48 protein-coding genes (1 of these 48 only partly in view) are annotated in these 57,671 nt (G+C 44.8%); 25 read left to right on the forward strand and 23 right to left on the reverse strand.

Features of this window, described 5'->3' with window-relative positions:
- Both L4D74_RS14550 and gltS read right to left on the reverse strand, forming a co-directional pair.
- Positions 1–3,315: the 5' end (the start) of a cadherin-like domain-containing protein gene (locus L4D74_RS14550; protein WP_428752835.1), read on the reverse strand. 7,032 nt of this gene lie to the left of the window's left edge; only the first 3,315 of its 10,347 coding nucleotides appear in the window; its start codon is at positions 3,313–3,315; the stop codon falls past the left edge of the window.
- A 245-nt stretch (positions 3,316–3,560) separates the two neighbouring features.
- On the reverse strand, positions 3,561–4,787 hold the full coding sequence (gene gltS / locus L4D74_RS14555) for a sodium/glutamate symporter (RefSeq protein ID WP_428752836.1): 1,227 nt from the start codon (positions 4,785–4,787) through the stop codon (positions 3,561–3,563).
- Between the two features lie 346 nt (positions 4,788–5,133).
- Between gltS and L4D74_RS14560 the strand changes: the two genes are divergently transcribed.
- Positions 5,134–5,910, forward strand: coding sequence for a DUF4344 domain-containing metallopeptidase (locus tag L4D74_RS14560; protein WP_428752837.1), 777 nt, complete (start codon positions 5,134–5,136; stop codon positions 5,908–5,910).
- 113 nt (positions 5,911–6,023) lie between these two features.
- Here L4D74_RS14560 and L4D74_RS14565 read toward each other — a convergent pair whose 3' ends face one another.
- The 5 genes from L4D74_RS14565 to L4D74_RS14585 all read right to left on the reverse strand — a co-directional run bounded on the left by L4D74_RS14565 (position 6,024) and on the right by L4D74_RS14585 (position 11,088).
- Complete coding sequence (locus tag L4D74_RS14565) at positions 6,024–6,899, reverse strand: NAD(P)-dependent oxidoreductase (RefSeq protein ID WP_428752839.1); 876 nt, start codon at positions 6,897–6,899, stop codon at positions 6,024–6,026.
- Positions 6,900–7,307: 408 nt separating this feature from the next.
- Complete coding sequence (locus L4D74_RS14570; protein WP_428752841.1) at positions 7,308–8,024, reverse strand: YebC/PmpR family DNA-binding transcriptional regulator; 717 nt, start codon at positions 8,022–8,024, stop codon at positions 7,308–7,310.
- Between the two features lie 84 nt (positions 8,025–8,108).
- Positions 8,109–8,318 (reverse strand): DUF3283 family protein, encoded by a 210-nt coding sequence (locus L4D74_RS14575; RefSeq protein WP_250617574.1) that lies wholly within the window; start codon positions 8,316–8,318, stop codon positions 8,109–8,111.
- Between the two features lie 125 nt (positions 8,319–8,443).
- Positions 8,444–8,644 (reverse strand): PA3496 family putative envelope integrity protein, encoded by a 201-nt coding sequence (locus tag L4D74_RS14580; protein ID WP_428752842.1) that lies wholly within the window; start codon positions 8,642–8,644, stop codon positions 8,444–8,446.
- 473 nt (positions 8,645–9,117) lie between these two features.
- Positions 9,118–11,088, reverse strand: coding sequence for a replication initiator protein RctB domain-containing protein (locus L4D74_RS14585; protein ID WP_428752843.1), 1,971 nt, complete (start codon positions 11,086–11,088; stop codon positions 9,118–9,120).
- Positions 11,089–12,330: 1,242 nt separating this feature from the next.
- Here L4D74_RS14585 and L4D74_RS14590 point away from each other — a divergent pair.
- From L4D74_RS14590 to L4D74_RS14605, 4 genes are all read left to right on the forward strand, one after another.
- Positions 12,331–13,548: a ParA family protein gene (locus L4D74_RS14590; RefSeq protein WP_265675684.1), complete on the forward strand. Its 1,218-nt coding sequence runs from the start codon at positions 12,331–12,333 to the stop codon at positions 13,546–13,548.
- Between the two features lie 6 nt (positions 13,549–13,554).
- Positions 13,555–14,526, forward strand: coding sequence for a ParB/RepB/Spo0J family partition protein (locus L4D74_RS14595; protein ID WP_428752844.1), 972 nt, complete (start codon positions 13,555–13,557; stop codon positions 14,524–14,526).
- A gap of 70 nt (positions 14,527–14,596) precedes the next feature.
- Positions 14,597–16,642, forward strand: coding sequence for a tRNA(Met) cytidine acetyltransferase TmcA domain-containing protein (locus L4D74_RS14600; RefSeq protein WP_428752846.1), 2,046 nt, complete (start codon positions 14,597–14,599; stop codon positions 16,640–16,642).
- A 338-nt stretch (positions 16,643–16,980) separates the two neighbouring features.
- Positions 16,981–18,633: a flagellar assembly protein A gene (locus L4D74_RS14605; RefSeq protein ID WP_428752848.1), complete on the forward strand. Its 1,653-nt coding sequence runs from the start codon at positions 16,981–16,983 to the stop codon at positions 18,631–18,633.
- Here the strand turns inward: L4D74_RS14605 and soxR are convergent.
- Positions 18,630–19,073, reverse strand: coding sequence for a redox-sensitive transcriptional activator SoxR (gene soxR / locus L4D74_RS14610; RefSeq protein ID WP_428752849.1), 444 nt, complete (start codon positions 19,071–19,073; stop codon positions 18,630–18,632). The two genes, L4D74_RS14605 and soxR, sit on opposite strands and share 4 nt — an antisense overlap.
- A gap of 153 nt (positions 19,074–19,226) precedes the next feature.
- Entirely contained in the window at positions 19,227–19,607 is a 381-nt protein-coding gene (locus L4D74_RS14615; RefSeq protein ID WP_428752851.1) for a hypothetical protein, read from the reverse strand.
- Positions 19,608–19,799: 192 nt separating this feature from the next.
- Between L4D74_RS14615 and lpdA the strand changes: the two genes are divergently transcribed.
- The 3 genes from lpdA to yegD all read left to right on the forward strand — a co-directional run bounded on the left by lpdA (position 19,800) and on the right by yegD (position 23,877).
- A complete protein-coding gene (gene lpdA / locus L4D74_RS14620) occupies positions 19,800–21,212 on the forward strand; it encodes a dihydrolipoyl dehydrogenase (RefSeq protein WP_428752852.1) in 1,413 nt (470 codons plus the stop codon).
- 237 nt (positions 21,213–21,449) lie between these two features.
- The gene (locus tag L4D74_RS14625) at positions 21,450–22,193 is read left to right on the forward strand and encodes an acyl-CoA thioesterase (protein WP_428752853.1); all 744 of its coding nucleotides are present in this window, start codon (positions 21,450–21,452) and stop codon (positions 22,191–22,193) included.
- Positions 22,194–22,524: 331 nt separating this feature from the next.
- Entirely contained in the window at positions 22,525–23,877 is a 1,353-nt protein-coding gene (gene yegD / locus L4D74_RS14630) for a molecular chaperone (RefSeq protein WP_428752855.1), read from the forward strand.
- Positions 23,878–24,395: 518 nt separating this feature from the next.
- On the opposite strand, the gene L4D74_RS14635 is transcribed toward yegD, so the two are convergent.
- Both L4D74_RS14635 and L4D74_RS14640 read right to left on the reverse strand, forming a co-directional pair.
- Positions 24,396–25,100 (reverse strand): DUF445 domain-containing protein, encoded by a 705-nt coding sequence (locus L4D74_RS14635; protein ID WP_428752856.1) that lies wholly within the window; start codon positions 25,098–25,100, stop codon positions 24,396–24,398.
- Positions 25,101–25,187: 87 nt separating this feature from the next.
- Complete coding sequence (locus tag L4D74_RS14640) at positions 25,188–28,016, reverse strand: hybrid sensor histidine kinase/response regulator (RefSeq protein WP_428752858.1); 2,829 nt, start codon at positions 28,014–28,016, stop codon at positions 25,188–25,190.
- A gap of 118 nt (positions 28,017–28,134) precedes the next feature.
- On the opposite strand from L4D74_RS14640, the gene L4D74_RS14645 reads away from it, so the two are divergent.
- Positions 28,135–28,596, forward strand: a complete 462-nt coding sequence (locus L4D74_RS14645; RefSeq protein ID WP_428752985.1) for a hypothetical protein — start codon at positions 28,135–28,137, stop codon at positions 28,594–28,596.
- A 2-nt stretch (positions 28,597–28,598) separates the two neighbouring features.
- On the forward strand, positions 28,599–29,651 hold the full coding sequence (locus L4D74_RS14650; protein WP_428752859.1) for a sulfate ABC transporter permease: 1,053 nt from the start codon (positions 28,599–28,601) through the stop codon (positions 29,649–29,651).
- Positions 29,652–29,752: 101 nt separating this feature from the next.
- On the opposite strand, the gene L4D74_RS14655 is transcribed toward L4D74_RS14650, so the two are convergent.
- On the reverse strand, positions 29,753–30,673 hold the full coding sequence (locus L4D74_RS14655) for a polyprenyl-phosphate transporter (RefSeq protein ID WP_428752860.1): 921 nt from the start codon (positions 30,671–30,673) through the stop codon (positions 29,753–29,755).
- 383 nt (positions 30,674–31,056) lie between these two features.
- Here L4D74_RS14655 and phnF point away from each other — a divergent pair, with 383 nt between their 5' ends.
- From phnF to L4D74_RS14710, 11 genes are read left to right on the forward strand one after another with little or no spacing between them, the layout of a single operon-like run.
- Positions 31,057–31,752 (forward strand): phosphonate metabolism transcriptional regulator PhnF, encoded by a 696-nt coding sequence (gene phnF / locus L4D74_RS14660; protein ID WP_428752986.1) that lies wholly within the window; start codon positions 31,057–31,059, stop codon positions 31,750–31,752.
- Positions 31,753–32,199, forward strand: coding sequence for a phosphonate C-P lyase system protein PhnG (gene phnG, locus L4D74_RS14665; RefSeq protein WP_428752861.1), 447 nt, complete (start codon positions 31,753–31,755; stop codon positions 32,197–32,199). It abuts the gene before it with no gap.
- A 59-nt stretch (positions 32,200–32,258) separates the two neighbouring features.
- On the forward strand, positions 32,259–32,873 hold the full coding sequence (gene phnH / locus L4D74_RS14670) for a phosphonate C-P lyase system protein PhnH (RefSeq protein ID WP_428752863.1): 615 nt from the start codon (positions 32,259–32,261) through the stop codon (positions 32,871–32,873).
- Positions 32,864–33,949, forward strand: coding sequence for a carbon-phosphorus lyase complex subunit (locus tag L4D74_RS14675; protein ID WP_428752865.1), 1,086 nt, complete (start codon positions 32,864–32,866; stop codon positions 33,947–33,949). Before phnH ends, L4D74_RS14675 begins: the two co-directional genes overlap by 10 nt.
- A complete protein-coding gene (locus L4D74_RS14680) occupies positions 33,946–34,857 on the forward strand; it encodes an alpha-D-ribose 1-methylphosphonate 5-phosphate C-P-lyase PhnJ (RefSeq protein WP_265675701.1) in 912 nt (303 codons plus the stop codon). Before L4D74_RS14675 ends, L4D74_RS14680 begins: the two co-directional genes overlap by 4 nt.
- The gene (gene phnK / locus L4D74_RS14685; RefSeq protein ID WP_428752866.1) at positions 34,854–35,702 is read left to right on the forward strand and encodes a phosphonate C-P lyase system protein PhnK; all 849 of its coding nucleotides are present in this window, start codon (positions 34,854–34,856) and stop codon (positions 35,700–35,702) included. The genes L4D74_RS14680 and phnK overlap by 4 nt, the downstream gene beginning before the upstream one ends.
- An 11-nt stretch (positions 35,703–35,713) precedes the next feature.
- A complete protein-coding gene (gene phnL, locus L4D74_RS14690) occupies positions 35,714–36,484 on the forward strand; it encodes a phosphonate C-P lyase system protein PhnL (RefSeq protein WP_428752868.1) in 771 nt (256 codons plus the stop codon).
- Positions 36,485–36,497: 13 nt separating this feature from the next.
- Positions 36,498–37,631 (forward strand): alpha-D-ribose 1-methylphosphonate 5-triphosphate diphosphatase, encoded by a 1,134-nt coding sequence (gene phnM, locus L4D74_RS14695; RefSeq protein WP_428752870.1) that lies wholly within the window; start codon positions 36,498–36,500, stop codon positions 37,629–37,631.
- A gap of 3 nt (positions 37,632–37,634) precedes the next feature.
- Positions 37,635–38,309: a ribose 1,5-bisphosphokinase gene (gene phnN / locus L4D74_RS14700; protein WP_428752872.1), complete on the forward strand. Its 675-nt coding sequence runs from the start codon at positions 37,635–37,637 to the stop codon at positions 38,307–38,309.
- Complete coding sequence (gene phnP / locus L4D74_RS14705) at positions 38,306–39,073, forward strand: phosphonate metabolism protein PhnP (RefSeq protein ID WP_428752874.1); 768 nt, start codon at positions 38,306–38,308, stop codon at positions 39,071–39,073. The genes phnN and phnP overlap by 4 nt, the downstream gene beginning before the upstream one ends.
- Entirely contained in the window at positions 39,070–39,714 is a 645-nt protein-coding gene (locus L4D74_RS14710) for a DapH/DapD/GlmU-related protein (protein WP_428752876.1), read from the forward strand. Before phnP ends, L4D74_RS14710 begins: the two co-directional genes overlap by 4 nt.
- A 75-nt stretch (positions 39,715–39,789) precedes the next feature.
- Here L4D74_RS14710 and L4D74_RS14715 read toward each other — a convergent pair whose 3' ends face one another.
- The 4 genes from L4D74_RS14715 to L4D74_RS14730 form a co-directional block, all read right to left on the reverse strand.
- Positions 39,790–40,083: a YMGG-like glycine zipper-containing protein gene (locus L4D74_RS14715; protein WP_428752878.1), complete on the reverse strand. Its 294-nt coding sequence runs from the start codon at positions 40,081–40,083 to the stop codon at positions 39,790–39,792.
- A gap of 236 nt (positions 40,084–40,319) precedes the next feature.
- Complete coding sequence (locus L4D74_RS14720; protein ID WP_428752879.1) at positions 40,320–43,475, reverse strand: efflux RND transporter permease subunit; 3,156 nt, start codon at positions 43,473–43,475, stop codon at positions 40,320–40,322.
- Positions 43,476–43,479: 4 nt separating this feature from the next.
- Positions 43,480–44,586, reverse strand: a complete 1,107-nt coding sequence (locus L4D74_RS14725; protein ID WP_428752881.1) for an efflux RND transporter periplasmic adaptor subunit — start codon at positions 44,584–44,586, stop codon at positions 43,480–43,482.
- Between the two features lie 152 nt (positions 44,587–44,738).
- Positions 44,739–45,626 carry a LysR family transcriptional regulator gene (locus tag L4D74_RS14730; protein ID WP_428752882.1) on the reverse strand — a complete coding sequence of 296 codons (888 nt, stop codon included), beginning with the start codon at positions 45,624–45,626 and terminating at the stop codon, positions 44,739–44,741.
- Positions 45,627–45,747: 121 nt separating this feature from the next.
- On the opposite strand from L4D74_RS14730, the gene L4D74_RS14735 reads away from it, so the two are divergent.
- Positions 45,748–46,977: a serine hydrolase domain-containing protein gene (locus L4D74_RS14735; protein ID WP_428752883.1), complete on the forward strand. Its 1,230-nt coding sequence runs from the start codon at positions 45,748–45,750 to the stop codon at positions 46,975–46,977.
- A gap of 140 nt (positions 46,978–47,117) precedes the next feature.
- On the opposite strand, the gene L4D74_RS14740 is transcribed toward L4D74_RS14735, so the two are convergent.
- Positions 47,118–47,747 (reverse strand): hypothetical protein, encoded by a 630-nt coding sequence (locus tag L4D74_RS14740; protein WP_265675712.1) that lies wholly within the window; start codon positions 47,745–47,747, stop codon positions 47,118–47,120.
- A 455-nt stretch (positions 47,748–48,202) separates the two neighbouring features.
- On the opposite strand from L4D74_RS14740, the gene L4D74_RS14745 reads away from it, so the two are divergent.
- Positions 48,203–51,052 carry a hypothetical protein gene (locus tag L4D74_RS14745; protein ID WP_428752885.1) on the forward strand — a complete coding sequence of 950 codons (2,850 nt, stop codon included), beginning with the start codon at positions 48,203–48,205 and terminating at the stop codon, positions 51,050–51,052.
- 62 nt (positions 51,053–51,114) lie between these two features.
- Here the strand turns inward: L4D74_RS14745 and L4D74_RS14750 are convergent, their stop codons facing one another.
- Positions 51,115–52,026, reverse strand: a complete 912-nt coding sequence (locus tag L4D74_RS14750; protein ID WP_428752887.1) for a LysR family transcriptional regulator — start codon at positions 52,024–52,026, stop codon at positions 51,115–51,117.
- A 189-nt stretch (positions 52,027–52,215) separates the two neighbouring features.
- Here L4D74_RS14750 and L4D74_RS14755 point away from each other — a divergent pair, with 189 nt between their 5' ends.
- Complete coding sequence (locus tag L4D74_RS14755; protein WP_428752889.1) at positions 52,216–52,878, forward strand: NAD(P)H-binding protein; 663 nt, start codon at positions 52,216–52,218, stop codon at positions 52,876–52,878.
- A gap of 71 nt (positions 52,879–52,949) precedes the next feature.
- On the opposite strand, the gene L4D74_RS14760 is transcribed toward L4D74_RS14755, so the two are convergent.
- On the reverse strand, positions 52,950–53,576 hold the full coding sequence (locus L4D74_RS14760; protein WP_428752890.1) for a LysE family translocator: 627 nt from the start codon (positions 53,574–53,576) through the stop codon (positions 52,950–52,952).
- A 158-nt stretch (positions 53,577–53,734) separates the two neighbouring features.
- Here L4D74_RS14760 and L4D74_RS14765 point away from each other — a divergent pair, with 158 nt between their 5' ends.
- Complete coding sequence (locus tag L4D74_RS14765) at positions 53,735–54,070, forward strand: S41 family peptidase (protein ID WP_428752891.1); 336 nt, start codon at positions 53,735–53,737, stop codon at positions 54,068–54,070.
- 187 nt (positions 54,071–54,257) lie between these two features.
- On the opposite strand, the gene L4D74_RS14770 is transcribed toward L4D74_RS14765, so the two are convergent.
- The 4 genes from L4D74_RS14770 to arcC all read right to left on the reverse strand — a co-directional run bounded on the left by L4D74_RS14770 (position 54,258) and on the right by arcC (position 57,406).
- A complete protein-coding gene (locus L4D74_RS14770) occupies positions 54,258–55,088 on the reverse strand; it encodes a hypothetical protein (RefSeq protein WP_428752892.1) in 831 nt (276 codons plus the stop codon).
- The gene (locus L4D74_RS14775; protein WP_428752894.1) at positions 55,088–55,945 is read right to left on the reverse strand and encodes an ABC transporter ATP-binding protein; all 858 of its coding nucleotides are present in this window, start codon (positions 55,943–55,945) and stop codon (positions 55,088–55,090) included. Before L4D74_RS14775 ends, L4D74_RS14770 begins: the two co-directional genes overlap by 1 nt.
- A complete protein-coding gene (locus tag L4D74_RS14780) occupies positions 55,942–56,313 on the reverse strand; it encodes a GntR family transcriptional regulator (RefSeq protein WP_428752896.1) in 372 nt (123 codons plus the stop codon). The genes L4D74_RS14775 and L4D74_RS14780 overlap by 4 nt, the downstream gene beginning before the upstream one ends.
- A gap of 181 nt (positions 56,314–56,494) precedes the next feature.
- Positions 56,495–57,406, reverse strand: coding sequence for a carbamate kinase (arcC, locus tag L4D74_RS14785; protein ID WP_428752898.1), 912 nt, complete (start codon positions 57,404–57,406; stop codon positions 56,495–56,497).
- Positions 57,407–57,671 lie beyond the last annotated feature (265 nt).

The following is a 57,671-nucleotide window of genomic DNA, read 5'->3' on the forward strand; positions in this document are numbered from 1 at the left end:
ATCAATGTCTGACGCCGCAGGGACGTTACGTGAAATGGACGTATCTTCATCGGTCATTTCATCCGCAGGCAGCGCCACGGGCTTGTCGTTAATGCCCGTCACCGTGATAGTGATGGTTTGTGGCGCGCTCGCTAAACCTTCATCATCCAAGGCAATGTAGGTAAAGGTGACGTCTTCGGAATCGCCATTGCTGAGGCCTTGGAAATCTTCGCCCGGATCGAAACTGTATGATCCATCCGAGTTAAACGTCAGGCTGCCTTTATCAGCAGGCACGTCGTCTTGCAGGGCGTATGAGGCGATGGTGCCGTCAATGTCTGACGCCTCAGGCACGCTGCGAGAGATGGACGTATCTTCGTCGGTCATTTCATCCGCAGGCAGCGCCACAGGCTTGTCGTTGATACCCGTCACCGTGATGGTAATGGTTTGTGGCGCGCTCGCTAAACCTTCATCATCCAACGCGATATAAGTAAAGGTGACGTCTTCGGAATCGCCATTGCTGAGGCCTTGGAAGTCTTCGCCCGGATCGAAACTGTATGAGCCATCCGAGTTAAACGTCAGGCTGCCTTTATCAGCAGGCACGTCGTCTTGCAGGGCGTATGAGGCGATGGTGCCGTCAATGTCTGACGCCGCAGGGACGTTACGTGAAATGGACGTATCTTCGTCGGTTATTTCATCCGCTGGCAACGCCACAGGCTTGTCATTAATTCCCGTCACCGTGATGGTGATGGTTTGTGGCGCGCTCGCTAAACCTTCATCATCCAAGGCAATGTAGGTGAACGTGACGTCTTCGGAATCGCCATTGCTCAAGCCTTGGAAGTCGTCGCCCGGATCGAAACTGTATGAGCCATCGGCGTTAAACGTCAGGCTGCCTTTATCAGCAGGCACGTCGTCTTGTAGGGCGTAAGAGGCGATGGTGCCGTCAATGTCGGAGGCTTCAGGCACGTTGCGAGAGATGGACGTATCTTCGTCGGTCATTTCATCCGCAGGCAACGCCACAGGCTTATCATTAATCCCCGTCACTGTAATAGTGATGGTTTGTGGCTCACTGGCCAACCCTTCATTATCCAAGGCAATGTAGGTAAAGGTGACGTCTTCGGAATCGCCATTGCTCAAGCCTTGGAAGTCGTCGCCCGGATCGAAACTGTATGAGCCATCGGCGTTAAACGTCAGGCTGCCTTTATCAGCAGGCACGTCGCTTTGTAGGGCGTAAGAGGCGATGGTACCGTCAATGTCAGAGGCTTCAGGCACGCTGCGAGAGATGGACGTATCTTCGTCGGTCATTTCATCCGCAGGCAACGCCACAGGCTTGTCGTTGATGCCTGTCACCGTAATAGTGATGGTTTGTGGCTCGCTCGCTAAACCTTCATTATCCAACGCGATATAAGTAAAGGTGACGTCTTCAGAATCGCCATTGCTCAAGCCTTGGAAGTCGTCGCCCGGATCGAAACTGTATGAGCCATCGGCGTTAAACGTCAGGCTGCCTTTATCAGCAGGCACGTCGTCTTGCAGGGCGTATGAGGCGATGGTGCCGTCAATGTCTGACGCCTCAGGGACATTTCTATTAATTGACGTATCTTCATCGGTCATTTCATCCGCAGGCAGCGCGACAGGCTTGTCGTTGATGCCTGTCACCGTGATGGTAATGGTTTGTGGCTCGCTCGCGAGTCCTTCATCGTCTAACGCGATGTAGGTAAACGTGACGTCTTCTGACTCCCCGTTACTCAGCCCTTGGAAATCTCCCCCCGGATCGAAGCTGTATGAGCCATCGGAGTTGAACGTGAGGCTGCCTTTGTTGGCTGGAATGTCGTCTTGTAGCGCATAGGAGGAAATGGTGCCGTCAATGTCTGACGCCGCAGGGACGTTACGTGAAATGGACGTATCTTCGTCGGTCATTTCATCCGCAGGCAGCGCGACAGGCTTGTCGTTGATGCCTGTCACCGTGATGGTAATGGTTTGTGGCTCGCTCGCGAGCCCTTCATCGTCTAACGCGATGTAGGTAAACGTGACGTCTTCTGACTCCCCGTTACTCAGCCCTTGGAAGTCTTCCCCCGGATCGAAGCTGTATGAGCCATCCGAGTTAAACGTGAGGCTGCCTTTGTTGGCAGGAATGTCGTCTTGTAGCGCATAAGAGGCGATGGTGCCGTCAATGTCTGACGCCGCAGGGACGTTACGTGAAATGGACGTATCTTCATCGGTCATTTCATCCGCAGGCAGCGCGACAGGCTTGTCGTTGATGCCTGTCACCGTGATGGTAATGGTTTGTGGCTCGCTCGCGAGCCCTTCATCGTCTAGAGCAATGTAGGTAAACGTGACATCTTCTGAGTCCCCGTTACTCAGACCTTGGAAGTCTTCACCCGGATCAAAACTGTACGAGCCATCGGAGTTAAACGTGAGGCTGCCTTTGTTGGCTGGAATGTCGTCTTGTAGCGCATAAGAGGCAATGGTGCCGTCCACATCCGTGGCCTCAGGAAGAGTCGTCGTTAATACCGAGTCTTCATCCGTTTCAACATCATCGTCATAAGCCACTGGTGCATCATTGATTTCATTAATCGTGATTTCAACATTAGCAGACTGAACTGAGTTGGGCGCATCACGACCGTCATCAACGCTGTAACCTAAGCTCCCCACCTCTTCGCCTTCGTTGTAATCTAACGGGGCATCATATTGCAGGTTAGCGAGTTCATTTAACGTTAGCTCATCGCCAACAGATACCTTAGATCCATCCCCTAACGTGACCGAGCCCAAAACAGGAATGTTAATAATTCGGATAGTCAGCAGGTCATTATTAGCGTCCGTTGGCAGCGTGACCTCTAGAAGGTTGTCTTGTGATTCCTCATAAAAAGTTCGAGAATTATTGAATACAACCGGAGCAGAATTACTTAAGAATTGCAGTAAAGTGAGGGATTGTGTATTGGAAAGACCCTGCGCTTCTAGCCCAGAAGTATCGAACTGGGTTTGAGCAATAGTTTGCGTGTCATCGCGGATAATATTCCCCGATAAGGTAGGGCTAGAACTGCTCGCTTCACCTGCCGCAGGGGCTTGTTCTTCAGATTGAGTAGGGTCGGCACCCTCCTCAACTTGAGCAATTATCTGTTCGACATCCAGATCAGCAACATCAATTTCTTGTGCTGTGTTGTCTTCAGAAACAAATTGGACACTAAGATCATCACCAATTTCAGCGTTATCTAAGACATCGATAATCACATCCCCGGGACGTGGCGTGGCACCGTCTGGTAACAAAGCTAATTTACCAGCGCTGTCGAGTACTAACGTACCTGACACTTGCACTAACCCAATAAGAGACAATACACTCATGATTCACTCCTTACATTGCTCCTTTGCTCATAGAAGCAATGTCGTGTTTCGACCTAGCCAGCTCTAGTTGTAATAAATATTTATAATGAAGAAACGCTAAGCCAAACTGACAGACTTAACGTTTCCTTTACATTTAGATACCAGACCAAGTGTGTATTGGAAACCTTTCTATTGAGTTTTTTAACATTGTCTCAAAAACGAAAAAAGTCTCGCAAATGCGAGACTTTTTAAATAGTGGGTTGATATTAGCCGATTAGAGTAATGAACCCTTGAATTATTATGAGGTTAACAATGTCAATGAAAAATGCACCTACAATAGGAACCACCATAAAGGCTTGAGGAGAGGGACCGAACCGATTAACGATTGATCCCATGTTCATTACCGCCGTTGGCGTAGCACCTAGACCGAAACCACAGTGCCCACCCGCTATCACCGCACCATCATAATTACCACCCATAACCTTGAATGTTACGTAGTAGGCAAAAAAGCCAAGAATGACCGACTGTACTCCCAGTATAACCAAGAACGGTATTGCCAAATCGAAAATATTCCAAAGCTGTAAACTCATTAAAGCCATGGCTAAAAAGAGTGACAAGGACACCGTACCGAGTATATCGACTGTTTCTGCATCGACTTTATAAGCTTTTGATACTTCACAAATATTGGTAATAAACACCCCAATAAAAAGTGCGTAAACGAAGTCTGGGATCATCAACCACGACACTTCAAAGCTATTTACCCATGCATGCAAGTATTTCGCCCCAGTCACGCACAATAATAGGATAAACAGGACTTCTACGACCTTCTTTGCCGTCACACGATCTCGTTCATACTCATTGTAAGTCACCAATTCAGGAAAGCGCTCATGTGTGTCGTTGCCTCGGCCATATTCGGACTCAAAATTATTTTTATCAATGAGACGCTGAGCAACAGGGCTACCAATAATACCCCCAATGATCAAACCAAATGTCGCTGATGCCATTGCAATTTCAAGCGTATTGCTAATACCGAAGGTTTCTGTAAATGTCTGAGCCCAAGCTGCCCCCGTTCCATGTCCACCCGATAACGTAATAGAACCAGCAATTAGCCCCATCAAAGGCTCTAGACCGAGCGCTGTCGCCATCCCGACACCGACACCGTTTTGCACAATGATATAGGCCGAGGCAACCGCTAAGAAAAGAAAGACTTTTGCTCCGCCTTTCAACAGCTGTTTGTAATTGGCAGCAAGACCCACCGTACTAAAGAACATCAACATAAATGTCTTCTGCAATGGCAAAGAAAACTCTAAGTTAGTCCCGTTAAAATGCAAAACTGTGATGATAAAGGCCACAATTAAGCCACCAACTATGGGTTCTGGAATGTTGTATTTTTTTAGTGTCGGGAACTTACTATTGATAATATGCCCAAGAAAAAGAACACTAATTGCGATCAAAAAGGATTCCAACGTTCCAACAGAGATAGTGTTGCTCATATAACCTCTCTATATGTTTATCGCTCATCTTCCTTAATGAGGTTAGATTAAATTGTATGCGTGTAGTAAGAATTTAGGATAGATAACGACAATAACAACGTCACCCAACAACCTTGTTCGGTTTATCCTACTCTCTTTAATGGGAATGTAACTTGAACTCAAGGTATTGATGCACAAAGCAGCTTTGAGCAAATACGCATCAGCTTATACCGAAAATGGCGTCTATACTGAGCGAGACAATATAGTCAAAAAAGATAACTACACAGCGCGAATGTTAAGGTGGCGGATTATAGCACATGACATACCTGACACCTAATCGCCCTATATATAAGGATAATAGTTGACCATGAAACCCCTTATGCTAGCTGGATTGCTGTCCGCTAATTATGCCATTAGCAGCAATGCAGCCATTAACTTTGAATTTGAAACTGCGACGACGAGCGATGACATCCATGCTCAAAAGGTCCTTAAAGAAAGTGAGTTAACTACGCTTGTTTCTGAACTATCCGACAACTATTTTCGTTTCGAGCAACCACTGACCATCATATATGGCAGTGATGACGGACCATTGTATGACCCTCAAAAACATTCGGTGCTCATCCCCTACCAGTTTTACACCGATTCACTCAACTATTTCATCAAGCATGATTATGAAAAAAAATTTGGCAAGCCCCCTGAGCAAGGTGCCATCGATACTATGCTACACACATTACTTCACGAGGCTGGTCATGCTTATGTCGCTGACCAACGTATTCCAATCCTTGGCAAGGAAGAGGATGCCGTCGACAATTTTGCGGCTGTTCTGATGATTAATTACGTTGAGGGCGGCAGTGATGCTGTTGTCAGCGCCGCTGACATGTTCTCATTTGAGTCAGAAGAGCGTCCCGAATATTACGAGGTATCTGAATATATCGGTGAACACAGCTTTGATTTGCAGCGTTACTTTAGTGCACTATGCCTTGTTTATGGAAGTGACCCAGAGCATTACTCGTCACTACTTGATGAAATCGAGGAGGATTACCGCGACGAAAGAAAAGATGTTTGCCTACAAACATTCACACAAGTTGATGAAAATTGGCGACACGTGTTGAATATAGAGAATTCTGAAAGCGATAATGAATAGGCCACTCAATATTGAAAAGATGCTAGACCGCTTGCGTAGCATCTTTTCAAGTAAGCTCTATGTTCTACTATTGTCTGTTACGATCGATAGCGTTTAGATTTACATTGTAAAATCTAGCTTTCAGCATCACTTCGGACAGCCTTGAGCAGCACAGAGGTATCTGAACGTCCTTCTCCTTGAGCCGATAGTGTTTGGTAACGCTCTATCGATTGTTGAGTCAATGGTAGCGTTATCCCCTGACGCTGAGCTTCATCAAGGCAAAAGCCCAAGTCTTTTATCATCCAGTCTATCGCGAAGCCAAAATCAAACTTATCTTCTGCCATTGTATTTGCGCGATTTTCCATCTGCCAAGATCCCGCAGCACCATTTTTAAGACAATCGACTAAGGCAGGTATGTCTAGACCACTCTTTTGCGCCAACAGTAGCCCTTCCGATAAACCAGTTAATACCCCAGCGATACAAACTTGATTAACCATTTTTGCCCGCTGCCCCTGCCCTACGCTTCCCATCAGAACCGACGAGCGACCATACGCGTTAAATACTGGTTGAAGATTGGAAAAAACCGCCTCGCTGCCGCCACACATGATGGTCAAAACGCCATTTTCAGCGCCGGCTTGCCCTCCGGAGACTGGCGCATCAATAAACTCTATACCGTGTTCGTTAGCCGCTAACCCTAACTCTTCAGCCAATAGTGCTGACGTCGTGGTGTGATCAATGAGAATGGCACCACGCTTCATATTAGCAAGTGCGCCATTCGCTGCTGTGGTCATTTGACGAACATCGTCGTCATTGCCCACGCATACCGCAACGACATCGGCATCCTTAACACAGTCCGCTACCGTTTCTGCATAGCAGCCATCGTATTCCTCTGCCCAACGCTGCGCCTTTTCAATCGTACGGTTGTAGACTGTGACTTCAAAACCGGATTTGACTAAGTGCCCCGCCATTGGGTATCCCATCACGCCAAGACCAATAAAACTCACCTTCATTGCTATCTCCTTTATTTTTATCGAATCCACTACCGCAGTAAGCTAATGAGACGTCTTTCCATAAGCTCAGCGTGAATTACTTTTCATTAGTAGGTCTTTGTACACGAAAAATCGCCAACAATCACTACAAGCCCTCTCATAGCGCACATGAAGAAAGCTTGATCGCGCCAATGTCACAATTAAATTGGAATTATGTCATACCAATTGGGAAGAATGATCAAGGCGAGATGATCCAAGACCTTCACAGCCATGATCATCGTTCCATAGCCGTACAAGAATCCATTATAAAAAAGTAGGATAAACAGAAAGATAGGCATAAAAAAGCCCGCTAGTGCGGGCTATTACAAATGTATGCTTAGATAGCGTCATAGTATAAGCGAGTAACGCTTATACTGTTTACCTAAGTTATTACGCTTCAGCGTTATGATAAACCTGTTGAACGTCATCACAATCATCAAGCATATCTAGGAACTTCTGGAATTTTTCATCATCTTCCGCCGGTACCGCAGTGTGCGTTTGTGGAACGAAAGTGATCTCTTCTACATCAAGCACCAGCTCAGGGTACTCTGCAGTAAGCGCTGTTTTGGCTTTAAAAAACTCAGTGTTAGGCGCAAAGACAGTGATAACGCCATCTTCTAACTCGATGTCAGCGACATCAACGTCAGCCATCATTAGCGCTTCAAGTACTGCTTCTTCGTCTTCACCTTTAAACTGGAATACAGCTTGATGTTCAAACATATGAGCTACAGCACCAGGGCCGCCAATTTTAGCACCTGTTTTAACAAAGCACTGGCGAACATCTTGGAAAGTACGATTACCGTTATCTGTTAAACAGTCAACAATAACGCTTACACCACCAGGTCCAAATCCTTCATAGCGTGCTGCATGGTAATCTTCACCGCCGCCGCCATTCGCTTTATCTAATGCTTTTTCAATAACGTGCGCTGGAACTTGGTCTTTTTTCGCTTTTGCAATCAGGTGCTTAAGCGCTAAGTTCATGTCTGGGTCGCTACCGCCATTTTTAGCACTAACGTAAATTTCTTTACCGTATTTGGAATAAACTTTAATTTTTGCGCCTGCAGTTTTTGCCATTGAGGCTTTGCGCACTTCAAAACTTCTTCCCATCGGGATGTTCTCTCTTATTCAATTTAATGCGAGGATTTTATCAAATCACGGAGGCAAATCAATTGTGATGGGTCATGTAAACAATCACAACACACCCATCATCTTCTTGTATTTGGCCACACATTGCTCAAACCACGCTTTTTCAGCTTCATCACGGATATTTTCAAGCTGAGTTCTGATGGCATCAGGACCCACTTTTGCCTCTTTAAGCTGCCAAACGACATAAGAGGCCTGCTTATCCAGCTCAACTTTGTTTTTCTCTGCTGGAGGCAGTAACGATAAGTTGTAAGACATAGCAATTCGTTGATTAGTTCAAGTGATCGCAGAATATAGCACCGATGAAGCCCTGAACTCAAATCAAGTCGCTAAAAATACGAAAGGGTGGCATATGCCACCCTCTTAATTTGACGCTCTCGCTATTAATGTATCAAACCGAGTTCTCTTGCTTCTTCAAGAGTCAATCCACTCTCTTTGATTTCTCTTAACGCTTCAATGCGTCTTCTCGCCTCTGCTGATTTTGTTTGCTTCGCTGGGCGCTGTTCTTCCATGTACTCTTCAGAGTGATCCCATTTTGTCGTGATAGACGTCATATCTTCATGGTCGATAGAATTAATGGACATTGTTTCCTCCAGATAAACCATGTCTAGGACACCTAATCTGTAGCAAAGGATAATTTTGTTGTTAAGGGAAATAAGTTCAGAGTGTGACTCAATCAATACTTCTGAATAGAAGTTAAAAAATGTCAGAAATTAGCTTTGAAATTGATAACATTGCCACGTACATTCTGAGGATTACACTGTCAAAAACTGACGTGATCCAGATCCCTGTTTTTCATACCTAGCAAAGCTATTTCTTTTCCCTACCTTTGTACTCAAATGCGAGCTTCAAACAGGCAAAAAAAAAGCGAGTTCAAAAGAACTCGCCAAAAATATATCAGAATGAATGTAACAATATGAGCCAATCTACATGTTTAGATAGAGAGGACAAAAGGTTGTCTATTCGGAATAAATAATAACCATCTTATCGTTTAACATTGTCAATGCTTTGTCAGCGTTATGTCTGTATCTCAACAATTTTTCCCGTCAACAGGCACCTAGATTGAGACTTCATCCAAAACCCGAAAAACCGCTTCATCAACTTGGCCTTGGTAGACACTTTTACATACTTTTTTTCGCACCGCTAATGCCGAGATTAAACGTTCTATCGACAAATGTTTATTCTCTTGCCGAGAATTATATAACTCTACCACTCGGCTCAAGGTTTCATACGGAATCACGTTATTGTCGACACGTAGCCAATCAAGCTTCTCCATGAGCTCATAGCACTCTTGTTTGATTGAAGCCAGTGAATGTCCAGTCATTGCAGACAACGCCGTTATACTGCGTTCTAGAGCCTCTGGTGAGGTATATTTAGATAATACGATGGTAATCTCATCAGCATTGATCTCGACAAGATGCTTACGCTGCTTAACTCGTCGACCTAAATTCCCTTTCGGCGATGGTGCTTTACGTTGAATAGGTTCAAACTCACCATCAATAATGGATGAAAGCTCATCAAGCTGCTTTCGGCTCACTAATTCATGTCGCAAAGGGTTAGGCAACGTTGGTGCCATATTACGTTTACCAGCGTTTGTCGTACGAGCTCGAGAGTAACGCAATACCTCTTCCACGTCGCAGCGAATATCGACCTGAAAATCTGGCAATTTAGCTAAAGGATCCAAACAGGTTAATGTCAGGTGATAACCCCATAGATTCACGTCAAACTCGTTATCAGATTGAGGATCTTCTCCTAATCGTCTTAATTCTCGAAGAAGATCCATAGAAAAGCGTCGCCACTCAATGTTGCGAGCTAACTTTTGATTCAACTCGGAAAGCAATAACGAATCCGTATGACGACGTGCCATACGACTTCGGAAATACGAATAAAGTTGGAACACTAAGGTATGTTGTTTCAAGATTTCCGGTGGAAATAGGAAAAAGTAATCTCGAGTCAATAGTTCTTCATAAAATGACGGTTCCCAAACCAAAATGTACAAGTTCGGTTTGATTTTAATTTCGCCGTCAGCCCCTTCACGAGGCGCTTCTTCAGAAGCGGTAATTGTTCTGGCGATAAAGCGGAAACGATCACTTTTAAACCCTTCTGGCATATTTTCGCTTAGCCAGCGCCCTGTTAGTTCGTGAAGCTGAAAGTCAGTAAATTCGATGCGATCGATACTGTCACGAATAGAATCACGAGCAGGGCCGCTGTCTTTTTTGCCTCTCAATGACAAGATGTCAGTAATATAGAGTGGTGTCTTGTTTGGAACATGCTTGGCATCAAGCTGATATTCTTCATGATGATGATCATGGTATTGAACGGTAAGCGTAAATAACGCAAACAGTGTCATCAGATCATCGACGGTCATAATATTTTTAGAAGATCGTGTTTCAATTACCGCTCGAGTGCCAGAGATCGATACCATCGATTTTTGGTAGCTTTTCCTCGTTCTCGGTGGAGCTAGCGCTTGATCAATGATACCGGCCCAATTTGTCGGCGAAACAATGAATTGATCGGCCTCATCACGCATTGCTGGTGGCGTGTATAACCCATGTTCATTTAACAAACGTTTATTAACTTGAGTCTGAGCCAGCGCTTTAGATTTCTTTTGCTTTTCTGATTGCTTAACGGATTCTGTGATTAGGCTAGTGGCGCCTAGTACTGAGACGAGTTGGTTTGGGTTGATAAACCGATGTAACATTGTTTTCCCCGCTAAACCTTCTTCGAATTTAACCGGGAGTTGAGAAAACAAACCAATATTAACGGCCGCGCGAAGTCGCTGTTGTATGGCGGCTCGTGTAAGTTTGCCGTCGGTCGCGATAATAAGTTCGGTTGTTGATACGTAACCATCTTTTGAACTGAATCCACGTAAAGAAATGAGATTAAGCAGCTCAAGGATACTTTTTGTTACTCCCTTGAAGTGCTGGTATTGCTCAATCCAATCTACGGATGCTTCAGTAATTTCGAAGAGGTGTCCCCCTTTATGATCTCTTGGGAGCTTGATCAGTATTTTATTATTATCACTCATGATTAGATCTATATCACACTATCCGTAATTCCGATATTGTTCCAAAGAATAAAGAAAAACAGATCATAAATAAAGGATTATTTTTATCGATCTGTTTTTATGATCTATCTGTTAATACTGATCTAATATGATTAAGTGATCTAATGATCTGGGCCGAAATTAGCCTGTAAGGCGTTGATTGTATTGTGTTATTTTTAGAGCTGCTTGGACGCATGATCATGTCCCCCCCGAAACTATGATCATTAAATATAGAAAGCATGATCAATAGGAAAAGAAACGATGATCATGTACTGAGCGAAAAGATGATCAACTCTTATGAGGAACAATGATCAAGTGACAAAATTAACTTACCCACAGGTTATTCATTTTCATATCTAAAAATTTTCGATTTATCCTACTGATTCATTGGTTTACTAACGGAAGCATGATCAAGATGAGGGATAACAGCCATTTTTTGTATGGTTTTTCATCAATAGTATCCTCTACGTGATTTTCGAGTACTCAATTTAGCCGTGTTCGCGATATTATGAGGCATCAGCTCATTTTGGGAACCATGATCAAGTGATACAGAATGCTTCTTTTGTATTTCAATATTGTTAATAATAGACGCTGATTGCTTATATCCCTTATTCCACCTAGCATCTACCGTAGTTTGTTATAAAAATATCATGCTTCCGTGTCTTTGAACACTTGATCATTCTTCCTTGTTTTCGATCTTATTCGACATTCAGTTAGATTAGCTGAATCGGTGGCTTGTCCCTTGATCATGCTTCAGAACAATTCGTTTTGTTGTGTCCAAATAAACTATCTACCTTGATCATGTTTCCATTCTGTTGTTGCCGCCTCTTCATTCATTGTTCTGTAGCCCCAAGCAAGACTGACTTGATTTGGTTTTTTCTATAGGATTGAACGTAATTTTAGAAAATGGGATATTGTAGAGTTAATTCTGTCGTTTCTAACTCAAAATGTCAGCCGCCGTAATTTAGCGCTCAATCATAATCGTTCCGGACATATTCTTGTTTACATTGTAAATGAGTGACGCCGTAACACTTTAAAAGTTTACATATTCCATCAGCTAGTTGGTGACTATTTTTGTTCAATTAATCGTCATTAATCACAAATTGACAATACATTGTCAAAATAAGTGCAATTATACTCATTAAATGTATGGACAGCTTTTTTGTGAGAATGTACGATAATGCTGTACGTTATTTGATTAGGTTACTTGACTGGAACTTAGGTATGAAAAGAGAACAAACTATAGATAATCTTTGTCGCCTCGCAGAGCTCACTCAGCAGGTGCAAGCCGATCGTATTGAAATAGTATTAGAAGAACGAAGTGAAGAACATTTTCCTCCTATGTCTAAGGCTATGATGGAGACGCGCTCAGGCTTAACGCGTCGCAAACTTGATGATGCGATTAGTAAGTTAGAAGCTGACGGCCATCAATTTACTAAGAATAATGCCAATCATTATTCAATCTCGCTGCAAGAAGCCCATATGTTGATGGACGCTGCAGCGGTACCTAAATTCCATCAGCGAAAAAATAATCAAGATAATAAACCTTGGATTATTAACGTACAGAACCAAAAAGGTGGGACAGGGAAGTCGATGAGTGCGGTTCATTTGGCTGCGTGTCTAGCACTGAACTTAGAAAAGCGTTATCGCATTTGCTTGATAGATTTAGATCCACAAGGTTCATTACGACTGTTCTTGAATCCTCAAATTAGCTCTTCAGATCATGATAATATTTACTCAGCAGTGGATGTTATGTTGGAAAATGTCCCTGAAGGGACGGAAATCGATTTAGAGTTCCTGCGTCGTAATGTTTTGCTACCGACGCAATATCCTAATCTGAAAACTATTTCAGCGTTTCCTGAAGATGCGATGTTTAACGCAGAAGCATGGCAAAACCTGTCACAGAATCAGTCTCTTGATATCGTTAAGCTGCTAAAAGAGCAACTAACAGATAAGATTGCTGAAGACTTTGACATCATAATGATAGATACAGGTCCTCACGTTGACCCATTAGTTTGGAATGCAATGTACGCTTCTAATGCGTTACTTATTCCATGTGCGGCAAAACGTCTAGACTGGGCGTCGACAGTTAACTTTTTCCAGCACCTTCCAACAGTATATGAGATGTTCCCTGACGATTGGAAAGGGCTTGAATTTGTCCGTCTGATGCCAACTATTTTTGAAGACGATAATAAGAAACAAGTATCGGTTTTAACTGAAATGAACTACTTGCTTGGCGATCAGGTTATGATGGCGACGATTCCACGCAGCCGAGCATTTGAAACTTGTGCCGATACTTACAGTACGGTTTTTGACCTCACTGCCGGTGATTTTGAAGGCGGTAAAAAAACATTGGCTACCGCGCAAGATGCGGTGCAGAAAAGTGCACTAGAATTAGAAAGAGTGTTACATAGCAACTGGGCATCATTGAACCAAGGGTAATAGAAGATGGCAATTAAAACTTCTGATCTGAATGCAAAACTATTTGGAAAAGCCAATAAACGACGCGCTTCTACGCCTCAAGAGGCGCAAAGCGCTGCGAAAGAACAAGCACAAGTTATCGAACTCGCAGTTGCTGGTGAAGATCTTGTGTCATTTGAATTAATTCGTATCCCAGCCGATCAAATTGAAAAAACAACCTTTGTTTTCCAAGAAAACGCTCGTGAACAATCATTTCTAAATGAGCACGCGTTGTCGGATGTACTGGCGACATTACGTGACAAAGGGCAGCAATATCCGGCAGTTGGACGTCGACAAGAGGATGGTAGTATTGAAGTCCTCGACGGTAGCCGTCGTCGAATGTCTTGTATTATCGCTAATCAGGAATTCTTGATTTATGTCGCTAACAATATTAATGCTGATCATGCTAAGTTCTTATCGGATGTAGCGAATGCCCATAAACCGCTGTCGCTATACGAGAAGGGCAAAGAAATGTTAGCTAAGCTCGACAGTGGCGAAGCAGAAGACCAAAAAGCATTGGCAAAAATGTTTCAATGTAGTGAGGCGTTAGTCAGTGGTGCGCTTAAGGCCGCCGATTTACCTCTAGAGTTGCTTCAAGCTTACCCTAATGTTAGTGATTTAGGGCGACCAACCATTGTTAAGCTGCATAAGCAGTTTAATGAGCTTGGCGATGATAACCAGTTTAAACTGATTGCTCGTTGTGGCGAAACGGATGGTTTTATCTGGCAGCAAAGCAGCGCTCATGGTGTTGCCCGAATCACTAAAGAAGTGTCAGAAACCCTAGAGACTTGGATGCACGAGCTTGTGCCACCAAAGCGCACCAAAGTGACCAAGACAGAGTTAGTTAAAGGGCGAGCGAGTTATACCCGCAAAGGACCTAACCTAGCGCTTAATTTGAAGAAGGTTGATGACCAAACAATGGACGAGATATTGGCGTTCATTAAATCCAAAATTCAATAACAGATACCCCGCAGAAGCGGGGTATTTTTTTATGCTAATATAGACGTAGCCTTTTTTACTGTACAACGCTATGTCACATATAACCTCTAAGCAATATCAATCCATCAAGCCTATCCTTTATGCCGCAAAAAAACATTTTACTCGTGGCGTATTCCTACTCGAGGGAAACTCGGACTGGGTTCAATCCTTTATTTCTGAATTTATGGTCGATGCCGAGAACTTGCCGGTTTGCCAATTAGGTGGCGACGCTTTCTTCGGTACTCACTATTATTCCTCCAAACAAGGCCGCCAGCTTCTAGGTGTCGAAAGTCGCTCTATTGTCGTCTCATTGGATGATGGGTTCGATGCAAACAGCTTTAACGCCGCCGTTGGCAGCTTAGTGGGTGGTGGGTGTTTAATTTTAGTTTGTCGTACTATCTCAGGGCTCGCCCCTTGGCTTCAGTCCTATCTTTCATGTCTTCCTATCTTGCCTGAAGGGCAGGAGAGTGTTTGTAATACTAACCAGTGGCTAAGCAACACGCAGGCGTTAAGTATTACCGAAGGTGAAGTGTGTTATGAGCAGCAATGCCATGCCATAACGCTTATAGAAAAAGTGTTAAGAGGACATAGAAAAAGACCATTGGTTCTAACGGCTAACCGTGGTCGCGGGAAAAGCAGCGCGTTGGGATTGGCGGCCAAACGACTTTTGGAAAAAGCACCGCTGACAATTATCGTTGTCGCACCAAGCAAACAAGCAGTTGTACCTATTTTTGAACATGCTGGCGTATCGCACTGGCATCAAGGTTCTTCACTTATGTTTGTTGCGCCAGATGAATTACTAGAAAAGCGACCGAAGTGTGATTTACTTTTTGTTGATGAAGCCGCAGCAATACCTGTGTCTATGCTCAAATCGATTATTGGAAACTATCATCGTGTCGTACTGACGACCACAATTCATGGCTATGAAGGTTGTGGAAGAGGTTTTAGCCTTAAATTTGTGCCTTGGCTTTTGGATGCTAGACCTGGAACTCAGGTTTACCAAATGGATCAACCGATACGATGGGCAATGAACGACCCTTTAGAGGCGTGGTGTGCGTCCACATTTATGCTTGACTGTGAGCTAGCCGACGTAGATTCAGCGTTACTCGACAAGCAGATCGAACATTCGAGCTTATCGATGACTACGTTTACGAGTAAAGACCAATTAAGGCAAAGCCCTTTATTACCACAGGCATTTGCACTATTAGTTAACGCTCATTATCAAACGTCGCCTAACGATCTTATGTTACTTCTTCAGGACGATAATGTTGAGCTGCATATCATCACGATTGAGCAGCGCGTTGTCGCGAGTATGCTTGTTCATTACGAAGGTGCACTATCAATTGAAACCGTAGATTCGATCATGCTTGGGCTGTCACGCCCCAAAGGACATTTGATACCGAGTGATTTGAGTAACCATTTAGGGCTTTCCGAACCTGGGACACAACGATGTGCACGCATCATGCGAATCGCTGTTCACCCAATGCTTCACTCTAAAGGTATTGGTCGAGAACTGTTATCTCGTTACGCAAATAATATCCCCAGACCTGTAGATTATCTTGCAACATCGTTTGGGCTAACACTTCCTTTATTGGATTTCTGGCTCGACAGTGATTATTTGCCCGTGAGACTTGGCGCCTCCAAAGACCAATCTAGCGGCACATACAGCATTGGGTTGGTGCGCCCAATGCTTCCTGTTTCTGATGTGTGGGTAAAGCAGGCTCGTGATACTTTTAGAATGACGATCCCATCTCAACTGGTGGGGGCGAATCGAGAACTTGAACCGAAGTTAGCATGGGCGCTGTTCAGTGAAAGTTGTCAGTCACATTCAGAGGCGTCTGTACCAAAGTTGCTAGACTTGTACGCAAGAGGGGGGAACGCTCTTGAAACTTGTCGCTGGGCTTTACCAGAATTTTTGCGTACCTTGGCTAGTCGTCACATTCAGGTGGATAGCTTGCTGTTAATTGGTGTCGGGCTATTACACTGGACATGGAAAGAGTGTTGTTTGCATCTTAACTACGCGGGTAGAAAGCAAGCCGAAGCCGAGTTAAGGAAAGATATTCAGCACTATATTCAATGTTTACAGTGTAAATCCTAGATTCTGATTATCGCTACAATTTACACTGTAAAACAGAACTATGATGTTTACAGTGTAAATTGGCCTGCGTTATCCAGTTTTACACTGTAAATTATAACCGTCCTTAGAATTCCAGTTCAATGTATTGATTATAGACCTTGATTTAACTAAACGACGGCTTGTAAAAATCAACTGACACAACGTGACCGCAGATCGAGTTTTAGGAAGTTTTTATAGTCTCAAGATTGAGACTGAACTAAGATAAAACTATATTCGTTGAAGCGCGATCACACTTTGTTTGAAAAGCGTAGGCGGTTAATAAGGAAGTTATACCTGTCATGTGGAAAAGTGTTCTCCAATTGTCTAGTAACAAACAAGAGGTCGTGGCTGTATTGCCGCAAGAATACGAACAGGGGCTGAGTTTGGAAAAGCTTCTACTTGAAAATGCGCTGTCCGAACTTGACGTAAAGTCGCTCTATATTGATGAAGCATCAGTTAATCAATTTATCGCCTTTGCACAACAAGCAAAACGAGAGGCTTTTCATGGCGTCAAACTTGCCTATATAAAAGATGCTTCGGTATCTGTCACGTTAAGTGAGCAAGATATGTTGGCGAGCATGACAGTAGAAGGCGCCTATGGTGGTGAACCGCTGACCGGAGCGGAAGTCATAAAAACGCTTGCTGATGCAAAAGTGCTAAAGGGAATTAATAAACTAGCGCTAAAGAAAGTCTTATTGCTTAGTCGCCAATTAGAGGCTGGTAAAACCTACGTTCAACCCGTCGCTGTTGGCAAGCGACCTGTTGAAGGTAAAGACAGTCAGTTCATCCCACTTATTCTCGATCCTAAATCTCGTGTATTGAAACCTCAACGCCTAGGCGAATCTGATAAGGTTGATATGCGCGATCTTGGTGAAATGGTGACAGTGGGAGAGGGGGAAAAGCTGATGAGGCGCATTCCTGCCATATCGGGACAAAATGGCTATACCGTAACGGGTAGTATCATTCCTCCTAGAACAGTCAAAGATACCTTGCTGAAGGTGGGTAAAGGTACCGCTATTTCAAAAGAAGACCCCAACATACTCATCTCTACTATTTCCGGGATGCCGATTCTCAAGGCGAATGGCGTTGATGTTGATGAAGCACTTTGTCTATCAAAGGTAGATATTTCCACGGGTCATATTCGCTTTGAAGGTAGTGTGGTTATCTCTGGCAATGTTGAAGCGCAAATGGAAATTGTGGCCTCGGGCTCGATTACTGTTGGTGGTTTTGTTGAATCAGCAAAGCTTGAAGCAAAAGGTGATGTTATTGTTTCAAAAGGTATCATTGGCCACAACGTCGATGATGGTGATGATAAAACGTGTGTTATCCAATCAGGAGGCGACATTGTGGCCAATTATGCACAGTTTTCTGAGTTGACCGCAAAAGGCGATATAAAATTGGCTGTTCATAGTCTCAATAATGACTTACGTTGCGTTGGTGATTTATTGGTGCAAGGCAACAATAAAAAGCAGGGCACGTTGAGTGGCGGGCAGGCACTAGTGGGTGGGAAGGTGGTTTGCAATCACCTCGGTGTTGAAGGTGACACGGCAACATATATTGAAGCCTTCTCTAATCACAAGGTGTATGTTGAAAAAATTGAAACGTTACAAGATGAATATACCGCGCTACAAGAGGCTAAGATGGCGGCGATTCGTCGAGAAATCGAATTAAAGAAAATCCCAAAATCCACGCGTACAGAAGAGCAGAATCAAGAGCTTGCCGATTTAAATAGTACCAATACTGATGCGATTGATAGTCTAAACGCTAAAAAGGCGGCGCTCGAAGAAGAGTTGTTTGCAAAGTTAGAAATTAATACCGCAGAGTCGTTAGTGCAAACTCATACTCGTGTCACCGTTGCCATCGGCGGCGAAAAGGTGACAACGAAAAATACTCACGGACCGGCTATTTTTCATCTAAAAAACAATGTCATGCATTTTGTACCAAAGCTGAAAGAAGAGGATTTAGCGGTCTAGTTTGAGGTTTTAGATTTCGTCCAAAGGACGGGGCCTGCACCCTGACTCGCGAGCTCGTCTTCAGGGTTACGTAACTTACATTTAGTCAACGACAAGCAGCCACACCCGATGCATTCTCCCAATTCATCTCTCAATCTAGACATTAATGAAATTTTTGCATCTAAGCTTTGTTGCCACTCCATCGCCATATTCTGCCACTCATTTTGGGTGGGAGCGCGATGGATGGGAAGCGAACTCATTGCCTGTTTTATTTCTTCCAGTGTCATTCCCAGCTGTTGACCGGTTTTAATGACGGCAATACGCCTTAATACTGATCCATCATAACGGCGTTGGTTCCCTGCATTTCTGTGGCAGGCTATTAGCCCTTTTTGTTCATAAAAATGAATCGCAGAAACGGCAATATCTGCACGCTTCGCGACTTGACCTACCGATAATTCCATTATCGCTTCCTTTCCATAGTTGTGACTGTCAATAACTAGTATACGTGGTGAGAGTGGATGAAAGAAACGGATCAGATGAATTGACGTCTATTTTTGTGCATGCATGCAGACAGCTGTTATGTGGATAGGGCCTGTAGCGTGAAGGGTGCGCCATTATTTGGGTTTCACCGGCTCGGCTGGCAACGGCGTTGGATGTGGAGTATTGGATTCTTTACCCGGCGTAACTGTGGTGTTTGAAAGGGAACGTATAAAGCGGCTCATATACAGTTCTTTAACGATGCTTTCGCATTGCTCATTGGAGAGTTGCCTACGCCATACTTCAGAGTCGACAGAGACGGTGGTTTGGTTCGTCGCTCGATAACCGTTAGCGACTTCGCAAAGCTCGATTGTGTCCATGTTATTAGGGTAGGTATTAACAGATGAAGATCGCAGACCAAGCTGATTCATTTGATGTGAAGAGCATGCCGTTAATGATAATGCCGCAATTGACGAGACAGCCAAGGAAACAAAGGAGGTTTTAAAGCGTGTGGGCACAACGGAGCTCGTCTAATTAATACAAAGTGGCGAAGATATTATCAGGTGAATAGTCGAAATAAAATATTGAACCAATCTGAAGTCACTATACGGGAAAAATTGACACTACTCAGACATTTAGAGTGTTTATACTGCTGAAAGTAGACACAAATTAGTTCGTGGTCATTACAACGTATTGGTAGGAGAAAGTTGATGTCAGAATCTATTCATGTGGATGTGGCGGTTTTGGGGGGAGGCCCTGGTGGTTATACCGCGGCTTTTCGAGCGGCGGACTTAGGGCTTTCGGTGTGCCTCATTGAGAGTAGCGAAACCTTAGGGGGAGTTTGCGTTAATGAAGGATGCATTCCCTCTAAAACGCTTCTTCATGCCACGTCCATGTTGACAGAGGCGCAGCATGCCCAGTCCATGGGGGTGTCATTTGGAGAGATACAGGTAGATATTGACGCAATGCGAGCGCACAAGGTCGCAACCGTTGAAGCGTTGACGAGCGGGATAGCAAAATTAGCAAAAGCGAGAGGAATACAAAGGGTTAAAGGGATTGGTGTGTTTAAAACTAAACACTCACTGCAAGTGACGGGAGAAAGCGACACGAGTGTAGTGACCTACGACCATGCCATTATTGCCACAGGTTCTAAACCTGTTGAAATACCTGGTATGCCAAAGCATCAACGAATATGGGACTCGACAGATGCTCTTGATTTAACATCGATACCGAAGCGCTTATTGATTATCGGTGGCGGAATTATTGGTTTGGAAATGGCGCAAGTCTATGCGTCCCTAGGTTCTAAAATCACCATCGTGGAAGCCGCGGAGCAAATAATACCTGCAGCAGACAAAGATGTGATTCAGCCATTGCAGAAAAATATTAAAAAACGTTATGACATACTCACGCGCACCAAAGTCGTTGATATGGTCGTTGAGGATGGCGGTGTCGTTGTCACTATGGAGGGGAAAAAGGCTCTAGAACCTCAGATGTTTGATGCAGTGCTGGTAGCGGTTGGGCGACGTCCTAACACGATGGCAATTAATCTAGATGTGCTGGAGATCTCCTTGCATGAAGACCAGCGAATTCCAGTCGATGACACAATGCAAACGTTACAACCAGGGATCTATGCGATCGGCGATATTGTGGCGGGCCCAATGTTAGCGCATAAAGCCACACATGAAGGCAAAGTTGCCGCTGAAGCTATCGCTGGAATCAAAATGGCAGCCAAGCCAGCGTTAATTCCTTCAGTCGCTTACACGTCCCCTGAAGTGGCGTGGGTTGGTTTGACAGAAAAAGAAGCGAAAGAGCAAGAGGTAGAATACGATATTGGTAAAGTACCTTGGTTAGTGAGCGGTCGAGCACAAAGCGTAGGTGCCGCTAACGGCATGACGAAAGCGCTGTTTGATAAGAAGACTGGCGCATTGCTTGGTGCGAGCATTTGTGGAGAGAATGCAGGTGAGTTAATCCATGAAGCAGTAATCGCAATGACGTTAGGTGGTCGAGCGAAGGATATCGCTCATGCGGTCCATGCGCATCCAACCTTATCGGAAACGTTCGCATTTGCCGCAGAACTTGTTGAAGGCACTATGACAGACATGTTGCCACCCCGTAAGCGTTAGTAGATCGGCTATTTATGATTGGCGCTGTGCCTTCATTTCGTATTGATTCTGTCTAATATCAATTATAGATGATTGAACGTAAATTTTGACGCAGCTGCCATATCAGCAAGATAGTATTTGAACTACCTAATCAGACCAGTTACTGTCATAAATAACAAAGCATTAACATTTGGTGGCAGTATGCATTTTGACGAACTATTAAAACACGCGGCTCAGTGTTCCTTAAATGATGGATCAATGACGATCCCCACTTCTTGGGGGCAGGGAAGAACCGTATTTGGTGGCGCTTCAGCCGCGATCTTATACGCCGCCATGCGATCAAAGTTAAAAATAGATCGCGCCCTTCGATCGCTCAACACCAATTTCGTTGGTCCTTTGTTAGTTGATGTACCATTTCACTTTCAATTCGAAGTACTACGCGAGGGAAAAAATGTCTCGCAGATTTGCGCAAGGCTGATTCAAAATGACCAAGTGGTGGTCTTTCAACAGGCATGCTTTGGCGTTGATCGTGACTCTCTGATTACAGTTAAGAATTCAGACAACCATATAATGCCGGAACCCAGTGAATTATCGCTCTTTCCCGATGTTGCAAAAGGTGCTCCTAACTATACCGCACATATAGATTTAGCCTTGGCTCGGGGTCATCTACCATTTACGGCAAGTAAGGACTCACATTCCTATGGATGGATGCGCTTTAAGCATGCACCGCAAGAAATAACCGATGCCCATTTGATCTGCTTGGTTGATGCGTGGCCGCCAGGTGTGTTGCAGATGATGGCGCAGCCTGCTCCAGCCAGCACCATGATGTGGAATCTCGAATTTATTCATCCTCATCAATCCGTTGGCGTTGAAGATTGGTTTGCTTATCAGTCCCATACTCGTCAAGCTGCGCAGGGGTATGCTCATGCAGAGGCTAATGTGTGGAATCATGTTGGGCAACTCGTTGCTATCAGTCGACAAAGCATAGCGGTATTTGACTGATTACTTATCCGTCGTTCAGTCGTGCAAATTTATAATACGAGCGGCTAATCATGAGTTTACACTGTAAACATGCGATGACTCAGCCCTTCATCTATGACAACGGCATTGAGTGTTGAGCTGTCCGTATGAGGCGACTCACTATCGGATACGCTCCTAACGTTTATAAAAACAGTCCACATAAAGAAATATTAATCTCACCCTATTGTGTTGAAGTTCACATAGAGGTTGGTATCCTTGCTCGCTGATTTTCACCTTCAAAATCTCCCCTTGCATTACGTTAAAAGCCACGCGTGTAGTGTTTCCCCATTTTATAATTTAGAGGTATATATTTATGGCTATCGGTTTTGACTATGGAACGGCAAACTGCTCCGTTGCCCATATTATCAATGGTTCAGTACAGCAAATACCTTTAGTTGGAGATGACTGTTATATCTCATCCACCCTCTGTGCCCCTACAGCCGAAACGGTATCAGAGTATTTGTTTCGTTGTTTAAATATACGTCCTGCAAATGAGGTTGGAGATGCTGTGCTGCGTCGTGCTATTCAAATGAATCGAGACGAAGGAATCGAAGTTATCCCTTCAGATGTTTTATTTGGGCAGCAAGCACTGGATCTTTATTTAGAGGATCCCAAAGATGTCTATTACATTAAATCGCCGAAGTCTTTCCTAGGAACCATTGGATTGCGCGATATGCAGCTGTCATTTTTTGAAGACTTGGTTTGCGCAATGATGGCTAATGTAAAGCATCGTGCAGAAGAAAGCCTTCAGCAAGACCTCACACAAACGGTTATTGGTCGCCCAGTTAACTTCTTGGGGCGTGGTGGAGATGCATCCAATGACCAAGCCGAAGCGATATTATTGCGCGCGGCTAATCGAGCTGGCTTTAAGGATGTTGCGTTTCAGCTTGAGCCGGTAGCGGCTGGATTGGATTATGAGTCGACACTGTCTGAAGACAAGAATGTTTTAGTGGTTGATATCGGCGGTGGAACAACGGATTGCTCATTTATTAAAATGGGGCCGAGTTGGGCAGGGAAATTAGATAGAACGGGTTCTCTTATCGCTCATACAGGCCAGCGAGTCGGTGGTAATGACTTAGATATCTATATCGCCTTTCGCCGCTTGATGAGTGCTTTTGGTATGGGGACGAAGCGCCATTCAGGGCTTGATATACCCGTTACTCAGTTCTGGAACCCAATCGCTATTAACGATGTTCAAGCGCAAAGAAAGTTCTATGCCCAGGAAAACATGAAAGAACTAAAAATGCTGTTGAAAGAAGCAAAAGAGTCAGACAAAGTGGCTCGCCTGGTGAAGCTGCATCAAGATACTCTTGGATATGCAGTCATTAGAGAAGCAGAAAAGGCTAAGATTGCACTTGGAGAAGCAGATCAGTATCGCGCTTTCATTCAGCTCATTTCTGAACAGGTAGATATTGATATTACTCGAGATGAGATGGAGAGTGCGATTGATAACCCGAAGCAAAAAATAAAGGCGTTGGTGCAAGAAGCGGTGAAACAGGCGGGAATACAGCCTGACGTTGTGTTTATGACTGGTGGTTCTGCGCGATCCTCGGTATTGCGTCAGGCTGTAAACGAGGTTTTGCCGAATACCCCCTTAGTTGCTGGAAACTATTTTGGTTCAGTAACGGCTGGTCTAGCGCGATGGGCTGATATTTGTTTTAAATAAAGAAGTCGGTCTGCGAATCTTCTTGTATATTTTCCGACACTTACTGTCACTCTCCAGTAATAATAGCCGGATAGAACGAGATTATTATAGTGTCTGGGAAATGGACAAAATGTAGGAAAGTAATAATTATCGTAAGAATAACTGTCGGAGTTTTCTGATATTAAAATGGAGAGGTATACCTCTTTAGTATTAATTGAATCAGCGTGCTAGGGGAGAAAGTTACTGGCTGTCAATTCGACGTAATTATATGATTTTTCGGTAGTTAGAGGAATGTGACACAGTTCGAATAGTTTAATATATAACCGGAATAAATGTGCTGATACTCTTGCGATAGGTCACGTTATGCGCATAGAATGAAAGCGACTCTCTTAAGCCGAGGGTCACCTAGCCAACTGACGTTGTTAGTGAATGACTATTGTTCACAGTATTATGAGCCAATCACGATTTGTTGTGATTGGCTTTTTTTATTGCCTGCTATATAGAATACGCAAATATCGTTAGTGAATTAGCGGTTCTAGTTACATCACTAGAGACGAAATAATACCGATAACGCCACCAAATATTCCTCCCCAAACTACCAACCAGCCTAGATGTTGCTTAATTAGGTTTTGTACGATCTCTTTGACGATTTGTGGGGTTAGCTCATTGAGTCTCTGTTCAATGATGGAATCAATATTGTCTTTCACTTCGTCCATCATTGAAGGTGATTCAAATTGTTCAACAAGAGCTTGTTTGACTGAGTCACTTTGAGCGATATCTGCCATTGCTGCTTTCATTTTTTCGACAAACGGGGCTTTTAACGGTTGTAGAGCCTCCGTACCGCCAAACATAGCCAACATACCTCCGAATTGTGACTGCTCAATGACGTCAACAAGAGAATCGAACGTTGGGTTGAAATCCACTTTTTCGATAACGGGTTCTAAATCAAGAGAGAGCCCCGTTCCCACTTCCTGTTTAAGAAATTTATCAATATTACTGTCTGTAAAGAACTGGTCCATCATGAGGTTTTTGATCGCGATTTTAAAATCTTCAAAGCGTGCCGGGATAACACCAGAACCATAAATACCCGGTATTTTTTCAAATAGCATATGAATCGCTAACCAGTTGGTTACCGCGCCAGAAAAAGCAAACAGGCCAGCATAGAGAAGAATAGAGTTGTCGAGTTGGTAGCCTGCACCAAGTAACCCCAATGCGACGAGGTTGGTAATCATACTTTTGTTCATAATTTTCGCTTAAGTAGACGATTAGGATAGTTGGCAGGGATTTTAAGAAAAAATGACGACGATAAACAGTAACTTCTTGCCGTTAGGTTAAGATTCGAGTGAGCCTTGCGATGCAAGACTGGCGGATTGACGAATATTTTTAATCTTTTCAAGCAATACTGATTTATTAAATGGTTTGGAAACATAGTCATCCATGCCACTTTCGCTGCAGCGACGTATGTCTTCATCGAGCACACTTGCAGTCAGGGCGATGATGGGCGTTCTAGGTATATTGTATTGGCGTTCATAGGCTCTAAATTCAGCAGAAGCGGTAAAGCCATCTTTAATCGGCATCATACAATCCATCAATACGGTGTGATACTGGTTAGTTTGATCGCAAAGGTAGTCTAAAGCCTCTTGACCATTATTCGCTACATCGACCTCATACCCAGATTTCTTCAACAATAATGAGGCGACTTTTTGATTCACTTGGTTATCTTCAACTAGCAAAATAGGCAGTGATACTGAGGTCTCTTCAGTTTGAAAAAGTGGCAGGTGAACGGGCTCCTTGGGTAAGGAAGCGACAGGATCAACTTGAAATGCATTGTGGGATTGATTTGTACTCGTTTCTTGCTGTTTCAGTCTTAAAGCATCATGTTGAGTGTGAGCATTTACTAGGGTATCTATTAGTCGTGTACCTAGTAATGGGAAAGTAATAAGACCAGATAGCAGTGCTTCGTATTCTGATTTTGGTGCCGATTGACGCTGCACAAGAATTAACGGGCTATCAGGATAGGTGATCGCCATTTGCTGGAGATCGTCAATGGCATCTCTATCACTCGATAGACAGTAGATAATGGTCGCCCCATCAAGATCTTGAGGCGGCATGTGTTCAATCGACGTGAACTGAAGCGTAACTGGTAAGGAAAAGTGTGCCATCTCTAGAGTCAATTGCTCCAGCAGATTTTGCTGATTGCTAATAATACAAAACTGTTGGACAAGTAGCTTGTTTTGAGCCGGAGGTACTTGTTGTACAACGGCTGAATCAATCTCAAAATGAAACGTACTGCCTTGATTTTTTTCTGACTCTATCGCTATTTTACCACCCATGAGTTCGACAAGCTGAGACGAAATCGCGAGTCCTAAACCCGTACCGCCAAATTGCCGAGTGACGGTACTATCTTCTTGGGTAAAAGGCTTAAAAATGGCGTCTTGCTTGTCTTTGTCAATCCCGATGCCAGAATCACTCACTGCGATCATTAATCGGCATGTTTCATTTTTAATAGGCGTGACGTGAATGGTCATTTTTACAAAACCGGCCTGCGTAAATTTGACGGCGTTGGACATAAGATTCATGAAAATTTGGCGCAATCGATGATCATCAATTAACAGCATGTGAGGGAAGTTAGCTGAAAATTCTATATGAAGATCAAGATCTTTTTCATTGGCTTTAGCAAGTACGATCGCAAGCGTGTCATAAGCGATCTCGCGGAGGTTTGAACGGTGCAAGGAGATCAGCAAATTTCCAGATTCAATTTTTGAGATATCCAGAATGTCATTAATCAAAATAAGCAGCGTTTGAGAAGAGGTTTCAATGGTATTGAGGTAGTCTCGCTGAATTGGATTGAGATTAGAATCAGACAAGATACCAGACATGCCAATTATACCGTTAAGTGGGGTACGAATCTCATGGGACATATTGGCGAGAAAAGAGCTTTTTGCTACGTTTGCTCGCTCGGCTTCTTCTTTGGCTGCAATCATCCGCTGTTCATTTTCTTGGCGTTCTCTAATGAGAGTATTCATCTTTTGACCAAAATGGCTAAACTCATCGTGACCGGTGGTAGAGGCGGTGATATGAGGGCTACTAGAGCTCTCGAGCTGCTCAAATGTGTCGAGTGTGCTGTTCAAAAAGAAAATGATGCGCCGAGTAATATTGATGCTGAGGATGAACAGCGTAACAATGAGTATCAAAGTGATTACTAAGCCAACCCAAAGTCGCTGTTTTAGGTTACTTAGACGTTTAACCATTTCGTTAGATAATTGCTCATTAATCTGATTGGTGACTTGGTTAATTAATACTAGTCTTTGGTCAAGAGTCCGTGCCCCCAGCCCTTTGTCGTTTTCTGATAGGGTGTCAAATTCAGAGTTCATAACACGATCTCTAAAATTAATGCTATCGATAAAAGAGTTATCGGCGAACGTTTTTAACAGCAAATTGATTTGTAGTGGGTCAGCATTGATGGAAATGAAGCGGTCTATGAGATATTGCTGCCTCTCAAATAGTGTATTTAGGGTATGACGTTGCTCGTGTCGGTCGTAAAAGTTGACATCATGGTCGCCGTGTAAATCGAAATGAATAAGCCAATTCTCTTCCGTCGCCCACATTTTTATCCAATTGAGCAAGAACAGGGCATTTAAATGTGACTCCAGCGCACTTGAACTAGTATCGACCGAGATGCCTTCGATCTTACTGGTTATGCCCTTTAGTTGTTCAATATTCCAAGCACTCCACTCCTGCAATTCTTCAGAACTTGCAACTAAAGCCAGTTCATTGGATGAGGCCAAAATCTCATCCAATGCATTAGTTATATTGGTTGGGGTAGAGGTGGCGTAAATTTTATCGATTTCATGGCGCATAGTTTGAATGCTGGTCGTGAATTCTTGAACTTTTTTGTCATTGTTTTCATCAACAGAAAGGTGGTGATGAGATTCTGAAAATCGATTATGTAATGAGTTGAGCCTTAAATAATGTATTTCATGTAGCGCGGTAGAAAGTGCCCCAAGAAACGCGACCTTATCGCTAAGTCGCGCCATTTGTTGCAGTTGAACATTAGTTTTTGATGTCTCCCAAATGGAAATACAAACGATGACAAAAAGGGGTAAGACAGCGAGTAAAATGATACGAGCTTTGATCGACATCTTATTTAACAAATCCATTTCACCGATCCTTGATAATAACCTTGAACACATAAACTAATGAACTAATCTATGAGTAGTCTAGGATAGGAATCCGTGAGAGTGTAATGAAATGGAACAAACCGACAACATTGTGAAAATGGTTAAACAGTGTTTAATCAGCTGTTTAGCAGTAGTGGGCTTGGCTGTACTAATTGGCTTATCTTCGGACAGTCGTGCATTTGCTGCTAATGAATATGCGGTGTTTACACTAAATACAAATTTTGAAGAGTTATCTCGCAGTAAAGCGAGAATGGTTTACCGCGGTAAGGCCAAATCTCTGCAGGGAAAACGTATAGAAATATCGGATTGGCCAGAGAACTCTTCTGAGCGTTCTGAATTTTACGAATACCTATTAGGTAAAGATATCGCACAAATGAATGCTTATTGGGCAAGCTTGTCTTTTTCTGGCAAAGCAAGACCGCCAAAAGAAATTGGAGACGCTTCGGTTACTGCACTTATTCATTGGTTGAAAGAGAAGCCGAATAGAATTGGGTATGCGCCATTAGATGCCTTACCTCAAGATGCTAAAATTCTATACGTTGTCAGCGGGGAGAAATAACCATGAATAACAAATTGCTCGTCTTAGCCATTTCTGCCATGAGTGCACCTTCTTTTGCTGCTATTGACCTTTCAGATAACTTTTCTATTAGCGGATTTGGCTCAACCTCTTGGGCGAAATCTGACAATGCAACACCGTTAATGGTGAATCGAAATATCAATGATGAAAATTGCTATGATTGCGACACGACGTTTGGTGTACAGCTAGATTATTATCGCGAAGCATTTAAAGCCTCTGTGCAAGTGGTTAAGCGTCCGCAGGACCACTGGAGTGAGCCACAATTAGAGTGGGCGTATCTTGGGTATTCCATTGGGGACTTTGAGGTTAGAGGTGGGCGATTGCGCCTACCGGTATTTTTAGCTTCTGAGTACTACTACGTTGGACATGCCTATACCACTGCTCGCCCGCCGGGAGAGGTCTACAATAGCATCCTTGGGGTAACTGCATTTAATGGAGCAAGTGTAACGTGGAACCTCGATATTTCAGATGAAATGCAGTTAGCTTTGACGCCATTTGTTGGCTTTAAAGATACCAACGAAGTGGATTTGAATTCGATTACCACACTGAAGTTTGAAACGAAGAATATGTGGGGGGCAAACGCCCAACTAATCGGTGATAATTACCGAATTAATTTTGCCTTTTTAGATTCAAATTTTGATCAAACAGTGACATTGATGGGAACGGAATTTCCAACAACACCGGATCAAAACATTAAGCTTTACTCTCTAGGTGGCGAGTATGACTTTGGAAACCTCAAACTCACTGCCGAAGGTCAGAAGAACGATTTAGCTATGGCTTGGTATGGAATGGCTGCTTACCGAATTTCTGCTTTCACGCCATATGCGGTCTATGGGCAAGAGTATGACGAGGACAATAATAAGACGGGGGCGAGTACTACGTTAGGACTACGCTACGACGTACGATACAACGTATCGGTTAACGCAGAGTGGCAAAAATTTGATGCTTATGATAATGCGAGAGGCGCGTTTGTATCTAGCCCTCGTGTAGATACTGACGCTAACCTTTATACCGTCATGGTTAACTTTGTTTTCTAAGGCTCACGTTAAGTGACAGCGGTTTACTCTGCAAAGCTCGAAGGATAAAAAAGGCCCCGACATTGTCGGGGCCTTTTGGTTTTATTTAACATTGGGCAAAATTATTTATCACCAGGCTCTGCAATTTTCTCTAGCCCTAATACTAAGGCAATACCAACAAACATCATGACAACGGCAATAGCCAGTTGAGAGGGGTGGCCAGAGACAGACTCAAAGTTAAATGGCGATAGATTCTCTTGGATAAGTGGAACCTGTTCACCGGAAGAATTGGTTCTCCAAGAAATGGTTTCTTTCCACGGCCAAAGCTTTGGTAGCGTACCCAACATTAAGCCAGTTAGGAAAACCAAGGCGAAATCACGGAAGCGTTTGAGTAACCAAGAAAGGACGTGAGAGAAGCTTAGTAGGCCAATCAAACACCCGGTTGCGAAGATTGCCATTACGTCAATCTGTAGCCCTTTGACTGCCGCAAGTACAGGTGTGTACATGCCAAGCAGCAATAGAATAAAGCTGCCAGAGATGCCAGGTAGGATCATGGCACAGATAGCAATCGCACCCGCAAAGAAGATATTGATGTTAGTCGGATCCATCTGAGATGGTTGCAACACTGTAATGCAATACGCAAAGGCGACACCAAGCAGTAAACACACGAAACGTGAGAATGTTCTTTGTTCAACTTGCTTGAGCATGTGGTAAACCGAAACCAGAATCAAACCAAAAAAGAATGACCAAACTGGAATTGGGTGGGTTTCTAATGCCCAAGAGATGAACTTTGCAAGTGTAAGAATTGACGTGAGAATCCCGCCAAATAACGCGATCAAAAAGAAACCATTGATGTGATTGAATGCCGCTTTAAATCCGTCGCGTCGCCAGATGCCAAATAGGCTTGGGTTCACACGACGAATGCTTTCTAGCAGCATGTCATAAATACCGGTAATAAAGGCCACAGTACCGCCCGAAACGCCAGGGACAACATCAGCTGCGCCCATAGCCATTCCTTTTAGAAAGGTCGTCAAATAATTCATATTATCTTTAAGGTTAGAAAAGTTGTCGCAAAGTATATATGGATGTGAGCGTGTATGCACCTAGAGAGTGATCTCATCTTACTGAGCGAAATAACATCAAACTATTGTGAACCTTCATACTAGATAAGCTGTAATAAACCGACTAACCAATACCGAATTAGCTAAAAATATCAGCCGGTTAAGCTTGTCTATACAAGTTGTTATCGCCCTTCTTTTGTTACGAATCAGACATATAAACGACACGTAATGTTCATGTTTTGCCGTCAGAGTATACCTAACCCAATAGAGAGGATGTGGTTGCTCAGAGCATTCATATGACATTCGTTTAGGCAGCGTAGAGGCCTATGTACTGAAACTTATCTAGATAAGTAACAAGGAAAATGATGCCAGTTTATTTGGATATCGCCTCGGTGTTAGAGCAGGAAGTGAGAGCGTCCTTTCAGCCCGGTGATTACCTTCCAGCCGAATCGAAGTTAGCACAAAGGTTTGCGGTTAATCGCCACACCTTACGCCGTGCGGTTGATGAATTAGTGAATATCGGCATGGTTCAGCGTCATCAAGGAAAGGGCAGTATGGTTGTTCGCCAGCCAAGTCAGTATCACATTCATTCTTCCGCCTACTTCACCAAGAATTTCATTGAACAAGGCGCACAGCCTCGTTGCGAAGTCCTATCTTCTCGAGTGATCTCAGCCCCATTAACGGTTGCTACCAACCTCAATATTGAAGAAGGGCAGCGCATTATCCATATACGCACATTACGTAAAACCGCGGATATGCCACGAACCATCATTGATCATTACTTATCAAATGCAGATTGGTGGCCGATTTTGAAGAATTTCAAAAGTGGATCGCTCCATCAGTTTATCAAACGCGGTTTTGCGGTCGAATTAGAGCGCAAAGAAACCAATGTAGGTGCAAGAGCACCAACCAATGAAGATTGCCGCTTACTGCAGATACCAGCAAGCACGCCAATCTTAAAAATTAAAACGAAAAACGTCATAAAAGGTACGAGCATTATTGCGGAGTTTTCAAGCTCCAATTGCCGTGCCGACGCCACAGAAATAGTAATGGAGCATTAAATGACTGCGGTGACCGAAAGATCAAAGTGGATGTCAGTATTAGCACAAAGTCGATTTGATGACTTACAGCATCATTGGAAAGCATTACAGCTGGAGGCTGAATATCAGATTGTTCGTCAGCCTGAGATTGGATTGACACAGATTCGAGCCAGGATGGGGGGGACGGGACGTCAGTTCAATATGGGGGACGCCACAATAACCAGAGCGGTGGTAAAGCTTGCCAGTGGTGAACTGGGCTACAGCTATATCCGTGGTCGAAACAAAGCGCACGCTGAATTGGCCGCAGTGCTTGATGGGCTTTTACAAACTCAGCCATCACAAGCTCTATTGCTCAGTAAAGTGATTGAGCCATTAGCTGCTATTAAGCAAGAGCAGGAGCAGTTAAGGGCGGCTGAAGTGGCTGCAACGAAGGTGGACTTTTTTACCTTGGTTCGTGGCGAAGATTAACACTTTTCAAAGACCATCATTACGCATTGGTGAATTCATCAACCCAACAGGTAACACTCATGACAACAATTACACCAGCGTTTCAAGACGCTGTTCATGACAGCCAATACTGTTTTAGGCTGCTACTCAAAGCCATGTCCGAGCCCGGGAAACGCGTCACGTTAGATAAGAGCCATGGCTTTGGTGATATGCAGGCCGCAACGGCACAAATTCTCTTGAGCTTAGCGGACAATGCGACTTCTGTATGGCTATCTCCAGCACTTCAGAGCGATGAAGCGGTACTCGATAATGTGCGTTTTCATAGCGGTGCGCCAGTTGTAGCTGCGCAAAATGAAGCGGACTTTGCAGTAATAGCAGAAAGGGATCTTATATCGTGCAGCAGTCAGTGGTTAGCGTTTAATCAGGGCAATGAGGAGTACCCTGATCAGGCAACGACTGTGATTGTGGAACTTGATTCATTAACCTCTGGTCAGCGTATTTCTTTATCGGGTCCGGGTATCGAGACGCGATGTGATGCTTATATTGGTGACGTGCCAAGCGAGTTTCTGACTTTCCTGATGTCACGCCAAGAGTTGACAGACTTTCCACTCGGTATCGATTTGATTCTAGTCCACCAGCAAGATGTGCTGTGTTTGCCACGCACGACTAACGTTGAGGTGTCTTCATGTATGTAGCAGTAAAGGGCGGCGAGAAAGCGATTCAACGCGCCCACCAACTTCAGGCTAAAAAGCGTCGTGGCTGTTTGGATCTTCCTGAGTTAAGTGTGGCTCAGGTGAGTGAGCAACTATCAGGCTCGGTAGACCGCGTGATGACCGAGGGCGGTATTTACGATCGCGAACTTGCTGCCTTAGCTATAAAGCAGGCCAATGGTGATTTGGTTGAAGCTATCTTCTTGCTCCGAGCGTATCGCACAACATTGCCACGTCTCGCGGTATCAGAGCCAGTTAATACTAGTGATATGCGAATCGAACGCCGTATTTCAGCCACTTATAAAGACTTACCTGGTGGTCAAATTTTAGGCCCTACTTATGACTACACGCATCGACTATTGGATTTTAGTTTGCTTGCGGAGGGAGAGGCGCCTCGGTTGGACACTGAACCGTGCGCAGACAGTGAACCTTGCCCGCAGGTGTTAGGGATCCTAGAGCATCTCGACATGATGAAAGTTGAACGTGATAACGAACAAGTGCCAGAAGACATTACGATGGCACCAGTCAATTACCCCTGTGATCGTTCTGCGCGACTGCAAAACTTAGTGCGAGGCGATGAAGGGTTCTTACTAGCGCTTAGTTATTCAACGCAACGTGGTTATGGTCGTAATCACCCATTTGCCGGTGAAATCCGTACAGGGATGACCGTGCTATCACTTAACCCAGAAGAGCTGGGGTTTACGGTTGATATTGGTGAGATTGAATTAACAGAATGTCAGATGATCAATGGCTTTGTTGGCAGTAAAACAGAGAAAGCGAAGCTCACTCGTGGTTATGGGCTGACATTTGGCGCAACCGAACGCAAAGCCATGTCGATGGCGTTGGTGGATCGTTCACTTCAAGCGCCGGAATATGATGAAGAAGTCGCAAGTCCTGCACAAGATGAAGAGTTTGTTTTGTCTCATTCCGACAACGTAGAGGCAGCGGGTTTTGTCTCTCATCTTAAATTGCCCCATTACGTTGACTTCCAAGCGGAGCTAGAGCTGCTTCGTAAAATGCACAAAGAACATGATGCCCTGATGCAGGAGAACCAGTCATGAGCGAAACACAGACAATGTCATCAGCACCAGTGAGTCATGCTCAAGGGGTGACGGGGTATAACTATGGCTATCTTGATGAGCAGACGAAGCGAATGATTCGCCGTGCGCTACTAAAAGCCGTTGCGGTGCCAGGTTACCAAGTGCCATTTGGTGGTCGAGAAATGCCAATGCCTTATGGATGGGGCACGGGTGGTGTACAAATCACCGCTGCGATCATTGGTGAGGCTGACACATTAAAAGTGATTGACCAAGGTGCCGATGACACCACGAATGCGGTTTCTATTCGAGAATTTTTTAAATCGGTTGCGGATGCGAAGACCACGGAAAGCACCCGTGAAGCATCCATCATCCAAACCAGACACCGTATTCCAGAAGTGGCGTTGCAAGCTGATCAAATATTAGTTTATCAAGTGCCTATTCCAGAGCCGTTGCGATTTATTGAACCACGAGAAACGGAAACGCGAAAAATGCATGCTCTGCAAGAGTATGGCGTGATGCACGTCAAGCTGTATGAAGATATTGCGCGTTTTGGTCATATTGCTACCGCGTATGCGTACCCTGTCCGAGTGAATGATCGCTACATTATGGATCCGTCGCCAATTCCCAAATTTGATAACCCCAAAATGGACAACATGCCAGCACTGCAACTATTTGGTGCCGGACGTGAGAAGCGCATTTATGCCATTCCGCCTTTCACTAAGGTGCGAAGTCTAGACTTTGACGATCATCCTTTCGAGATTCAAAAGTGGGATGACCCTTGCGCTATTTGCGGTGCAACGCACACCTTCCTCGATGAAGTGGTGCTGGATGATAAAGGTAATCACATGTTCGTTTGTTCCGACACGGATTACTGTCGCGACCAAGTGGCTGAAAATGACAAGACACAATTACAAGAAGGTGTGGCATGAATAACGTATGGAATGACCAGTCAGAGCGCGCGCTAGCTCAGGCGCAAACCGTCGACGCCGAAGCGCCGCTGTTGTCGGTACGACACTTAACGAAATTATACGCACCCGGCAAAGGCTTTAGTGATGTGTCTTTTGATATTTATCCGGGAGAAGTCCTGGGTATCGTGGGTGAGTCTGGGTCCGGTAAGAGTACGTTATTGAAATCATTATCTGGTCGTCAAACGCCAGACAGTGGTTCTGTCTTATACGTTCGAGGGAAGGGTGACGCTCAAGTGGCTCAACTTGAGGACTTGTATGCCATGGCCGAAAGTCAGCGACGTCACTTGCTTCGCACTGAATGGGGAGTCGTTCACCAGCACCCAATGGATGGGTTGCGTTCTCGCGTTTCTGCGGGAGGCAATATTGGCGAGCGCCTTATGGCGGTCGGAGATCGTCACTATGGCAATATTCGTGAAGCGTCGAGTAAGTGGTTAACGGATGTCGAGATCCCGCTTGATCGTATTGATGATATGCCAACCACGTTTTCAGGCGGTATGCAGCAAAGATTGCAGATCGCGCGCAATCTAGTTACGCATCCTAAGTTGATCTTTATGGATGAGCCCACTGGAGGGCTGGATGTTTCTGTACAAGCGAAGCTATTGGATCTGCTGCGTCGATTAGTGACAGAGCTTGATCTTGCGGTGGTGATTGTGACTCATGATCTTGCGGTTGCCCGTTTGCTGGCTCACCGGTTGATGGTGATGAGTCGTAGTGAAGTCGTCGAAAGTGGACTCACAGATCAAGTGCTTGATGATCCACAGCATCCTTACACTCAACTTCTTGTCTCATCTGTGCTGCAGAACTAAGGAACCTCATAATGAATGCTAAATTAGCCAATGTTCGATTGCAGGTATCGAATGTCAGCAAAACTTTTGTTTTACATAACCAGGAGAGTGTTGAGCTCCCCGTTCTTTCCCATGCCAGTTTCACCGTCACTGAAGGGGAGTGTGTGGTACTCAATGGTCGCTCTGGTTCAGGAAAATCGACATTACTGCGTGCCTTGTACGGTAATTATTTGGTCGATAGTGGTGATATTGAAGTTGAGCATCAGGGGCGCTGGCTTAATCTAGCGACGGCGACACCAAGAGAAATCCTCAATGTCCGTAAACAGACTATCGGCTGGGTGAGTCAGTTCCTTCGTGTGATTCCACGCATCAGTGCTTTAGAGGTGGTGATGCAGCCAATGATTGAAATGGGGGGTTGTCGTGAACAAGCACAGGCTAAAGCTCAATCCTTGTTAACGCGATTGAACGTCCCCGCACATCTTTGGAACCTTGCGCCAGCAACGTTCTCTGGCGGTGAGCAACAACGCGTCAATATTGCCCGTGGCTTCATTGTTGATTATCCCATTTTGCTATTGGATGAACCGACGGCCTCACTGGATGCGACAAACAGTGCAGTGGTGGTAAATCTTATCAAAGAAGCCAAGGCTCGCGGGGCGGCTGTGGTGGGAATATTCCACGATGAGCAGACTCGAGATGAAGTTGCTGATCGCCTTTATGATGTTAAAAAAGGGGCGCCTCAGCCGACATCAGAGACCGCTTTGTCATCTATGTCACCGTCATCATCCATTTCCGCGTGCGCGTAACGGAGAACAACGCATGATTATCACCAATGTAAATCTAGTATTAGAAAATGAAGTAGTGCAGGGCTCTCTAGAAATGAGAGATGGCAAAATTGCCAGTATGTCGGATTCTCCTAGCCAAATTTCTGGTGCTTACGATGGAGAAGGCGGTTATTTGATGCCCGGCTTCATTGAGCTCCATACCGATAATTTAGAAAAATACTTCACCCCTCGGCCCAAGGTCGACTGGCCACCATTTTCTGCGATGAGTGCACATGATACGCAATTGATTGGCTCTGGTATCACTACTGTATTGGATGCGGTGGCACTTGGTGACTTTCGAGAGGAGAAGCGCCAAGCAAACCTCGATTTATTCATTAATACGGTCATTGAAAGCCAAAAGCGTGGATTGACTCGAGCTGAGCACCGTTTGCATCTTCGCTGTGAAGTCCCTCATGAGACAACGGTTGAGATGTTTGAGCGCTTTATTGATTTGCCAGAGGTTCAATTGGTGTCATTAATGGACCATGCTCCTGGGCAGCGACAATTTGTCAATGTTGAGAAATACCGCACTTACTATCAAGGTAAATACAACATGAGTGATAGTGAGATGGCCGCGTTTGAAAAAATGCAGGTTGATCTGTCACAACGCTGGTCGAAACAAAATCGTGATGAGATTTGCCGTCAGTGCCGTGAGCACAACACGCCGATGGCGAGTCATGATGATGCAACGACTGAGCACGTGCTTGAGTCAAAAGCACTCGGTATGGCTATCGCGGAATTCCCTACGTCAGTTGAAGCGGCAAGAAAGTCTCATGAACTTGGTCTTAAGGTGTTAATGGGGGCGCCGAATGTCGTTCGTGGTGGCTCGCACTCGGGCAATGTGGCGGCGCATGAACTCGCTGCCCAAGGTGTACTCGACATTCTCTCTTCGGACTATTACCCAATGAGTCTCCTTGAAGCTATTTACACGCTTGCAGCGGATGAACGTAACACGTTGACATTGCCACAAGCGGTACAGTTGGCGACGAAGAATCCTGCCCAAGCCCTTAACTTGAATGATAGAGGCATCATTGATGAAGGTAAACGTGCTGACTTGGTCTTAGCGCGTCAAGTTGATGGCCATCCGTTGGTGGCGCGAGTGTGGCGTCAGGGGAAGAAGGTCTTTTAATTCATGCCATATCAGAATATGTCAGAGAAAGAAGAGGTGAGTGTTTGCTTACCTCCTTCATCTTTTAATGCAAAGGTGTATTACGTTATTGGTCCATCTGGTTCAGGCAAAGATACCTTGATAGAGGCGATTCGTGCGCAATTTTGTCGAGAGATTGTTATCGCTCATCGTTATATTACGCGACCTGCTGATGCGGGAGGAGAAAACCATGTTTCCCTTAGTCGTGAGGAGTTTGCAAGCCGGCAAGCCAAAGGCTTATTTGCACTGAATTGGCAAGCTCATGGTCTATGTTATGGCGTTGGAGTGGAAATCAAGACCTGGCTCGCGCAAGGGCTTTCTGTTGTGGTCAATGGTTCTCGGGCTCAGTTAGAACAAGCGAAAAGGGTGTTCTCTGGCCAGTTAATTCCGGTTGTTATTGAGGTTGAAGCGTCTATTTTGAGGCAGCGCCTTACGGCAAGGGGTAGAGAAAATTCTGTTCAAATTGAGCAGCGTTTACAGCGTGCTAAAGCGTATAGCGTTGCGGATATAGAAGGATGTATGGGAATAGAAGAAAGTTGGGTGATTGATAATAGCGGGTCAGTGTGTGCCAGTGTGGCGCAGTTTCAGGCCAAACGTCAACAATTGGAGGTAGGTTCAGAATTGGAGGTGGACGCAGTATTGACCACGCCAGCGCAATGAAGTTAACGATGTTGGGGACGGGCAATAGCGCTATGATGCCAGTGTATGGCTGTTCGTGTGAAGCGTGCCTATTAGCAAGTTCAAACCGCCAATTAAAGCGGGAAAAAACGTCGGCCTATATTGAGCATAACGGACACATTCTACTTTTAGACGCGAACGCCCCTGATTTGTTAATTCGCTTTCCTGCAGGGAAGATCAGCGCCATATTGGTGACACACTACCATATGGATCATGTGCACAGTTTGTTTGATCTGCGATGGGGGATGGGCGAGCCCATTCCTGTTATCTCACCAGATGATCCGAATGGTTGCGATGATCTTTACAAGCATTCAGGGTTGTTGGATTTTTCCCAACGCGCAACGCCGTTTCAAGCGTTTACGTGGCAAGGCATTACGGTTACCCCCCTACCTCTGACGCATTCAAAATTATGCTTAGGCTATGCGTTTGAATGGAATGGACAGTGCTTAGCGTACTTGACCGATACCAATGGATTACCCACGGAGACCAAGGCATGGCTTATCGCTAGGCACGTTCAGTGGATTATTACGGATTGTAATTACCCACCGATAGAGTGCGAACAGACGCGCCTTGCTCAAAACCATAACGACATACACCAAGTCGTGCAGATAGCAAAGGACTGCCAGCCGGACCATTTAGGGTTGGTTCATGTGAGTCACGATACTATCAACTGGCTTAATCATCACCAGCACACACTGCCCCATACCATCCAACTACTAAGCGATGGTCAGGAGATAACATTATGACTCAACCACAATCAACGGCACTATCCGCAGCGCCGAGCGTCTCACCATGCGTAAAATACCATCAAACTGAGCTAGGCTACTGGACTGAAGTGTCGGAGCGCTGCGTGCTCAATAACGTGGTGTTGGGTGACTACAGTTATATTCAAAACGACTGCAACCTGATGTTTACAGAGGTAGGAAAGTTCACGTCGATAGCGGCTAACGTGCGAGTAAACCCAAGCAATCACCCATGGTGGCGTCCGACACTACACCACTTCACGTATCGACCTGGTAAGTATGGTTTGGGAGAGAACCCAGCCACACTGGATGATGAAGTCTTTGCATGGCGTGAAGAGGATAAAGTCACCATTGGCCATGATGTGTGGATTGGTCATGGTGCCATTGTCCTACCGGGTATCACGGTGGGAAATGGTGCCATTATTGGCGCGGGTAGTGTAGTCACCAAGGATGTTCCTGCCTACTCGATAGTGGTTGGAAATCCGGCACGAGTGCTACGAGATCGTTTTGATGACCCTAGTTACGCTTCACGTTTGGAAGCGTTGGCTTGGTGGAATTGGAGTGAAGAAAAAATCGCCTTAGCATTACCTATTTTTCAGAAAGGTTGTGGTGAGTTTTTGGCTCACTTTGAAAATAGTCTGTAAGGCGAGAGATGAAATAGCGCTAAAACTCAAGGTTTACAATGATGCAACCGGAGCACGCTCGTCGCTGCGGTTGCTCTAGTCCCATACGGCATCGGCGATGATGTCATCTTCTATGTCTTCTCGGATTGAGTCTGCGACGATTTCATCTGCGATATAGTTGTCACAGTCAACCTCGTCATAAGCGCCTGATATGACACCTGCAGTTGCCCCTATTGCCGCGCCAGTTGTGGCATTGCCTGCGACCGCGCCTACGACTCCGCCAACCACAGCGCCTTCAACGGCATCAGTGATTTCATTGCCGCCATCACATGGATGGTAGGCACTCGCGCCAGTCGCAATTAAAGTCATGAGTAAGATGGATTTTTTCATTCTATTTACCTATATAAAATCGTGATAGAGAGTGAGTAAAAGAGCCTTCCTTTGGCGTGTGCTCACTCTACCTAGGTTCTGATGCAGCGCGAAACTACAAACTATCGAAGAGATGAATAGGTGATAGAAGACCTTTCAACAGCATGATATTTGAGATAAAAAAACCAAGCGTTGCGTAGCGCAAAGCTTGGTGAATGAGTCATTTTGTATGGGGAACAATGATGTCTCTGCAGGGGTTATGGCATTTTATCAGGCCCACACGGGACGCGAGTTGATGGCAACTTAGGTTTAAATCGCCCATGTTCGCGTAGTCTTTGTAAGGCGATAAAGAACACCGGAACAAGGACGCAGCCAATCACGGTTGCAGCTAGCATACCTCCAAAACTGGCGATGCCAAGGGCGTTACGACTGGCTGACCCTGCGCCACTGGCAATAACCAAAGGGAGGACGCCCAAAATGAATGAAAAAGCCGTCATCATGACTGCGCGTATCCGTAGAGCAATGGCTTGTTTAGCCGACTCCATAATGGATAATTGGTTGTCTTCGCGAAGTGTTTTAGCAAACTCTACAATTAATATGGCATTGCGACTGGCCATACCGATGAGTAGAACCAAACCGACTTGTGTATAAAGGTTTATGGTGCCACCTGTAGCGAATACAAATCCCAGCGCGCCAATGAGCCCTGTTGGAACACAAAGAATGATCGCCATTGGGATCAGCCAGCTTTCGTATTGGGCGACAAGAAATAAGTAGGTAAACAATAACGCAAGGGCGAAAAGATAGGGTGCAGCATCCCCGGCCGCCAACTCTTGATAAGTCATACCTGTCCATTCGTAAGCGTACCCTGAAGGGAGACTCGTTGCGGCAATTTTCTCCATCTCATCGATGGCTTCCCCTGAACTATAACCGTGAGCAGGAATCGCCAATATTTGCGCAGTGTTATAGAGATTGTATCGCGCGGTATTATCTGAACCTACTAGCGGTTTGTAGCGAGCAAATGTTGAAAGTGCGACCATATTGCCACTGTCTGATTGAACGTAGAGTCGACTTAAGTCGTTTTCACTGTTGCGAAACTCTTGCTCTGCGAGAAGGTTTACTTGATAGTTTTTGCCGTATTTGGTGAAGTCGTTGACATAAAGGTTACCCATCATTGCCGAGAGGGTTAGATTGACCTCTTGTAGGTCGACACCAAGGGCAAGTGCTTTTGCTCTATCAATATCAAGATACAGCTGCGGCACATTAGCGCTGTATGTGGTGAATGCCATCGCTATTTTTTTAGATTGATTTAGAGCATGTAAATAGCCATTCAGTGCTGGCGCCATTTCTTCTATTGGACGACCGTTGAGATCTTCGACTTGTAGGGTGAGTCCACCCGCGTTGCCCAGCCCCGGAATAGCGGGCATAGAAAATGCCATACCAGAAATATCTTGGTTACCATCAATAAGGTGCTGTGTTTGGGCCACTAAGGCAAATTCACTTTGTTCCGGTTCGCTGCGCTCGCTCCAGTTATCAAGCACAACAATCATCATCCCTGAATTTGGTGAAGCGGCCCCCTTGAGTAATGAGTAACCTTTAGCGGCGATGACATGTTTTACTCCACTGAGCGATGAAATATCCGTAACCAGTTGATCGACAATAATGTCGGTTCTGTCGAGTGCTGCCGCTTCTGGGAGATTGACGTCAATGATGAAGGAGCCTTGGTCTTCTGCGGGAATAAAATCACTCGGCGTAAAGGCGGCAAACGTGGCGATCCCCCCGAGAATGGCAATAAAGAAACACGCAGAAAGAAGAAGGCGGCGACCAAGGAAGCTTACCGACCCGACATATCCTCGAGTAATTTTCGCGACTAGGGTGTTAAAGGCCGCTAATATACCGCGTTGTTTTTTTTCTTCGTGTTTGAGCATGACGGCACACAATGCTGGCGTAAGCGTTAATGCCACTATGGTGGAAATAATGGTCGAGACTGAAATGGTCACGCCAAATTGCTGATACATTTGTCCCACCATACCGGGGGCAATAGACACAGGGCCAAACACGGCAAGTAACACTAATGCGGAAGCAATAAGTGGCGCGGTGACTTCTTTCATGGCTTTGGATGTGGCAGTTTTTGCATCAAGATGCTCCTCTTCCATGAGCCGTTCGACGTTTTCAATCACAACAATGGCGGCATCGACGACTACGCCGATCGCAAGGATTAAACCAAACATTGAAATCGTATTAATATCAATGCCCATAGCGGCCATCACGACAAAGGTGCCAATTAACGACACTGGGATAGCGATGGCTGGAATAATAGTGGCTCGCCAACTTTGTAAGAACAAAAAGGTTACGGCGACCACAAGCAACACGGCAATATAGAGTGTTTCGAATACTTCATCCATCGACACTTTGATGAATGTCGTGGAATCATAGGACACATCGTAAGCCATGCCTTGAGGGAAGCGCTCACTTAGAACCGTCATAATCTGGCGAACATCTTCAGCAACTTGTACGGCGTTCGCACCAGGCGCTTGATAGATGGCAAGAATTGGACTTTCATTTCCCGCATATGTCGCGATGGCAGAATATTGCTCGGCGCCAAGTTCTACTCGGGCGACATCTTTTAGATACACAAAGCTGCCATCGTTATTGGACGCTAAAATAATGTTGTCAAATTCAGTCGTATCAAGAAGGCGACCTTTGGTTTGAATGGTGTATTGAAACACTTGGTTTCCTGCCGTCGGTCTCTCTCCCAGTTTTCCAGCCGCTACCGTGGTGTTTTGCGCTGCAATAGCGTCGGCAATGTGTGAAGCTGTGATGGCACGCGCCGCCATTTTTTCTGGATTAAGCCAGACACGCATCGAGTAGTTTTGTTCTCCGATAACTTGTACTTTACCCACACCTTCAACGCGTAATAGTGCATCTTTGATGTTGAGTGAGGCGTAGTTAGAAAGATACAGATTATCGAACTTACCGTCAGGCGAGTACGGGTTGACGGTCATTAGGATGGAGTTGGCTACTTTTTCTACGGTAACACCTTGCTGTTTTACCTCATCGGGCAATTTAGCCATGGCTTTGTTGACTCGGTTTTGCACTAAGACTTGAGCTTTGTCAGGGTCGGTGCCAATTTCGAATGTGACATAAGCCAGGTAGGTATTATCGTTGTTCGATTTGGACTCAAGATAAATCATCCCTTCAACGCCGTTGATTTCTTGTTCAACGACACTGGCGACGGTATCTCGGATGGTATTGTGATCCGCTCCGGGATAGACGGCGTAAACCTCGATAGAAGGGGGAACAATATTTGGAAACTGGGAGACCGGCATTTTCATTAGGGTCAATAAACCAGCGATGGTCATGACGATCGATAGAACGATCGCAAATTTCGGACGGTTGATAAAAAATTCAGCCATGATGCTATCCTCTCTGGTTCACATCGACTTCCATACCTAACTTTATGCTTTGTAGTCCCTCTACAATGACACGCTCACCTCCAGACATACCCGATTCGACAAGCCAGTTATCATTGACTCGATCACTCACCTGTATGTACTTAGCCTCGACGATATTACGATTGTTCACGACCAAGACGAAACGGCCCTGTTGGTCTTCTTGAACCGCTAATTGCGGGATTAAGATGGCAGAACTGGGTTGGCTCTCAATACTTGTTACAGTAACGAACTGGCCTGGAATAAGCAGATTATCTGGGTTCGGAAATTTGACTCTAAAGCGGATTGAACCGTTAAGGCTGTCCATGTGATTATCAATGAAATTGGATTCGCCTTGGTGGCCATATTGTGCACCATTGGCGAGTTGCAAGGTAAAGTTTGGTGCTGAAAGCTCCCTACCTTTGATCAACTGCTCTTGTAGGTTGTTGACGTGTTGTTTCTCATCCAACTGGATATTCACGTACACGGAATCGAAGCTAACGATTTGGGTGAGGGCTTGGCTGCCTGGTCCCACTAAAGCGCCGGGGCTAAATCGACTCGCGCCAATGATGCCGTCAAATGGTGCGGTGATTTTGGTATACGATAATTCGAGTTCTGCACGTGATAGTGCGGCTTTTGCCGCGTCAATTTGAGCAAGCGAAGAGGTGCGTTCAGCGGTGAGCTGATCTAATTCTAAAGAGGAGAGGGCTTGCTTTTTGACGAGGGTGATGGCTTTTTTGTGCTTCTGGTCGATGATATTAAAATCAGCGGTTGTTTCTTTTAATGCGGCTTCTAGGCGTAATATCTCAATTTCAAACAACGCGGGATCGATCTCAAATAGCAGTTCTCCCTTACTGACTTGCTCTCCTTCGATAAAGTGACGTGACTTTAAGTAGCCCGAGACTCGTGGAACAATGTCGACTTTATGGATCGCGGCAGTTTTCCCTATAAACCGCGCTTGGTGGTAGTAGGGTTGAGCCGCGATCGTAACGACATCAACCGATACAGTCGTGTTTGCGGTGTTTTCTATTTGGGGTTGGCAAGCTGCTAATATTAAGGGAAGTAAGCAAACCGTCAGCGTTTTGGATTGGCGCATAAGGACCTCTGATATAATGAGAGAGTGCCTTATAATATTTCTGATCTTTTAATAGTTCGAATTAGTTATTATTCGATTTGTCAATACGTCATTATTGGTATTCGGGCTTAATTATCAATTTTTATGGGCAACGATAAGCTAACTTACACTGATTAACTTGCAGATTCGGTTTGAAAAACGTGCTTAATGTGTTCAATAACGAACGAATGTACTTCGGTTATTGGTTGATTTTTCGGCCAAATAACATCGTACTGTACCTGCAATTGGGTTTGTACAAATTCTGGTCGGATAGAAATGATATCACAGATTGGCTGCTGATTTAATCGATGTAAAAACCCCCAACCTAGGCCAGCACGAACGAGAGAAAGAAAGTTGTGGTACCCGTTGCTTTCCAGTAATGACGAGGACATTTTTGTGCCTTGACGCAATATAGTAAGGCTGCGACTAGAGGGACCAATTAACTGGGTGTGCGCCATTAGATCGTCGTTGCTGATGGTACGCTGCTTCGCTAAAGGGTGCGATTGACCACAAACAATGTCAATCATGCAGTTACCAATTGCTCGAAATTCGTAAAACTGACTATTGCCTTCCAGGGTTGGTGCAATAGCTAAATCGATGCGTTGTTCTCGCACTCGTTGAAGAATATCTTCTGGGGGCAGAGATAGTATGGTTAGCGTGATGTGTGGCCAGTTTTTTTGTAACGCTTTTAACAAAGGTAGAAATGGTTGAAGATCCAATTCTTCATCAATAGCTATCATCATTGTTGCAGGGATACCTATTGAGAGTTGCTGGGCATTACGCTGGAAGCGCTCAATACTCTCAACGGCCACTTTTGCTCCATCGTATAGGTTTCGGCCCGCTTCAGTAAGTTGCGGGTATTTTCCTTCTCGGTCAAATAGCATCACGCCTAAATCATCTTCAAGCTTGGCGACATTACCGCTGACCGTCGTCAGATGCTTGCCCAGTACACGCGCGGCGGCACTGAAGGACCCACAATCGGCAGAGGCAATAAAAGATTTGAGTAAATCCGGTTTAATCATGATGCGACTCGCTATTTCTACCCTATGATTAATTCATAGGAAGCCTAGTAACTACTAATGAAAATAATATAGATAATAGACGGACTTTCAACCAGTACCTTGCAACATGAAGGAGTACATTATGAAAAAATCCATGAAAACGATCGCTGTGGTTGCCTCATTAGCCGCCTCGATTGGACTTGCCTTTGCCGACAACGCTTTTGCTAATAATGACCATGCGAGCGCTTCCCCATCGAATCAGGTTCCAGTGACCATTGATACTTGGCAGCAACAGCGTCATGTTGGCCAAGCAGTGATGCCTACGTTTTACCCAAATATGATTGCGGTTAATGCGCAGGATGTGTTTAAAGTGGATCATCAAAAACGTGACTACCATTTACATGAGATTCCTTCTGTTGCTCGCTTATTGAATCACCCTGCTACAGGCGGTATTGTTGTGATGACGGCTGACGGCGACGTGTTACTAGAGCAATACCGTAATGGCCATGATCGTTCGACGACGTTTTCAGACCAATCCGCGACTAAGTCAATAGGTTACATACTGCTCAATAAAGCGATTGCTGACGGCAAAATTAAGCTCACAGACAAAGTAGAGAAATACATTCCTTCAATCGGCTCAGGGTTTAGAGGCCGAACCGTGGGGGATGTGGCGGCGATGAATGTGAATCATTCTGTTGCTGAGCTGGCAGCGTATAAGGGTGACCCCAAAGCGCTCGCGAACTTTGACAAAGATGAGCGTGTGATCGGTATGCAGCGTAACGATGAGCGCTTGGAATTGCGTGATTGGATTGAGTCGATAGAGAAGATGGGGCAAAGCAATGAGTGGCAAGGCGACATTGCAAACTATGCCACCATTAATACCAGTGTACTTGGCTGGTTAGTTGAGTCGGCTACGGGCGTAGGGCTTGATCAGCAAATTCGTGACTTGTTTCACGAGGTTGGGGGAGAAAATACCGTCTTTATGGGTACCGATTTTGCTGGAACGCCTGTGATTGGCGCGTCGATGATGTCTTCAACCATTGATTTTGCGCGTTATGGGCGCTTACTGATTAGTGACAAGCAGCAAGCTATTCAGGATATGAAAGTGGCAAACAAAGAGGGTGAGCCAGTACCCGCAGAGTTGACGCACATCGAAAGTCGCTATTATAAATCGGCGATTATGAATGAGTATGGCCTTGGGCATAGTGGTTGGGCGGGTCAATTGATTTGGGCGGATCCTGAGTCAGGCATTATCGTGGCGATTAACAGCATGATTCAGTCTGAGTTACCTGCGCCGTACGATCACTTTAACAAAGAATATGAAGCGGTATTTGACGTGGTGAAATACATGAGGGCTCAGGCTCAACAGTGAACTGATTATAGTAGTGGATTGGCGATAGTAGTGGATTAGCTATAGTCGTGGACAGGCTATATTGAAGGCGTGAAATTCAGCGCCGAAAAAAAGTGCTCAACATCAGATAATGTTGAGCACTTTTTTATGAAAAGAATGGGCTATTTCTTTAACGCATCCAAGACATCTTGCTCGGCAAAGATGGTTTCAAATCGGGTTTGATACGCTTGTTGGACATTGTTAATGATGGAGTCTCCTCCATTGTCTGGGATATTATCTTCTACGTTATAAACTCGAGTCAGCAGTGATTTTCCTTTCGAATCTAAGATGGTCATCGTGACATCAATATACACGCCATCGCTAAAGGCGTGGGTGTCGTACTTCCAGTTGCGCATTTCAAACAAAATAGACTTATTACCAGCACTGACTAAGGCACTTTTTACTTCAGTTGTGTCCATAAGCGGTGTCGTAATGACTTGTGTGACTTCGACCCCCGCTTTTTCAAAACCTGCGGACAATCTATCTGAGAGATAATCGGTTAACGGTTGCTTGGTGTAGGTTTCGTAGGAATAAGGAATCCCAAAACCAGAGCGTATTATGCCTTCAAATGCGACGGTTTTGTCGTTATCTAAGACGTAAGGACGCTGATCATGGAATGCCAGACTGATGTCACTGTACTGTGTATTGGCATTAATATCCGGTGCGGTTTGTTGTGCATTTTTGGAAGAAACGCAACCTGATAGAGAAACTAGGCCTAGCGTGATTAAACATGTTTTTATTATTAATTTCATGGTATTACCCTTAAATAGACAAGGTAATATTTTAGTAATTATAAGTGCTGTGAGTGTATCCCATAAATTCTGTAAGTGGATGACTTGCGAGGGACCATGCAAAAAAGGCATTAATTAATTCAATATTTCAATGGGTTATCGCTCCAGTATTGCCGGGTCTATTTAAAGAAGGCAAAAAAAGTACATTTTCCTATTAAAAGTCGCAACATGGCGATAATGGTGAACGGCTGCATTGTCGAATTTTTCGCCATGGTGCCTTGTGGGAATTTTCTTATCTTCCGTATTGGCAAGTATTCACGACACGTGTTGTGGAGTTAAGATCACAACCTCTTATGTTTTGCTTAGAAGTGCGTCGCATTCTCTACGACTTTGGTCATTGCTCAATAAATGGTCAGCTAACGTGATGGCAAGTCATTAATATCGTGAATCATCAACACTTCAGAATAGGGAACATTATGAAGAATGGAATGCGGCTTTCAGCACTGCTAATGATGCTAGCAAGTGGGTATGCGGTGTCGGCTGATATAGAGTGGATTGGGGGAGAGACTCAAGTCAACAATGGCGATGTGGTCAGTTATCAAGGCGAGTGCTATCAAGCGCAAAACAGCCCTGGACCTTGGGAAACCCCTTCTAAACAATCTACCTGGTTTTGGAGCTCAGTGGCCTGTTCATCACCCATTACTCCTCCAATCTGCCCTGACGGCACAGAGCTTATTAATAACGAGTGTGTCGCGCCACCTGAGCCACCGATCTGCACCGAGAACCAACAGCTTGTTGATGGTGTGTGTGTGGTTCTTCCTCCTACAACAGACACGAACGCTCAACCTTGGATTGAAGGGAAGACACCGGTTGTTGATGGCGATATCGTGCTTTATCTCGATAGCTGCTATGAGGCAAAAAACAGTCCGGGAATTTGGGAGACACCTTCCAACAGTTCTTGGTTTTGGCAAACGGTCGAGTGCCCAACAACGTCGCCTGAAGAGCCGATTACCTGCCCTGATGGTTCAGTAGTTAACAGTGTAAATGAGTGCCCTGTCTCGCCTCCGGTTGTGGAGTGCCCCGATGGATCTACGGTTGATAGTGCTGAGTTGTGTCCAGATGTCACTGCGAACTTCTACGTAAGTCCAACGGGTAACGACAGCAATAACGGTTCTTTCACCGCCCCTTTTTTAAGTCTTAAAAAGGCGTTAACTCAGGCATCAGCTGGGCAAACCATCGAGATGCTTGCGGGTCGTTATCAACAAGATCAAGTTGTCGATAAAATTAATGCCACGGCAAGTCAGCCTATTACTATTAGAGGCAATGGCGCAATATTTGACGGTAGTGTTGAGATCAAACAACCTTGGTCGATTCATAGTGGGCAGATTTATAAGACTCAATTGACTCAAGATATTTGGCAACTGTTTATTGACGATCAGGTTGTGATGCCAGCACGGTGGCCGAATGCTCAGATTAATGATGGCTCTTTGTGGAACATGAAAGCAACGTGGCGTCATCAAGCGCCGCAAAGTCAACTTGGTGTGATGATTGATGAACGTCCATACGAAAGTATTTCAGTTAAAACTGCAGGTAACGAATACGTTCATTTACCCGCAGGAGTAAATGAGCAGTCACTTGCAGACTCAGGGATTGATGCAACAGGCGCGATTGCCATACTTAACATTGGATCTTGGTTAAACTGGGCGCAAGTGGTGTCGGAGCATACACCGGGTAGCAACAAATTTACCTATAGTAGCGATTTTTCTGGCTCTGGTACGGCGATGAAAAATGCGGCCAGTATTTTAAGTAACGCGTCATTTTGGCAAAACAAAAGTGTGAAATATGAAGAGGGTCATTACTATTTAGAAGGCAAGTTAGCGCTGCTCGATAGCCCCAATGAATGGTTTTTTGATCGTAACAGTAAAACCCTATATTTGTGGGCGCCTGATAATCAGGATCCAAATCAACTGGTTATTCGAGGGAAAACCCAAACCTATGGATTAACCGTTCGTAACTCTAGTTATATTGTGGTTAAGGATATGGACTTCTTCGCCACCGCTTTTACCGTGATCAACTCACACAACATTACCTTTGACGATGTTGACGCAACGCATTATGCCTATTCGCAGCGAATGCTGGGTAATTTGACACGTCCAGACACCATCAAATTTATCAATAACAATTCAGCGATTACTCGCACCCACAATCGTATTGTAAATAGCTACTTTGCTTACACAGACGGCCCTGCAATGGAAATGATCAAAGAGCAAGGCGATGTGATTGATAATAACCTAATCCACGATATTGATTATTCAAACTTAGGAACGGGTGGGGAAGGTTCAATCAACATGGCTCAGCAGAGTCGGGATATTACCTTTAGCAATAATACCTTCCATACCGCAGGCAACTCTGAAGGTGTCAGGGTTGGAGCTGAGTCGAAGGTGACGGGGAATCATGTCTACAATACCAGCTTATTACAACATGATGGTGCGGCGATTAACGTGGGTATTGATGAGCAAGCAGGGACTGAAATTGCCTATAACTGGGTTCATAGTACGCCAAAAGCCGGAATTCGTTTTGATGGCGTAGAAGGCGCTGCGAAAACAGGGCGGGATGGTGTTGTGCACCACAATGTCATTTGGGATACTAATTTCTCAATTATTAAAGGTGACTATCAAGGCACTTACAATAACTTAGCGTTTAATAACCAAGCGGTTGACCTGATTATCTTTAATAAAGAAAGTGCCGGTGGCATCAACCACAATTCGGAAACGATGAATAATTTAGTGGGGAGCTTAGTGGGGAGAAAGTCCGGTACAGCAGAGCAGCTTACAGTCCCTGGCATCACGGGTTCGAACTTAACCGCGACGTCGGGTGATGTTTTAGCTCACCTTGAAGGCGCGTTATGGGGAGACTTTAGGCCTATTCAAAGCAGCCCTATCGTTGACACAGGCTCAAGTAATACTCGCTTTACGACACTAGAGTATATCGGTAACGCCCCGGATATTGGCGCTTATGAGCGAAATGACCCGCTTTATTGGTTACCTGGACATCAAGGGTTGAAGCCGAGTAATCCCGTGCCATTTAATGGCTCTGAAGGTGTGTCATTAAATCCCTATTTACGATTCAATGTGCAAGCTTTAAGCTCAGATGTCAGGGTACTTTTTGGCGCGACACCCACATCCTTAACGACGGTATCAGCAATTGATGCAGAATATAGAATGAATGGTTTAATTGCTAGCAAGACCTATTATTGGCGTGTTGATATTGTTCAAGGCGAACAAACTATTGAGGGTCCTATTTGGTCATTTACGACCAAACCATAGAGTGATGAGAGTACCATCGGAGAAAAGAGCCACTGTGCTTTCTTCTCCGATGCCCAGTGCCTTTAGTCGACATTGTCTAAAATGAAATCAATGCATGTTCTAATTTTTGGGATTTGGTACTTAGCACTTTGGTAAACGATAAAGATGTCTAAATTGCTGGTTTGCCCATTGGATATTGGATGGCATGTCGGCACTTCGACCAGTGAACCATCCCTTAAATAGGGACGAACCCACCATTCTGGAAACAGCGCAATACCCTCACCCGCTAAGGTGGCATGCATTAGGGCTTCACCATTGTTACAGCTAAAAGCTGGCACTAGCGTTAATTGAGTCCATTTCTCATTTTGGTATGCCCACCAAGGTAATATTTCTTTATTGCGTTGGTACTGAAGTGTGGGGATTGTCTGAAGGTCGTCGACCGATAATTCATTTTTCCCGTAGGACAGCATTAATTTTGTTGCTAGCTTCGGAGTGGCGACGAGCTTAAATGCTGAACTCGACAAAGGTTTGGCAACAATGCGATCTTGAGTTAGTTGGCCGGCTCGAATCGCAATATCAACCGGATCAGTCGTAAAGTTGACTACCTTGTCGGAGAAATCAATGTCTAATGTGATGTTGGGATATTGTTGCCTAAATTTATGTAACGTAGGCAGGAGAACGCGTTCGCCAAAGCTTGTCGAGACACTTATCCTAAGCCTTCCAACCATGGCTTCTTTTCGTTGTGATATTAGCTCATCGGCATCGTCCAATTGTTTCATACCGGGCACTATTTGTTGGTAATAAAGGGTGCCTAATTCAGTGGCTTTTACTTGGCGAGTTGTTCTTTGAATGAGCTCTATCCCTAGCTCATTTTCTAGATCTTTAATTCGACGAGAAATAGATGAAGGTGGGACATCAACTTCGGCGGCGACTTTACTAAAGCTTCTTAATTCAACAACCCGTTTGAAGTAACGCAACGCTCTTAATTTATCCATAATCGACCTAATTAATGCTCTATTTTCCAATTAAACTACCTGTTTATTGTCAAAATGACAAAACTGATTTCTATAAAGACCTCTGTTTCAATCGTGGAAGTGTCGTTACTATTTTAACAAATAGAGCGGAACGTACGGTGAATACGCCCTACTGACGCTAGGTAGAGTATTTCTAGAGAGAGGTGATATATGACTAAGAAAAATTTGCTTGTTTTAGGCGGTTCGGGTGGCGTTGGGCAGTGGTTGGTAAAGTTGGCGGTGGAACAGGGGTATAACGTCACCATGCTGATTCGTGCTTCTAGTCGTTACGTGGCTCCGCAAGGGGTTGAGGTTATTGTGGGAGACGTGCTTGATACGAATGTGCTAACACAGGCGTTGAAAGGCCAAGACGCAGTGGTCTCTGCGCTTGGAATTATGCGCGTTAAACCGAATAACCCATGGTCTGCGTTGGCGTCCCCGCCAGATCTCATGACACAGGTTGCGCAGAACTTGGTGAGCGCGATGAAGGCGCAGAGCGTTGAACGAGTGGTGGCTATCAGTGCGGCAGGTGTGGCGGAGAGTGAATCTCAAATGAGTGTTGCGCTGAAGCTGCTGATTCGCAGTAGTAATGTTCGGAAAACGTTTGCTGACTTTTCTCACATGGAAGATACCTTTGCGCAAAGTGGGCTCGATACGCTTTCAATTCGGCCAGTAGGATTAGTCGATAAAAATAGTCAACGCGCGGTTGGGATCGTCGATAAATTCAACCTTGGCGATCAAATTTCAAAAAGGGATGTGGCGCATTGGATGTTACAAGCCTTAGATCGTCCGAATAAGTTTGCAGTGAGGACGGAAATGATTGGTTGGACATAATGTGGCGGAAAATAGAGGCTTGGAGATAGAGTGTGGAAATACGCGACCGCCCTATGGCGATAACACCAAGGCTATTGGCTAAAAAACAACACACAACCAAAGTAAATCATCACCACACCGGCGATTCGGTTTACCCAAAAGCCTGCGGAGGAATGTTGCGTACTGCCCTTCATTTTCAAGATAACCAGCGCGACAAAATAAAACCAAGTTAATAGCACAAGACCGTGAATCGCCACTAATAGATAGGCATCGACATATTGGAAGTTATCAAAGTCGACAAACTGAGGAAAGGCTGCCAAATAAAACAGTATACCTTTGGGGTTTGAAAATTGAGTGAGAAAGCCCTCGAGAACGGATTTATATGCTTTGGGAGCGGCGTAGTGTTTCAAGCCGGGTACACTCGCTGACGCCTTCGCACTAAAGGAGCCGACGAGCATTTTTATCCCTATGTATAAAAAGTAGCCTGAACCAATGTATTTTAATATGTTGAAAAAATAAGGAGATCCTAGCAATAGCGCTGAAATGCCAAATATCCCTAAACTGGCCTGAATAAACATGGCTAGAATAAAGCCAACAATATTATAGAGTGCGGACCTTTTTCCAAACAGAGAGGTGGATCTTAGAATCAGTACCCCGTTGGGGCCTGGAGACATCACCAACAGTATAATAATTAAACTAAAAGAGAGTAGGTCAGCCATAGTCAACTCTTGATGAAATAGAAGTTCAAGTGTAGCAATCTTTTACTAGTAGAGTGTTGTTTAGGGTGAAGTTCGTGATCAATATAGCGGTTGAGCTAGCGCATGGCATCATACTATGTGTGGGTTTCCGGAATGACTAGCAGGGTACGCAGTGCAAAGTGAGTAGTGGGACTGTCTCGGCTGCGGAAGACTTTTTAGTGTACGCTCAGGCGCTAGATACGATGACGACGATTGGTGAATACACTTATGGTAGTACAGGACAGCCGTTATTTCGCAACTTACCCGGTGGCGGTTGTTTTAGAGTGTGCACAAAGCGAGATACTTATGCTGATGGACGAGATTTTGTCGGCACAGGGATTAAACCTGATATTCTCGTTTCGCCGACGTACCAGCATCTGATTGATGGTGTGGACTACGTTCTTGAAACAGCAGTCGAATTGATGACACGTAATTTACAAAATGAGGATTCACCATTAAATAGCACGGATTGCTAGGCTTAATGTGTAGCGGCGTGGGAATAATCTTGGATTAAGAGAGCGTCTTCCTACAGACGACTAAACTCTCTAAGCATATAGTTAATTTGAGGGATGTATTTCTCCCCCATGAAATAACCAGCATCCCTGCTATCCCCCCGTTGACACGGATTGTTGACGGGGGGATGTTCTGCTTTTACTCCACTATCTAACTCACGGTTCGGCTGAATCTAAGGCTCGTCATCCAAGCCAACACACCAATGACCATATAAATCGCGATGTGAGACCACCCTGCTTCTGGTATGGCACTCAGTGGATTAGCGGCAAGAATAGCGTGCAGCGGTAAATAGAATATGTCGGAAAAGAACTGGTCGACACCGTAATAACCAAATAGTGCGATTGGCATCCAGCGTAGCGCATAAATGGCAATTAATAACACTAAGAGCGGGGAATTCACTTTCTGAGAAATAGCCATTGCTGTCAGTGCGAAGGGTAATAGAAGAACGCCTGCTATTACCATTCTTAAACAAAATGAAAACCAGTTGAACACCACGTCCACGAGAGATGCATGACGATAGAGCAGCGCCAGCTGGTGGTCAGTTGAGGCATTGAGCATCCACAGCATCAGGTCGGCAAAAAAGACCAATATAGAGCACACCAAAGGAATCACTAATAAACCAAATACAAGTTTAACTAAGTGCGTTTTTACATCGCTAATGGGCATACTGCGCCAAAACATCAGGCTGCCCTCAACACGTTCTTTACGAAGTGTTCTTGGGAAATATTGGGTGCCAAGTAAAATGGACAGCAGCCCCACGCCCCCCGCTACCAGCATATTGACGTTGTCACCCATTTCTCTGTGAATATCACTGACATCGCCGCTAAAGCTCATTTCGTAAAACATATTATGCTGTAGGGTAGTGCTGCTCATCAAAGTCACAAAAAGTAGCAGTCCGCAGGCAAACATGAATAAAGGAACACGCGTAACCAGTGGGTTTTCCAGCCACTCTTTACGTAACATGGCAATAGTCGAACGCATTATGCTTTCTCCTTCTGTAACGCTAAAAACAGATCCGCTAACTTCACGCCATACACATCCCCAAGCGCTTTTGCCTGTGCGGCATATTGAGATGAAAGCAGCCACTTAGTCGTGCCTAGCCCTTTTTGAGAAGAGAGCGGGTTCATGGTTGCAATGTGGTCTTTATGTTCATCGCTAGCATCAAGAATAAAGTAATCGTCGCCAATACTATCCATTGAGGTTTGCAGTACTGGGCGACCATGCTTAAGAATCAGCAGGTCCGTGAGTAGATGCTCGATCTCCGCTACCTCATGACTGGCAATGATTAGCGCTCGCTTACCATCGTGAAACCACTCTAATAGGTGGCGGTAGAATGTGTCTCGGTAGACGAGATCCAGCCCAAGGGTAGGTTCATCTAAAATTAATATTTGCGTATTGGTGGCGATGACAATTGCTAGGTGTAATTGCACCTTCATCCCTTTCGAGAGGGTTTTGATGCGTGCTCGGAGTTTAATATCGGTTTGGTTAAGGACTTGGTCTGCTTTGCTGCGGTTAAAGCTCGGGTGAACGCCTTCTGTATAGCTGAGAAGCTGGGCGACAGTCATCCAGCCGGGCAGCACATTGACATCTGAGATATAAGACAAGCTGTGCATGATTTGATCGCGTTGCGTGACGGGCTCAAAGCCATTGATGCGAATACTGCCTTGGTATTGGTGCGCGCCGAGCAACGCATTAATCAAAGTGGACTTTCCTGCACCATTATGTCCGAGCAGACCAAGGACTTGGCCTGCATGTAATTCAAAGCTAATGTCATGTAAGGCTTCACCATTTCTATGATATTGCTTAGATACGTGCTTGACGCTAACAAGTGCGTTCATTGGTCACCTTCAAGATGTGGTTTTAGTTGCTGGATAAACTCTGACAGTGACATATCCAGATGTTGTAACGTGGCGGCGATTTGCGGGATTTGTTGTTGAAGAAAGCGCGCTTTTTCGTCGGCCAACAATTTTAGTTTTGCTCCGTGAGTCACAAACATGCCCTGACCACGCTTCTTTTCAACCAGTCCATCGTCAACGAGTAATTGATAGCCTTTCATGACGGTAAGGTGATTGATTTTCATATCCGCAGAGACGCTTCGTACCGAAGGCAAGGCTTGACCCTCTTGCCAAATTCCTTGCAGGATTTGCTGAGTGATTCGATCAGCCAACTGCCGAAATATCGGCTGGCGATCATGCCAATGCGTCATATAGGTTTCCTTGGCTGTTTTGGTGTTATATATAGGTATATCACCATGGTGGTTGGATGGGAAGGTATTATTTTATGATGAGAGTTTGGTTTGTATTTTTGTTGTTCAGAGAGTAAAGCAAGCCCGCTCCGCCTTTGCAAAAGGAGGAGCGGGTAAGGTAATGATGTGGGTTTACGGAGGGTTAAACCGCTTCTATAACGGTACCGGACGTTCTTTGCATGATTTCAGAGGCATAGGCTAAATCACCGATGTAGCTCTTATGGCCAGTATTCTCAACAAACTGACAGCAGGCATCCACTTTTGGCCCCATAGAGCCAGCCGGGAAGGTATATTGCTTCATTTTAGCAACGGCAATGCGCTCGATTTTCTCTTCTTGCGGTGTGCCCCAATCTAAACAGACGTGAGTGCCGTCGGTGAGGATCAGCAAATGTTCTGCGCCAAGTTCTTCTGCAATTAATGCCGCTGTCATGTCTTTATCAATCACCGCTTCAAAACCCACATAAGCGCCGTCTTTTTCAATTACAGGTGCGCCGCCGCCGCCGCCACAAATGACGAGGTGTTCTTTATCAAGAAGATCTTTAATCGCTTTGATTTCTAATACTTCTTTTGGTGCTGGGGACGGGACCACACGACGCCAATGTGCGCCATCGGGTTTGACTACCCAATTGTTTTGTTCGGCTAGGGATTTTGCTTGTTCCTCGTTATAGATAGGGCCGATAAATTTGCTCGGATTAGCAATGGCTGGGTCATTTTCATCCACCACAATTCGAGTCAGAATTGTGGTGGTATAACGATCGTTAATGGCCGCATTTAGACCTTGTTGGAATAGGTAGCCAATCATGCCTTGCGTCTCTGCCCCTAAGACGTCAAATGGATATGCAGGGCACTCTTTGTAAGCGTCATTTTGCAGTGAAAGTAGACCAACTTGCGGGCCGTTACCATGAACAATGACTAAGCGGTAATCTTTACTTAGCTCTGCCAGTGAACGTGCCGTTTGAGCAATACTTTTCTGTTGGTTTTGACAGCTCATTACTTCACCACGTTGTAATAAAGCATTGCCACCAACCGCGACAACAATAATAGGTTTTGACATGTTTAACTCTCCAAGTGACGGAATTAACCGAACGGCTAACAAAGTGAATTTAGTGTATTGAAATGCTTATTTATGGTTGGAGATAAAAATCACAATTCGGTTTTTATTTGGATTTTAGATAGTTTTGTTACGCACCGATCACAGAGTGGGATAATAATCGAAACTGGTGACCGATATGTGATTCTAATTGCAGGTTTTATAAGGGATAAATAATAGCGAGTTAACTTGATTAAAATCAATAATAGGGTTTTCTCCCCCTGTTTAG

The organism is Vibrio cionasavignyae, assembly GCF_050337155.1.
Taxonomy (GTDB): domain Bacteria; phylum Pseudomonadota; class Gammaproteobacteria; order Enterobacterales; family Vibrionaceae; genus Vibrio; species Vibrio nomapromontoriensis.

Bases quoted from the DNA above. Each gene is read 5' to 3' on its own strand.
- gltS (WP_428752836.1), bottom strand. From the start codon at position 4,787: ATGAGCAACACTATCTCTGTTGGAACGTTGGAATCCTTTTTGATCGCA.
- L4D74_RS14560 (WP_428752837.1), top strand. From the start codon at position 5,134: ATGAAACCCCTTATGCTAGCTGGATTGCTGTCCGCTAATTATGCCATT.
- L4D74_RS14565 (WP_428752839.1), bottom strand. From the start codon at position 6,899: ATGAAGGTGAGTTTTATTGGTCTTGGCGTGATGGGATACCCAATGGCG.
- L4D74_RS14570 (WP_428752841.1), bottom strand. From the start codon at position 8,024: ATGGGAAGAAGTTTTGAAGTGCGCAAAGCCTCAATGGCAAAAACTGCA.
- L4D74_RS14575 (WP_250617574.1), bottom strand. From the start codon at position 8,318: ATGTCTTACAACTTATCGTTACTGCCTCCAGCAGAGAAAAACAAAGTT.
- L4D74_RS14580 (WP_428752842.1), bottom strand. From the start codon at position 8,644: ATGTCCATTAATTCTATCGACCATGAAGATATGACGTCTATCACGACA.
- L4D74_RS14585 (WP_428752843.1), bottom strand. From the start codon at position 11,088: ATGAGTGATAATAATAAAATACTGATCAAGCTCCCAAGAGATCATAAA.
- L4D74_RS14590 (WP_265675684.1), top strand. From the start codon at position 12,331: ATGAAAAGAGAACAAACTATAGATAATCTTTGTCGCCTCGCAGAGCTC.
- L4D74_RS14595 (WP_428752844.1), top strand. From the start codon at position 13,555: ATGGCAATTAAAACTTCTGATCTGAATGCAAAACTATTTGGAAAAGCC.
- L4D74_RS14600 (WP_428752846.1), top strand. From the start codon at position 14,597: ATGTCACATATAACCTCTAAGCAATATCAATCCATCAAGCCTATCCTT.
- soxR (WP_428752849.1), bottom strand. From the start codon at position 19,073: ATGGAATTATCGGTAGGTCAAGTCGCGAAGCGTGCAGATATTGCCGTT.
- lpdA (WP_428752852.1), top strand. From the start codon at position 19,800: ATGTCAGAATCTATTCATGTGGATGTGGCGGTTTTGGGGGGAGGCCCT.
- L4D74_RS14625 (WP_428752853.1), top strand. From the start codon at position 21,450: ATGACGATCCCCACTTCTTGGGGGCAGGGAAGAACCGTATTTGGTGGC.
- yegD (WP_428752855.1), top strand. From the start codon at position 22,525: ATGGCTATCGGTTTTGACTATGGAACGGCAAACTGCTCCGTTGCCCAT.
- L4D74_RS14635 (WP_428752856.1), bottom strand. From the start codon at position 25,100: ATGAACAAAAGTATGATTACCAACCTCGTCGCATTGGGGTTACTTGGT.
- L4D74_RS14640 (WP_428752858.1), bottom strand. From the start codon at position 28,016: ATGGATTTGTTAAATAAGATGTCGATCAAAGCTCGTATCATTTTACTC.
- L4D74_RS14645 (WP_428752985.1), top strand. From the start codon at position 28,135: ATGGTTAAACAGTGTTTAATCAGCTGTTTAGCAGTAGTGGGCTTGGCT.
- L4D74_RS14650 (WP_428752859.1), top strand. From the start codon at position 28,599: ATGAATAACAAATTGCTCGTCTTAGCCATTTCTGCCATGAGTGCACCT.
- L4D74_RS14655 (WP_428752860.1), bottom strand. From the start codon at position 30,673: ATGAATTATTTGACGACCTTTCTAAAAGGAATGGCTATGGGCGCAGCT.
- phnF (WP_428752986.1), top strand. From the start codon at position 31,057: ATGCCAGTTTATTTGGATATCGCCTCGGTGTTAGAGCAGGAAGTGAGA.
- phnG (WP_428752861.1), top strand. From the start codon at position 31,753: ATGACTGCGGTGACCGAAAGATCAAAGTGGATGTCAGTATTAGCACAA.
- phnH (WP_428752863.1), top strand. From the start codon at position 32,259: ATGACAACAATTACACCAGCGTTTCAAGACGCTGTTCATGACAGCCAA.
- L4D74_RS14675 (WP_428752865.1), top strand. From the start codon at position 32,864: ATGTATGTAGCAGTAAAGGGCGGCGAGAAAGCGATTCAACGCGCCCAC.
- L4D74_RS14680 (WP_265675701.1), top strand. From the start codon at position 33,946: ATGAGCGAAACACAGACAATGTCATCAGCACCAGTGAGTCATGCTCAA.
- phnK (WP_428752866.1), top strand. From the start codon at position 34,854: ATGAATAACGTATGGAATGACCAGTCAGAGCGCGCGCTAGCTCAGGCG.
- phnL (WP_428752868.1), top strand. From the start codon at position 35,714: ATGAATGCTAAATTAGCCAATGTTCGATTGCAGGTATCGAATGTCAGC.
- phnM (WP_428752870.1), top strand. From the start codon at position 36,498: ATGATTATCACCAATGTAAATCTAGTATTAGAAAATGAAGTAGTGCAG.
- phnN (WP_428752872.1), top strand. From the start codon at position 37,635: ATGCCATATCAGAATATGTCAGAGAAAGAAGAGGTGAGTGTTTGCTTA.
- phnP (WP_428752874.1), top strand. From the start codon at position 38,306: ATGAAGTTAACGATGTTGGGGACGGGCAATAGCGCTATGATGCCAGTG.
- L4D74_RS14710 (WP_428752876.1), top strand. From the start codon at position 39,070: ATGACTCAACCACAATCAACGGCACTATCCGCAGCGCCGAGCGTCTCA.
- L4D74_RS14715 (WP_428752878.1), bottom strand. From the start codon at position 40,083: ATGAAAAAATCCATCTTACTCATGACTTTAATTGCGACTGGCGCGAGT.
- L4D74_RS14720 (WP_428752879.1), bottom strand. From the start codon at position 43,475: ATGGCTGAATTTTTTATCAACCGTCCGAAATTTGCGATCGTTCTATCG.
- L4D74_RS14725 (WP_428752881.1), bottom strand. From the start codon at position 44,586: ATGCGCCAATCCAAAACGCTGACGGTTTGCTTACTTCCCTTAATATTA.
- L4D74_RS14730 (WP_428752882.1), bottom strand. From the start codon at position 45,626: ATGATTAAACCGGATTTACTCAAATCTTTTATTGCCTCTGCCGATTGT.
- L4D74_RS14735 (WP_428752883.1), top strand. From the start codon at position 45,748: ATGAAAAAATCCATGAAAACGATCGCTGTGGTTGCCTCATTAGCCGCC.
- L4D74_RS14740 (WP_265675712.1), bottom strand. From the start codon at position 47,747: ATGAAATTAATAATAAAAACATGTTTAATCACGCTAGGCCTAGTTTCT.
- L4D74_RS14745 (WP_428752885.1), top strand. From the start codon at position 48,203: ATGAAGAATGGAATGCGGCTTTCAGCACTGCTAATGATGCTAGCAAGT.
- L4D74_RS14750 (WP_428752887.1), bottom strand. From the start codon at position 52,026: ATGGATAAATTAAGAGCGTTGCGTTACTTCAAACGGGTTGTTGAATTA.
- L4D74_RS14755 (WP_428752889.1), top strand. From the start codon at position 52,216: ATGACTAAGAAAAATTTGCTTGTTTTAGGCGGTTCGGGTGGCGTTGGG.
- L4D74_RS14760 (WP_428752890.1), bottom strand. From the start codon at position 53,576: ATGGCTGACCTACTCTCTTTTAGTTTAATTATTATACTGTTGGTGATG.
- L4D74_RS14770 (WP_428752892.1), bottom strand. From the start codon at position 55,088: ATGCGTTCGACTATTGCCATGTTACGTAAAGAGTGGCTGGAAAACCCA.
- L4D74_RS14775 (WP_428752894.1), bottom strand. From the start codon at position 55,945: ATGAACGCACTTGTTAGCGTCAAGCACGTATCTAAGCAATATCATAGA.
- L4D74_RS14780 (WP_428752896.1), bottom strand. From the start codon at position 56,313: ATGACGCATTGGCATGATCGCCAGCCGATATTTCGGCAGTTGGCTGAT.
- arcC (WP_428752898.1), bottom strand. From the start codon at position 57,406: ATGTCAAAACCTATTATTGTTGTCGCGGTTGGTGGCAATGCTTTATTA.